Source organism: Arthrobacter rhamnosi (genome assembly GCF_054510855.1).
Map to the genome: position 1 here is coordinate 1 of NZ_JBTNDT010000005.1, position 57,671 is coordinate 57,671.

The 57,671-nt window shown below is 68.1% G+C and carries 45 protein-coding genes and 1 riboswitch (1 of these 46 running past the window's edge); of the genes, 18 read left to right on the top strand and 27 right to left on the bottom strand.

The window, feature by feature from the left end; translation table 11 throughout:
• Positions 1–107 precede the first annotated feature (107 nt).
• Positions 108–2,732, bottom strand: coding sequence for an ATP-dependent chaperone ClpB (gene clpB / locus ACX80I_RS11035; protein WP_459345172.1), 2,625 nt, complete (start codon positions 2,730–2,732; stop codon positions 108–110).
• A gap of 195 nt (positions 2,733–2,927) precedes the next feature.
• Here clpB and ACX80I_RS11040 point away from each other — a divergent pair, with 195 nt between their 5' ends.
• Both ACX80I_RS11040 and ACX80I_RS11045 read left to right on the top strand, forming a co-directional pair.
• Positions 2,928–4,916: a penicillin-binding transpeptidase domain-containing protein gene (locus ACX80I_RS11040; protein ID WP_459345173.1), complete on the top strand. Its 1,989-nt coding sequence runs from the start codon at positions 2,928–2,930 to the stop codon at positions 4,914–4,916.
• A 136-nt stretch (positions 4,917–5,052) separates the two neighbouring features.
• Complete coding sequence (locus tag ACX80I_RS11045) at positions 5,053–6,555, top strand: flotillin family protein (RefSeq protein WP_459345174.1); 1,503 nt, start codon at positions 5,053–5,055, stop codon at positions 6,553–6,555.
• A gap of 40 nt (positions 6,556–6,595) precedes the next feature.
• Here ACX80I_RS11045 and ACX80I_RS11050 read toward each other — a convergent pair whose 3' ends face one another.
• Together ACX80I_RS11050 and ACX80I_RS11055 are read right to left on the bottom strand one after the other, a co-directional pair.
• Complete coding sequence (locus tag ACX80I_RS11050) at positions 6,596–6,997, bottom strand: YccF domain-containing protein (protein WP_459345175.1); 402 nt, start codon at positions 6,995–6,997, stop codon at positions 6,596–6,598.
• 106 nt (positions 6,998–7,103) lie between these two features.
• Complete coding sequence (locus ACX80I_RS11055; protein ID WP_459345176.1) at positions 7,104–8,777, bottom strand: DEAD/DEAH box helicase; 1,674 nt, start codon at positions 8,775–8,777, stop codon at positions 7,104–7,106.
• A gap of 367 nt (positions 8,778–9,144) precedes the next feature.
• Here ACX80I_RS11055 and ACX80I_RS11060 point away from each other — a divergent pair, with 367 nt between their 5' ends.
• Together ACX80I_RS11060 and ACX80I_RS11065 are read left to right on the top strand one after the other, a co-directional pair.
• The gene (locus tag ACX80I_RS11060; RefSeq protein WP_459345177.1) at positions 9,145–10,104 is read left to right on the top strand and encodes an ABC transporter ATP-binding protein; all 960 of its coding nucleotides are present in this window, start codon (positions 9,145–9,147) and stop codon (positions 10,102–10,104) included.
• Positions 10,094–10,903, top strand: coding sequence for an ABC-2 transporter permease (locus ACX80I_RS11065; protein WP_459345178.1), 810 nt, complete (start codon positions 10,094–10,096; stop codon positions 10,901–10,903). Before ACX80I_RS11060 ends, ACX80I_RS11065 begins: the two co-directional genes overlap by 11 nt.
• A gap of 17 nt (positions 10,904–10,920) precedes the next feature.
• Here the strand turns inward: ACX80I_RS11065 and ACX80I_RS11070 are convergent, their stop codons facing one another.
• Complete coding sequence (locus ACX80I_RS11070) at positions 10,921–11,757, bottom strand: universal stress protein (RefSeq protein WP_459345179.1); 837 nt, start codon at positions 11,755–11,757, stop codon at positions 10,921–10,923.
• Between the two features lie 281 nt (positions 11,758–12,038).
• On the opposite strand from ACX80I_RS11070, the gene ACX80I_RS11075 reads away from it, so the two are divergent.
• Positions 12,039–12,692, top strand: coding sequence for a response regulator (locus ACX80I_RS11075; protein WP_459345180.1), 654 nt, complete (start codon positions 12,039–12,041; stop codon positions 12,690–12,692).
• Positions 12,693–12,932: 240 nt separating this feature from the next.
• Entirely contained in the window at positions 12,933–13,142 is a 210-nt protein-coding gene (locus ACX80I_RS11080) for a hypothetical protein (protein ID WP_459345181.1), read from the top strand.
• An 82-nt stretch (positions 13,143–13,224) separates the two neighbouring features.
• Here the strand turns inward: ACX80I_RS11080 and ACX80I_RS11085 are convergent, their stop codons facing one another.
• On the bottom strand, positions 13,225–14,169 hold the full coding sequence (locus ACX80I_RS11085) for a universal stress protein (protein WP_459345182.1): 945 nt from the start codon (positions 14,167–14,169) through the stop codon (positions 13,225–13,227).
• A 170-nt stretch (positions 14,170–14,339) separates the two neighbouring features.
• Positions 14,340–14,621, bottom strand: coding sequence for a hypothetical protein (locus tag ACX80I_RS11090; protein ID WP_459345183.1), 282 nt, complete (start codon positions 14,619–14,621; stop codon positions 14,340–14,342).
• Positions 14,622–14,874: 253 nt separating this feature from the next.
• Here ACX80I_RS11090 and ACX80I_RS11095 point away from each other — a divergent pair, with 253 nt between their 5' ends.
• Positions 14,875–16,125, top strand: a complete 1,251-nt coding sequence (locus ACX80I_RS11095; protein WP_459345184.1) for a M20 metallopeptidase family protein — start codon at positions 14,875–14,877, stop codon at positions 16,123–16,125.
• Between the two features lie 108 nt (positions 16,126–16,233).
• Here the strand turns inward: ACX80I_RS11095 and ACX80I_RS11100 are convergent, their stop codons facing one another.
• The 5 genes from ACX80I_RS11100 to ACX80I_RS11120 form a co-directional block, all read right to left on the bottom strand.
• Positions 16,234–17,496 carry an alpha-hydroxy acid oxidase gene (locus ACX80I_RS11100; RefSeq protein ID WP_459345185.1) on the bottom strand — a complete coding sequence of 421 codons (1,263 nt, stop codon included), beginning with the start codon at positions 17,494–17,496 and terminating at the stop codon, positions 16,234–16,236.
• A 259-nt stretch (positions 17,497–17,755) separates the two neighbouring features.
• The gene (locus ACX80I_RS11105; protein WP_459345186.1) at positions 17,756–18,271 is read right to left on the bottom strand and encodes a flavin reductase family protein; all 516 of its coding nucleotides are present in this window, start codon (positions 18,269–18,271) and stop codon (positions 17,756–17,758) included.
• Between the two features lie 158 nt (positions 18,272–18,429).
• Positions 18,430–19,635, bottom strand: a complete 1,206-nt coding sequence (locus tag ACX80I_RS11110) for a cystathionine gamma-synthase (RefSeq protein ID WP_459345187.1) — start codon at positions 19,633–19,635, stop codon at positions 18,430–18,432.
• Between the two features lies 1 nt (position 19,636).
• Positions 19,637–20,992 (bottom strand): O-acetylhomoserine aminocarboxypropyltransferase/cysteine synthase family protein, encoded by a 1,356-nt coding sequence (locus ACX80I_RS11115; protein ID WP_459345188.1) that lies wholly within the window; start codon positions 20,990–20,992, stop codon positions 19,637–19,639.
• Between the two features lie 49 nt (positions 20,993–21,041).
• A complete protein-coding gene (locus tag ACX80I_RS11120; RefSeq protein WP_459345189.1) occupies positions 21,042–21,515 on the bottom strand; it encodes a PIN domain-containing protein in 474 nt (157 codons plus the stop codon).
• A gap of 207 nt (positions 21,516–21,722) precedes the next feature.
• Positions 21,723–21,848, bottom strand: a riboswitch (SAM riboswitch).
• A gap of 388 nt (positions 21,849–22,236) precedes the next feature.
• Here ACX80I_RS11120 and ACX80I_RS11125 point away from each other — a divergent pair.
• Entirely contained in the window at positions 22,237–23,475 is a 1,239-nt protein-coding gene (locus tag ACX80I_RS11125) for a cobalamin-independent methionine synthase II family protein (protein WP_459345190.1), read from the top strand.
• Between the two features lie 164 nt (positions 23,476–23,639).
• Here the strand turns inward: ACX80I_RS11125 and ACX80I_RS11130 are convergent, their stop codons facing one another.
• The 13 genes from ACX80I_RS11130 to ACX80I_RS11190 form a co-directional block, all read right to left on the bottom strand.
• Positions 23,640–25,190, bottom strand: a complete 1,551-nt coding sequence (locus ACX80I_RS11130; RefSeq protein WP_459345428.1) for an APC family permease — start codon at positions 25,188–25,190, stop codon at positions 23,640–23,642.
• 149 nt (positions 25,191–25,339) lie between these two features.
• Positions 25,340–26,896 (bottom strand): aldehyde dehydrogenase family protein, encoded by a 1,557-nt coding sequence (locus ACX80I_RS11135; RefSeq protein WP_459345191.1) that lies wholly within the window; start codon positions 26,894–26,896, stop codon positions 25,340–25,342.
• 32 nt (positions 26,897–26,928) lie between these two features.
• The gene (gene betA, locus ACX80I_RS11140) at positions 26,929–28,632 is read right to left on the bottom strand and encodes a choline dehydrogenase (protein WP_459345192.1); all 1,704 of its coding nucleotides are present in this window, start codon (positions 28,630–28,632) and stop codon (positions 26,929–26,931) included.
• Between the two features lie 347 nt (positions 28,633–28,979).
• Complete coding sequence (locus ACX80I_RS11145; protein ID WP_459345193.1) at positions 28,980–29,564, bottom strand: TetR/AcrR family transcriptional regulator; 585 nt, start codon at positions 29,562–29,564, stop codon at positions 28,980–28,982.
• Positions 29,565–29,724: 160 nt separating this feature from the next.
• Positions 29,725–30,684, bottom strand: coding sequence for a 2-hydroxyacid dehydrogenase (locus ACX80I_RS11150; protein WP_459345194.1), 960 nt, complete (start codon positions 30,682–30,684; stop codon positions 29,725–29,727).
• Positions 30,681–31,880 carry a pyridoxal phosphate-dependent aminotransferase gene (locus tag ACX80I_RS11155; protein WP_459345195.1) on the bottom strand — a complete coding sequence of 400 codons (1,200 nt, stop codon included), beginning with the start codon at positions 31,878–31,880 and terminating at the stop codon, positions 30,681–30,683. Before ACX80I_RS11155 ends, ACX80I_RS11150 begins: the two co-directional genes overlap by 4 nt.
• Positions 31,881–32,178: 298 nt before the next feature.
• Complete coding sequence (locus tag ACX80I_RS11160) at positions 32,179–33,576, bottom strand: L-serine ammonia-lyase (RefSeq protein WP_459345196.1); 1,398 nt, start codon at positions 33,574–33,576, stop codon at positions 32,179–32,181.
• Between the two features lie 67 nt (positions 33,577–33,643).
• On the bottom strand, positions 33,644–34,279 hold the full coding sequence (locus tag ACX80I_RS11165; protein ID WP_459345197.1) for a sarcosine oxidase subunit gamma: 636 nt from the start codon (positions 34,277–34,279) through the stop codon (positions 33,644–33,646).
• Positions 34,272–37,226: a sarcosine oxidase subunit alpha family protein gene (locus ACX80I_RS11170; protein WP_459345198.1), complete on the bottom strand. Its 2,955-nt coding sequence runs from the start codon at positions 37,224–37,226 to the stop codon at positions 34,272–34,274. The genes ACX80I_RS11165 and ACX80I_RS11170 overlap by 8 nt, the downstream gene beginning before the upstream one ends.
• The gene (locus ACX80I_RS11175) at positions 37,223–37,630 is read right to left on the bottom strand and encodes a sarcosine oxidase subunit delta (RefSeq protein ID WP_459345199.1); all 408 of its coding nucleotides are present in this window, start codon (positions 37,628–37,630) and stop codon (positions 37,223–37,225) included. Before ACX80I_RS11175 ends, ACX80I_RS11170 begins: the two co-directional genes overlap by 4 nt.
• 13 nt (positions 37,631–37,643) lie before the next feature.
• Positions 37,644–38,864 (bottom strand): sarcosine oxidase subunit beta family protein, encoded by a 1,221-nt coding sequence (locus tag ACX80I_RS11180; RefSeq protein ID WP_459345200.1) that lies wholly within the window; start codon positions 38,862–38,864, stop codon positions 37,644–37,646.
• Positions 38,861–40,159, bottom strand: coding sequence for a serine hydroxymethyltransferase (gene glyA / locus ACX80I_RS11185; RefSeq protein WP_459345201.1), 1,299 nt, complete (start codon positions 40,157–40,159; stop codon positions 38,861–38,863). The genes ACX80I_RS11180 and glyA overlap by 4 nt, the downstream gene beginning before the upstream one ends.
• Positions 40,160–40,343: 184 nt before the next feature.
• Positions 40,344–41,021, bottom strand: a complete 678-nt coding sequence (locus tag ACX80I_RS11190) for a GntR family transcriptional regulator (RefSeq protein ID WP_459345202.1) — start codon at positions 41,019–41,021, stop codon at positions 40,344–40,346.
• Positions 41,022–41,143: 122 nt separating this feature from the next.
• Between ACX80I_RS11190 and purU the strand changes: the two genes are divergently transcribed.
• The 4 genes from purU (at position 41,144) to ACX80I_RS11210 (ending at position 46,234) form a co-directional block, all read left to right on the top strand.
• Positions 41,144–42,058, top strand: a complete 915-nt coding sequence (purU, locus tag ACX80I_RS11195) for a formyltetrahydrofolate deformylase (protein WP_459345203.1) — start codon at positions 41,144–41,146, stop codon at positions 42,056–42,058.
• 55 nt (positions 42,059–42,113) lie between these two features.
• The gene (locus ACX80I_RS11200) at positions 42,114–44,606 is read left to right on the top strand and encodes a GcvT family protein (RefSeq protein WP_459345204.1); all 2,493 of its coding nucleotides are present in this window, start codon (positions 42,114–42,116) and stop codon (positions 44,604–44,606) included.
• A 129-nt stretch (positions 44,607–44,735) separates the two neighbouring features.
• Positions 44,736–45,362, top strand: coding sequence for a cyclodeaminase/cyclohydrolase family protein (locus ACX80I_RS11205; RefSeq protein ID WP_459345205.1), 627 nt, complete (start codon positions 44,736–44,738; stop codon positions 45,360–45,362).
• Positions 45,359–46,234, top strand: coding sequence for a bifunctional 5,10-methylenetetrahydrofolate dehydrogenase/5,10-methenyltetrahydrofolate cyclohydrolase (locus ACX80I_RS11210; protein WP_459345206.1), 876 nt, complete (start codon positions 45,359–45,361; stop codon positions 46,232–46,234). The genes ACX80I_RS11205 and ACX80I_RS11210 overlap by 4 nt, the downstream gene beginning before the upstream one ends.
• A 357-nt stretch (positions 46,235–46,591) precedes the next feature.
• On the opposite strand, the gene ACX80I_RS11215 is transcribed toward ACX80I_RS11210, so the two are convergent.
• The gene (locus tag ACX80I_RS11215; RefSeq protein ID WP_459345207.1) at positions 46,592–47,287 is read right to left on the bottom strand and encodes a GntR family transcriptional regulator; all 696 of its coding nucleotides are present in this window, start codon (positions 47,285–47,287) and stop codon (positions 46,592–46,594) included.
• Between the two features lie 345 nt (positions 47,288–47,632).
• Between ACX80I_RS11215 and ACX80I_RS11220 the strand changes: the two genes are divergently transcribed.
• Positions 47,633–49,603 carry a BCCT family transporter gene (locus ACX80I_RS11220; protein WP_459345208.1) on the top strand — a complete coding sequence of 657 codons (1,971 nt, stop codon included), beginning with the start codon at positions 47,633–47,635 and terminating at the stop codon, positions 49,601–49,603.
• A gap of 200 nt (positions 49,604–49,803) precedes the next feature.
• Here the strand turns inward: ACX80I_RS11220 and ACX80I_RS11225 are convergent, their stop codons facing one another.
• Positions 49,804–50,736 carry a LysR family transcriptional regulator gene (locus tag ACX80I_RS11225; RefSeq protein ID WP_459345209.1) on the bottom strand — a complete coding sequence of 311 codons (933 nt, stop codon included), beginning with the start codon at positions 50,734–50,736 and terminating at the stop codon, positions 49,804–49,806.
• Positions 50,737–50,886: 150 nt separating this feature from the next.
• On the opposite strand from ACX80I_RS11225, the gene ACX80I_RS11230 reads away from it, so the two are divergent.
• The 5 genes from ACX80I_RS11230 (at position 50,887) to ACX80I_RS11250 (ending at position 57,079) form a co-directional block, all read left to right on the top strand.
• Positions 50,887–52,191, top strand: a complete 1,305-nt coding sequence (locus ACX80I_RS11230; RefSeq protein ID WP_459345210.1) for an aromatic ring-hydroxylating oxygenase subunit alpha — start codon at positions 50,887–50,889, stop codon at positions 52,189–52,191.
• Entirely contained in the window at positions 52,188–53,603 is a 1,416-nt protein-coding gene (locus ACX80I_RS11235) for a ferredoxin reductase (protein ID WP_459345211.1), read from the top strand. Before ACX80I_RS11230 ends, ACX80I_RS11235 begins: the two co-directional genes overlap by 4 nt.
• 155 nt (positions 53,604–53,758) lie before the next feature.
• Complete coding sequence (trmB, locus tag ACX80I_RS11240; protein WP_459345212.1) at positions 53,759–54,637, top strand: tRNA (guanosine(46)-N7)-methyltransferase TrmB; 879 nt, start codon at positions 53,759–53,761, stop codon at positions 54,635–54,637.
• Positions 54,638–54,690: 53 nt separating this feature from the next.
• Positions 54,691–55,920 (top strand): MFS transporter, encoded by a 1,230-nt coding sequence (locus tag ACX80I_RS11245; RefSeq protein ID WP_459345213.1) that lies wholly within the window; start codon positions 54,691–54,693, stop codon positions 55,918–55,920.
• Positions 55,921–56,035: 115 nt separating this feature from the next.
• Positions 56,036–57,079: a DUF695 domain-containing protein gene (locus tag ACX80I_RS11250; protein ID WP_459345214.1), complete on the top strand. Its 1,044-nt coding sequence runs from the start codon at positions 56,036–56,038 to the stop codon at positions 57,077–57,079.
• A 74-nt stretch (positions 57,080–57,153) separates the two neighbouring features.
• Here the strand turns inward: ACX80I_RS11250 and ACX80I_RS11255 are convergent, their stop codons facing one another.
• Positions 57,154–57,671: the 3' portion of an SDR family NAD(P)-dependent oxidoreductase gene (locus ACX80I_RS11255; RefSeq protein WP_459345215.1), read on the bottom strand. It continues 166 nt past the right edge of the window; 518 of the gene's 684 nt are visible here — the last part of the coding sequence; its start codon lies beyond the right edge, outside the window; it ends in the stop codon at positions 57,154–57,156.

The window sequence follows — 57,671 nt, forward strand, 5'->3', positions numbered from 1 at the left end:
AGCAGCCCTTGCACCCTGGCTCCAGCACTACAACACTGAACGCATCCACACCGGCATCGGAACCACACCCATCACCCGAGTGTCACCAACCTGATGGCCCAGTACAGCTAGCGCGCGGCGTGCACCAGCAGTCCGCCTCCGTCGAGGCCCACGTCGCCGGCCGCGTCCGGGTCCGGTTCCTGCCGGTCGACGACGACGGTGTCACCGTCGATGATCTCGCCGGCGAGGATGCCCTTCGCCAGCCGGTCGCCGATCTCGCGCTGGACGAGCCGGCGCAGCGGACGGGCACCGTACGCCGGATCGAATCCGGTGAGCGCGAGCCACTCGCTGGCCGCGGCACTGACGTCCAGCTCGAGCCGGCGGTCACGCAGCCTCTCACCGAGCGACCTGACCTGCAGCTCCACGATCCGGGAGAGCTCGTCGAGGCTCAGCGGATCGAAGATCACCACGTCGTCGAGCCGGTTGAGGAACTCCGGCCGGAAGTTCGCGTTCACGGCGGACATCACGGCGGAGCGCTTCGCGGCGTCGTCGAGCGCGGGGTCCACGAGGAACTGCGACCCGAGGTTCGACGTCAGCACGAGGATGACGTTGCGGAAGTCCACGGTCCGGCCCTGGCCGTCCGTGAGGCGCCCGTCGTCCAGCACCTGCAGGAGCAGGTCGAACACTTCCGGGTGCGCCTTCTCCACCTCGTCGAGCAGCACCACGCTGTAGGGGCGGCGCCGCACGGCCTCGGTGAGCTGGCCGCCCTCCTCGTAGCCCACGTATCCCGGAGGGGCACCCACGAGGCGCGCGACCGAATGCTTCTCCGAGTACTCGGACATGTCGATCCGGATCATCGCGCGCTCGTCGTCGAACAGGAAGTCGGCGAGGGCCTTGGCGAGCTCCGTCTTGCCCACGCCGGTGGGACCGAGGAACAGGAAGGAACCCGTGGGGCGGTTCGGGTCGGACACGCCGGCCCTGGCGCGCCGGACGGCGTCGGACACCGCGGACACCGCCCGCTGCTGGCCGATGAGCCGCGCGCCGATGACCTCCTCCATGGCGAGCAGCTTCTCGCTCTCACCCTGGAGCATCCGGCCGGCCGGGATACCTGTCCAGGCGGAGATGACCTCCGCGATGTCGTTCGCGGTGACTTCCTCGGCGACCATCAGGTCGGGAGAGTTTGCGGTCTGCTCCTCGGCGGCCTGCGCCTCACGGAGCTCGCGCTCCACCTGCGGGATCTGGCCGTAGAGGATGCGGGACGCCGTCTCGAGGTCGCCCTCGCGCTGGGCGCGGTCGGCCTGCGAGCGCAGGTCGTCGAGGGACGCCTTCAGGTCGCCGACGCGGTTGAGGCCTGCCTTCTCGGCCTCCCACCGGGCGTTCAGCCCGTCGAGCTCCTCCTGGCGGTCGGCCATCTCGGCGCGCAGTGCCTGCAGCCGTTCGAGGGACGCCTCGTCCTTCTCGTGGGACAGCGCCATCTCCTCCATGCGCATCCGCTCGATCGCGCGGCGCAGCTCGTCGATCTCCACAGGAGCGGAATCGATCTCCATCCGCAGGCGCGACGCGGCCTCGTCCACGAGGTCGATGGCCTTGTCGGGCAGCTGCCGGCCCGGGATGTACCGGTGGGACAGCGTGGCGGCGGCGACGAGCGCCGAGTCGGCGATCGAGACCTTGTGGTGCGCCTCGTAGCGCTCCTTCAGGCCGCGCAGGATGCCGATCGTGTCCGGTACGGAGGGTTCACCCACGTAGACCTGCTGGAACCTGCGCTCCAGGGCCGGGTCCTTCTCCACGTTCTCGCGGTACTCGTCCAGCGTCGTCGCGCCGATGAGCCGGAGCTCGCCGCGCGCCAGCATCGGCTTGAGCATGTTGCCCGCATCCATCGAGCCCTCGGATGCACCCGCGCCCACGACCGTGTGGAGCTCGTCGATGAACGTCACGACCTGCCCGTTGGAGCCCTTGATCTCCTCGAGCACGGCCTTCAGCCGCTCCTCGAACTCGCCGCGGTACTTGGCTCCGGCGATCATGGATCCGAGGTCGAGGCTGATCAGCGACTTGCCGCGGAGCGACTCGGGGACGTCCCCGGCGACCATGCGCTGGGCCAGGCCCTCGACGACGGCGGTCTTGCCCACACCGGGCTCGCCGATCAGGACCGGGTTGTTCTTCGTGCGGCGGCTCAGCACCTGCACCACGCGGCGGATCTCGGCGTCGCGCCCGATGACGGGATCGAGCTTGCCGCTGCGCGCTACCTCGGTGAGGTCCACACCGAACTTCTCGAGCGCCTGGAAGGTGTTCTCCGGATCGGGCGTGGTCACCCGCCGGTCTCCACGCACCCCGGGCAGCGCGGAGGCGAGGGCCTCGCGCGTGAGGCCGAGGGAGCGCAGGATGGTGCCGGCGGCACCGCTGTCGGCCGCGAGCGCCAGCAGGAGGTGCTCCGTGGAGACGAACTGGTCCCCGAGGGTCTCCGCTTCCTGCTTCGCCGCGTTGATCACCTGGAGGGCGCCGCGGGAGAACTGGGGCTGCGCGACGGAAGAGCCCGACGACGACGGCAGGGCCTTGATCGCGGAGCTCGCCTGCACGCTCACGCTGTCGGGGTCCGCGCCGGCCGCCTTCAGGAGTGCGACGGCGATCCCGTCGCGCTGATCCAAGAGCGCCTTGAGGAAGTGCGGCGCCTCGATCTGGGCGTTGCCCGCCGTGGATGCGTTCATGGCGGCGGCTGACAGCACCTCACGGCTCTTGGTGGTGAAGTTGGTATCCACGCGCGGTTCCTTTCTGGTCCGAGGAGGGGAATCCGGCATTCCCCACGGCATTCACATTGAGTGTACTTGACTCAACTTTGTCTGCGGACAGGATATTCCCCTGCCGCCAGCACAGCGGGACGTGGGTACGCGACGGACGGACGCCGGGCCCGCGCCTCCCCTCGGGTAGTTGCGCGGCTCGGTCATAATGACCGTATGGGGAAACTTCGCTGTGCCACGTCCGTCCTGACCACCGCCGTTCTCGCGGTCAGCCTGGCGGCGTGCACCGATGGCAGGCCGACGGCGGAGGACGCCGCAGGGACCCTGGCCGAAGGACTCTCCCGGCTCGACGTCGGCCAGTCCGCCTTCACGTCGGCCGAGCCGGCCGAGGTGACCGCCCAACTCGCCGCCATCACCGAGGGCCTTGCACCGGACATGCCGCGGGTCAGCGTCGCGGACGTCGAGGACACCGGTGAGGACAGCGCCACGGCGACCCTCGACTACGTATGGGACCTCGACGAGACCGACTCCGACTGGACCTACAGCACGACCGCGGACCTCACCCGTGTCGAGGACGTGTGGCAGACCACGTGGGAGCCGGACGTTGTGGTCCCGGACCTCCTGCCGGAGGAGAAGCTCACCCTCACGCGCGTTCCCGGGGACCGCGGGAACATCACCGGCGCGGGTGGAGAGGTCCTGGTCACCGAGCGGCCGGTGATCCGCGTGGGCATCGACAAGACGCTCGTCCCCGAGGCGCAGCAGGCCGCCTCCGCCCGCGCGCTCGCGGCGCTGCTCGACATCGATCCGGCCGCGTACGAGGAGCAGGTCGCGACGGCGGGAGCGGACGCGTTCGTGGTGGCCCTCGTGCTGCGGGACGATGACACCAGGACCGTGACGGACGCACAGATCGATGCCGTCCCCGGCGCACTCCGTCAGGCGGACACCCGCGAGCTCGGACCGACCCGCACCTTCGCCCGGGAACTCCTCGGAAGCGTGGGCGAGGCGACGGAAGAACTCGTGGAGCAGTCCGGCGGCGCCGTCCGAGCCGGGGACGTCACGGGACTCGGGGGGCTCCAGCTGCAGCACAACGCCCAGCTCGGCGGCACCCCCAGCCTCCAGGTCTTTGCCGTGCCGGTGGACGCCCCGGACACACCCACCCGGCAGCTCTTCGCCACACCCGCGGTCGACGGCACCGACCTCGCCACCACTATCGATGCCCGGCTGCAGGGCCTCGGGGAGAAGGTGCTCGCGGACGAGCCCTCGGCGTCGTCCATCGTGGCGATCCGCCCCAGCACGGGAGAGATCCTCGCCGCAGCCAACGGCCCCGGCAGCGAAGGCCTGCAGACGGCCCTCCTGGGCCAGTACCCGCCCGGGTCCACGTTCAAGATCGCCACGAGCCTCGCACTCCTGAGGAAGGGCTTCACGCCGCAGAGTCCCACGCAGTGCACCGAGGAGGTGACCGTGGACGGCCGGACGTTCAACAACGCGAGCACGTATCCCGGACAGTTCCTCGGCACCATCCCCCTCCTGGAGACCTTCGCGCAGTCCTGCAACACCGGATTCATCTCGACGCGGGACGAGATCACGCAGGCCGACCTCGCGAGTGCGGCCGCCGACCTCGGCATCGGGGTCGAGTCAGCCATCGGAACGCCGGCGTTCTTCGGCTCCGTGCCGACCGAGGCGGAGGGCACGGCACACGCCGCCGCGATGATCGGTCAGGGCGAAGTGCTCGTCTCGCCCCTCTCACTGGCCACCATGGCCGCCTCCGTCGGCGCCGGATCGCGGGTCACGCCGACGCTCCTGGCTCCCGGCGAGTCCGCCGAACTCGATCCGGGGTCGGAGAGCGCCGCGGCCACCGCGGCCCCCACCAGCGACGCGACGGCGTCGGCCTCCGCCGGGGAGGACGCGCCGTCCGAGGCCCCGCCGAGCGCCTTCACGGCCGGGGAATCCGCAACCCTGAAGACGCTCATGGCCGCCGTCGTCGAGCAGGGCGGAGCCCAGCTCCTGCAGGACGTGCCGGGCGAGCCAGTCCTGGCCAAGACCGGTACCGCCGAATTCGGCAGCGAGACTCCCCCTCGCACGCACGCATGGGTCGTCGCCCTCCAGGGCGACCTCGCCGTCGCGGTCTTCGTCGAGGAGGGCGAACTGGGCTCGACGTCCGGCGGCCCCCTCATGCAGGCCTTCCTGACGGGTGCCGCTTCGTAGACGTCCAGCACCCGCGGGCCAGTCCGCGGGTCCACTTCGAAGAACATGGGGGTCAGGTCAGTACGCAGTAGCTTGCTCTTCCTCCGGCGCGCACTCGCTGCGGCGGAGCACTTCGAGGACCGTTGAAAGGGTTCCAGTGGATCTCACGTTCGTCCCGCTCATCATCGGCGCGGTGGTGCTGCTCGCAGCCATCATCGCCGCCATCGTGCTCGCCCGCATGGCCCTGCACATCGCCAGCCCGGACCAGGCGCTCATCATCTCGTCGAAGGACAGCAAGGGGCAGCCGGATCCGGACAGCCAGCGCGTGGTCTTCGGCCGCATCTTCATCAACCCGTTCTCGCAGCGCGCCTATCCGTTGTCCCTGGCATCGCGCCAGGTCTCGCTCCGCATCGAGGGCATCTCCAAGAACGGCATCAAGCTCCACCTGACGGGTGTCGCCCAGGTCAAGGTGGGCGGCGACGCCGACGCCGTCCGCAAGGCGGCCCAGCGCTTCCTCAACCAGCAGGAGGCCATCGACCACTACACGCAGGAGACCCTCTCGGGTTCCCTGCGCTCCATCGTGGGAACCCTGACGGTCGAGTCGATCATCCGCGACCGCGCCACCTTCGCCAAGAGCGTGAAGGAGGAGGCCGAGCATTCGATGCACAACCAGGGCCTGGAGATCGACACGTTCCAGATCCAGTCCGTGGACGACGACTCGGGCTACCTGAAGAACCTCGGCCGGCCCGAGGCCGCCCTTGCGGAGCGCAATGCGAAGATCGCCGAAGCCCGCTCGATGCAGGAGTCCGAGCAGGCACGCGCCCTGTCCGACGAGCAGGTGGCCCTCGCGCAGCAGCAGCTGATCATCCGCCGGGCAGAGCTGAAGGAAGAGGCCGATGCCCGCCAGGCTCGGGCCGACGCCGCCGGCCCCCTCGCCCAGGCCGAACAGCAGGAGCAGGTCATCATCCGCGAGCAGCAGGTCGCGCAGCGGCGGGCCGAGCTCCGCGAGCGCGAGCTCGACACCGAGGTACGCAAGCCGGCCGACGCCGAGAAGTACCGCCTCATCCAGCAGGCCGACGCGAAGCTCGAGGAACGCCGCCGCGCCTCGGAGGCCGCGGAGATCGAGGCCCGCGTGGACCTCGCGCGCCGCAAGCTCGTCGCCGAGGGCGACCGGGTGGCAGCAGAGGCCGACGCCGCCGCCAACACCGCGCGCGGTACCGCCGAAGCGTCGATCAACGAAGCCCGGGGCCGGGCGGACGCCGCCGTCATCGCCTCGCGCGGCGACGCCGAGGCCGGGTCGGCGGAAGCCCGCGGCAAGGCGGAAGCGGCCGGTATCGCCGCACAAGCGGAGGCCTACGAGAAGTTCAACCAAGCCGCCATCCTGTCGAAGGTCCTCGAGGTCCTCCCGGCGATGGCACGCGAGATCGCCGCGCCGATGTCGGCGATCGACACCATGACGGTGGTCTCCAACGACGGCGCCAGCCAGCTCAGCAGGAATGTCTCGAGCGGGGTCCACCAGACGACGCAGCTGGTGAAGGACACCACCGGGCTCGATATCATCACGCTGCTCGGCGACCTGCTCAGGACTCCGGACAAGGCCGGCATGAACGGTTCCACCCGGAACGGCACGGGCGGGTCCACGGTCACCGGGTCCGACTAGGTGCGTCGGGAGAGCCGCTGCCGGTCGATGCGGCGGCCCTTCAGCGGTAGGTGGGCAGGTACGTTCCCGACGACGGGACGATCACCTTGCCGAGCGGGGCGAGGGACACCGGGATGAGCTTGAGGTTGGCGATGCCCAGCGGGATGCCGATGATGCTCACGAACATCGGGATGGCGGTGAGCACGTGGCCGATGGCGATCCAGATGCCCGCGACGAGCAGCCAGATGATGTTGCCGACCGCCGAGAAGCCGCTGGCCGGCCCACCCCGGTTCACCACCGTCTGGCCGAAGGGCCACAGGGCGTAGGCGCCGATCCTGAACGAGGCGATGCCGAACGGGATGGTCACGATCAGCAGGCAGCAGATGATGCCCGCAGCGAAGTAGCCGAGGGCCAGCCAGATGCCGCCGAACAGAAGCCAGATGACATTCAGGAGTGTGTTCATCCGGCCATTGTTCCCCATGGGGCGACGCACTGCACGCAACGGACGAAGGGCCCCCCACCCGTGCGGGTAGGGGGCCCTTCAGCGGTTCCTGGACCGGAGACCGGTGCTAGCGCGGGCGGCGGTCGTTCGACGCCGGAGCGCTGGCCCTGCGGGAGCCACCGGCACGGCGTGCGCCTTCGGCCCGCGGAGCCGAGGACGGCGCGTGGCTCCGCTGGCCGCCTGCTGCGGGAGCTCCTGCGGCAGGGCGGCGTACGGCGTCGCCGACACGCTGGCCGGACGCCGGGCGGCGGCTGCGCGTCGTGGTCTCCGAGGCCGTGCGGGGCTCGGCGGCCCGGCGGGGCGACCCGCCCGACTTCCCGGCAGCACCGGTGTCCGAGCCGAAGCGCGGGGCCTGCGGCTGGTCCTTGCGGCGCTCCGCGCGGTTGCCCTGCGCGGCCTGCGGCTCGGCGGTGACGCGTCCGCGTCCACCCCGTCCGCCACGGCCTCCCGCAGCCGGAGCTGCGGTGCGGCGGGCGCGCTTGCGCTCGGCGTTCGCACCCGTCGAGGTACCTTCGCCGCGCGTTGCCTCCCGCGAGGCGAGGAGCGCGGCGCGGGTGCGCGGATCGATCCTGTCGGCCACGTCACCGGTGAGTGACAGGACGAGGGGCGAGGTCGCCTTGACGTTCTCGAAGGCGACGTCGACGCCGGCAGCCTTCATGAGCTTCTGCACCTCGGACTTCTGCTCGGGCAGGGTGATCGTGACCACCGTTCCCGAGGAACCCGCGCGGGCCGTGCGGCCTGAGCGGTGCAGGTACGCCTTGTGCTCCGTGGGCGGATCCACGTGGACCACGAGTTCGACGTCGTCGACGTGCACGCCGCGCGCGGCGACATCCGTGGCCACGAGGACGCGGACGTCGCCCGAGGAGAACTCGGCGAGGTTCCGGTCACGGGCGTTCTGCGACAGGTTGCCGTGCAGGTCGACGGCGGGGATGCCGGCGTCGGTGAGCGTCTTGGCGAGCTTGCGCGCGTGGTGCTTGGTCCGCATGAACAGCAGCCGGCGTCCGGTGCCCGAGGCGAGCTGGACGATGAGCTGCTTCTTCTGCGTCTGGTCGCCGATCAGGAGCACGTGGTGCTCCATCGTGGTGACCGCGGCCTGCGGGTCGTCGACCGAGTGGGTGACGGGGTTGGTCATGTAGCGGTTGACCACCTTGTCCACGCCGTTGTCGAGCGTCGCCGAGAACAGCAGGCGCTGGCCGTCGGCAGGGGTGGTGTCGAGCAGCTTCTTGACGACCGGCAGGAAGCCGAGGTCGGCCATGTGGTCGGCCTCGTCGAGGATGGTGATCTCCACCGACTCGAGCGTGATGAGCTTCTGGCGCATCAGGTCCTCGAGGCGCCCGGGGCAGGCGATGACGATGTCGACGCCGGCGCGCAGGGCCTTCTCCTGGCGCTGCTGCGAGACGCCGCCGTAGATCACGGTGGTGTTGAGTCCGAGCTCCTTGGCCAGAGGCTCGACCGTGGCGTTGATCTGGGTCGCCAGCTCGCGGGTCGGTGCGAGGACCAGGGCCAGGGGGCGCCCGGGCTTGCGGCGGTAGGCCGCTTCCTGCTCGGCGAGGCGCGCCACCATGGGAAGGGTGAAGGCGAGGGTCTTGCCCGAGCCGGTGCGGCCTCGTCCGAGGACGTCGCGCCCGGCCAGGGAATCAGGGAGTGACTTGACCTGGATGGGGAATGGTTCGGTGATGCCCTGCGCGGCGAGGTTCTCGACCAGTGCTTTGGGCACACCAAGGGCGGCAAAAGTAGTCATGTAGTTAACACGAACTTTCTTCTCATCTTCCCCGGCACCGGTTGGCGCAGGGGTTCGCCGAAGAAAAGTCAGACAGTGTCCACCGCGCTCACGATCCTCGGAGCCGGATGCGGGACAAAAGAATGCGTTCTATCGACGCAGGCTGCGCGTTCAACTGGCTGGAGTTCTCCGCCGTGCGCAGGCAAGTCCTCCCAGTTTATCAGCAGGTCGCCCGGATCCCCGCATCGGCCGCAGCGGCGCCTCCGGTGAATTGCCGTCTCCCAAGCACACCGAATCGGTCCCAGGCGTGGTTGGATTTCCCCAGGCCCGTGCACCGAGGAGTCGGAGCGCGGGGCGGCCCATCGGCTGTCCGTCCTACGGAGGAAGCATGAAGGACGCACTCGAACTGCGGGACCTGACCAAGGTGTACGGGTCCCTGACAGCGCTGGACGGGGTCTCGCTCTCGGTGCCGCCGGGCAGCGTCGTGGGTGTGATCGGCCCGAACGGCGCGGGCAAGTCCACGACCATGCGCCTGATCCTCGGCCTGATCCGGCCGAGCGGTGGTACGGCCATCGTCCTGGGTACCGACTCCTGGCGGAGCGGCCCCTCCCTCCGCAGGCGCGTGGGCTATCTGCCCGGGGACCTCAAGCTCGACGGCGGCGCCACGGGGCGTGACACCCTGCGGTACTTCGGCCTCATCTCCGGTCCCGTGGACGAGCGCTTCCGGAACGAACTCGTCGAACGGCTGGAGTTCGACCCGTCACGCCGCGTGAGGACGCTCTCGAAGGGCAACAAGCAGAAACTCGGGCTCGTCCAGGCGCTCATGCACCGGCCCGAGCTGCTCGTCCTGGACGAGCCGACGTCCGGCCTCGACCCCCTGATGCAGCGCGAGTTCCTCGCCCTCATGCGGGAGGCGAAAGCAGCCGGCCAGGCCGTCTTCCTCTCATCCCATGTGATCTCCGAGGTGCAGCACTGCGCGGACCACGTCGCCGTGATCCGGCAGGGCCAGCTCGTCCGCTCCGCACGCGTGGCCGAACTGCGGGACGAAGCACCCCGCAGCGTCCGGCTGGAGCTGGCCGCCCCGCTGACGGCGGGGCAGGCGGAAGCCCTCCGGCAGGCGGGCCTGGCGTTCCGGGCGGCCGACGATCCGCCCGGCACCCCCCGCCCGGGCGGTGCGGGAACGGTCGTCGAGGGCCAGGTGTCCGGCTCCCCCGTCGCACTGCTCGGCGTCCTGTCCCGCCTCGGGCTGGTGGATGTCGTGATCGAGGAACCGGACCTCGAGCAGGCGGTCCTCGGGCTGTACGCGCAGGCGACACCTGGAGTGGAGGGCGGACGTCATGGCCGGTAGCGCACTGCCGGTCGTCCGGCACATCCTGCGCCGCTCCCGCGTCGGGATGGCCGGCTGGTCCGTCGGCCTCATCGCGGCGAGCCTGCTCTACCTCCCGATCTACCCGTCGATGGGGGCGACCGGCGACCTCGAGGCCGTCGTCTCGTCCCTGCCGTCGGAACTGGTCACGACCCTCGGCTTCGCCTCGATCTCCACAGGTGCGGGCTACGCCCAGGCAACCCTCCTGGGGCTGCTCGGTTTCGTGCTGCTGACCATCGCCGCCGTGGGGTGGGGTGCAGCCGCGATCGGCGGCGAGGAAGAGAGCGGTGCGCTGGAGCTCACCCTGGCACACGGCGTCACGCGCCCGCAGGTCGCTCTCGAAGCGGCCCTCGCGCTGGCCCTGCGCCTCGCCGTCGTCTGCGGCGTGCTGCTGGTGACCGTCCTCGTGCTGAACGGTCCCTCCGAGCTCGGGCTGGCACCCGGCCACGTCGTCGCGGGCACGGTCGCGCTGTACCTGCTGAGCCTCCTGAGCGGTCTTGCAGCGGTCGCGGCAGGAGCAGCAACCGGCTCGAGGGCCGCATCCGTCGCGGCGGGGGCGGGCATCGCCGTCCTGGGGTACGCCTTCAATGCCCTCGGCCACCAGGCGGAGGCGACGCGCTGGCTCGGGCACTTCTCCCCGTACACCTGGGCGTTCGACCCGGCTCCGCTCGCGAACGGCTTCGGGAACGGTGCGTGGGGTGGCATGGCGGCCATCCTCGGCCTGTGCGGCGTCCTCGTGCTGGCCGCCGTCGTCGGACTCTCCCGTCGCGACATCCGCTGACCGGCCGGCCGCGACGGTCAGCGGACGACGACGACGTTCCCCTGGCCGTGGTGGAGAACCGCGTGGACCGTCGAGCCCAGCCGCACGCCGAGCGTGCTGTGCCCCTTGGCGCCGATGACCACGCCGGCCGCGCTGCCGGCGCGCTGCAGGATCAGCCCGGGGATCGAGGGAGCGGTCACGTGTTCCGTCGTGACGGCGATGCCCGGACGTGCCGCCAGCAGGGCGGCGGCCTGCTCCAGGACAGGGTCGGGATCAGGGATGGTCTCGGCGGGATGGCGCCGTCGGGACTGCTCGACGTGGAGGAGGTGGATGGACTTGCGCAGGGCCACCGCGAGCTCGGCTGCCGTCGCCACTGCCCGGTCGCTCTCGGGAGACCCGTCCACGGGGACCAGGACGGCGTCGGACAGGGGCCGCGCTTCCCGGACCACCACGATGGGACACGCCGCGCTCGACGCGAGGTGGAGGCTGGCCGATCCGACCAGCAGCCCGGAGAAGCCACCGAGGCCTCGCGTCCCGGTGACGACGAGGGACGCTTCGGTGGAGAGTCTCGTCAGGGCTTCAGCAGGAAACCCGACGACGATGCGCTTGCCGACGTCGAGGCCGGGCTCGGAGCCTGCCGCGAGCGCGCGTCCCTCCTCTGCCGTCGTCTCGGCCTGCCGACGCAGGCCGCTGTCCTGGACTCCCGGCACGGGGCCGAGGTCCCGGGTGAAGAGGGGCCAGGGCCAGCAGTGGGCGACGACGAGCGGCAGGGAGGCCGCTGCTGCGTACCGGGCTGCCCAGAGCACGGCGCGTTTCGCACCGTCCGAGCCGTCGTACCCGACCACGACGGGTTTGCCCCCTGGGGGCGGGTTCACGCTGATGCACCCGCTCGAAGATCCCGCGCGCGGCTGGACGACGTGGAGCCGTCCACTTCGACGACGGCCCGACGGCGGGGCGGGACGGTGGGCTCCATGATCGATTCCTGGTCCTGGCAAGAGGGAACGCGGACATCTTCATGGTTGCCCGGGCGCGAGGGTTGCGACAGGGTCGAAAGACCCACGGTCGAAGGTGACTTTCGGCCCTGCCCGGGGTCGGGCGGCCGGTCCATGATGGTGCCCGAGCGGGGATGAGCGGTTCCCCAGACAGAAGGAAGACGATGACAGACGCAATGGCTGACGGGCGGGCGGAGCGGCCGACGGTGTTCCTTCTCGACGATCACGAGTTGGTGCGGCGGGGTCTGCGGGAGCTGCTCGAGGGCGAGGGCTTCGTCGTCGTCGGGGAATCGGGTTCCGCCGAGGAGGCCACGCGGAGGATCCCCGCTCTGTCCCCGGACGTGTCGATCCTCGACGCCAGGCTCCCTGACGGGACGGGCATCGAGGTGTGCCGCGACGTGCGCTCCATCGATCCCTCCCTGTCATGCGTCATCCTGACCAGCTACGACGATGACCAGGCCGTGCGCGGAGCCGTCCTTGCCGGCGCCTCCGGGTACATCCTGAAGGAGATTCTCGGCTCCGACCTGATCGACAAGCTGCATCGCGCCGCTCGCGGGGCATCCCTCTTCGAGGCGGGACTGAAGGAACGCATCGTGGCCGGGCTCAGCGCTGCCCCGGTGGAGGATCCGCGCCTCGTGGGACTGACCAGCCAGGAGAGGAAGGTCCTGGCGCTCATCGGAGCCGGCCTGACGAACAGGGACATCGCGGGAGAGCTGTTCCTCGCCGAGAAGACGGTGAAGAACTACGTGTCGTCGCTGCTGTCGAAGCTGGGTTTCCAACGCCGCACCCAGGCCGCTGTCTTCATCAGCAGGCCCTGATCAGCCTGCTTCGATCAGCCTGCCCCGATCAGCCCGCCGGCCGGGCGATGCAGGCGACGAACGACCGGGGCCCGGGCGATGCACCCCACCCCCTAATGGAGCCTTAAGACCCTAGGGGGCAAACCCCCTCTGGGCGGACCATGGACTACGGGCCCGCAGGGAAAGGACATGCCGCCGGATACGGTCGGCCGACCCGGGGCCGACCCCACTCCAGGCGCAGGCAAGCAGAGGAGACCGACCGTGATCACCGACCAGACCCCATCCACCCTTCCTGCTGGTACCACTCCGACCACCGACCCGTCGGCGGGCAGGCAGCAGCCGAGCCAGGGAAAGGAGACAGACCCGAAGAAGCTCCTCCAGCGGCAGGGTGAACGCCGCCGGGAGACCGAGCGGAAACTCGCCCTTCACATCCAGAAGTACCGGGAGACCCACCCCCTCCACCCGGAGTAGCCCGTGCGGGAGCGGTTCGTGCGCGTTCGGTGGAACGCCGTGCGTGGATCCGGGCTCGGCGCCCCGGTACGCCGCGGGGCGGTCAGCGGGCGGGTGTCCGCTCCGGCTCCTGGAGCTGTCCGTCGAACGGCGGCGCGGGCCCGGGATCAGGGACGACCAGGGTCGGGCAGGGTGGGTGCAGGAGCAGCGTGTGGGTGACCGATCCGAGGTACATACCCGTCCGAGCTCCCCTCCCGTGGCGTCCGATCACCAGGAGGTCTGCGCCCGTGCCGTAGTGTGCGAGCGCCTGCGCCGCACCGCGCACCTCGTCGAGGACCTGGCGCACCGCGAGGTGCGGGTAGCGCGTGGAGACGTCGAGCAGCAGTGCCGAAACCCCCTCCTGCATCACCGGGGTCTGCGGGGACCCCGGTCCGGTGGGCGCCGACACGACCGTCAGGGTCGTGCCCATCGTGGAGGCCTCATCGGCCGCCCTGAGCAGCGCGACGCCGGCCAACGGGGATCCATCGACCCCGACGACCACTCCCCCGATGGTCGCGTCGGTGGTCCCCCCGGCGCCGGTCGCCCTCCCGTCGTCTGCAGGTACGACGACGACGGGTACGCGTGATCCGAGGGCGACCTGCAGGGACACCGAGCCCCGGAACTCACCGCTGACCGCGTCCATCCGGTCCGAGCCCAGGATGAGGAGCGGTGATTCCGTGGCGAGTCCCAGCAGCGCCTCCACGACATCGCCGCAGTGGAGGTACGTCCCGACGTGCAGCGCGGGAAAGTCGGTGGAGATACGGTTCGCTTCCGCCCGGAGCACCTTCCGGCCGCCGACGACGACGTCCCCGTAGGAGCTGCCCGGCGGCATCAGTGCGGGATCCGGCACGGCATGGACGAGGGTGAGCGGAACGCCGAGCGACTCCGCGCGGCGCGCGGCCCACAGGACGGCCGGGCCCGTCGCAGCGTCACGGACCGCCACCACGAGAGGCCGGTCCCGCTTGTCCGGCCGGGCGGCGGTTGCGGGATCGTCCCACGAAGCCTTCACGACAGGCCCTCCTGGTCGTCGTGCCGGAACGGAGGGAGAGCCTTCATCGGTGTCCTTCCCACAACTGATCCGCGGCGGCACAGCTCAGCGCGCTTCATCGGGCCGACCGTGCGAGCAGCACCCGGAGGGTGCTCCGGAGCCCGAGCCCGCCGTCGCCCTGAGGCGACCGCTCAACGGCGCAGCGCTTCTTCCTGAACCTCAGGGCGCACCTCTGCACCGGTGGGCCCGGTGGATCCGCCCGTCTCCAGGGCCCGTCGCCGGGCCTTCAGGAACGTGATGTCCTCCGGCGAGAGCCAGTGCTCCCCGTGCTCGTCGACGGGCAACTCCTCGGCCATTCCGGTCGCCGTACGGTTGGCCATGGTCCGTGGGAGGACGACACACCCCGGGTTCTCCAGGAGCCACTGCTGCACGGTCGGGTCGAGTCGGGTCCAGATGCTGCTGATACTGGTCATGGTGAAAGCTCCTCCATCGTCGGTGATCCGCGGAGCTGCCGTAAAAGCCGACGGCGAATCGGTCCCATCTCACGGGACACTTCGGCATTGCGCTAGGGCCTTAAGTCCCTTCCCGTTGATGAAGCTGTCTGTGTCGCGATGACGCCGGGCCCGGGGCGGATAGTGAACAGGCCCCGCCTGCGGGACGTCCTCGCCTCTCCGGAGTTCTTCTGCAAGGGTGGGAGAACAGTCCGGTCCCTGCCAGGAGGAATCCATGACCCTGTCCCCAGCGGCACTTCTCGAGGATGCCCGGTCGCTCACCGGGGACATCGTCGATCTCCGGCACCGTCTGCACCGTGAGCCGGAACTGGGCCTGTATCTGCCGCGCACCCAGGAGAAGGTGCTCGCAGCCCTCGACGGGCTCCCCTACGAGGTGACCCTGGGCACCGACACGACGTCGGTCACGGCCGTCCTGCGCGGTGGGGCGGCGGCCACGGACCGCGCCGCACCCGTGGTGCTCCTGCGCGGGGACATGGATGCGCTCCCGGTGCAGGAGACAACCGGCGTCCCGTACAGCTCCGGGATCGACGGCGTCATGCACGCCTGCGGCCACGACCTCCATACGGCGATGCTCGCGGGCGCGGCCACTCTGCTCGCCGAGCACCGCGGGGAGCTGCCGGGCGACGTCGTCCTCATGTTCCAACCCGGCGAGGAGGGTCACGACGGCGCGGGCGTCATGATCCGGGAAGGAGTCCTCGGTGCGGCCGGCCGGACGCCGGATGCCGCGTACGGGCTGCACGTGACGTCGTCGCTGATGCCGAACGGGATGCTCACCAGCCGCGGCGGTCCCCTGATGTCGGCGTCGGACGCCCTGATGGTGACGGTGCACGGCGCGGGCGGGCACGGATCCTCGCCGCACTCCGCGAAGGACCCGGTGACCGTCGCCGCGGAGATCGTCACGTCACTGCAGGTCCTGGTCACGCGGCAGTTCGACATGTTCGACCCCGTGGTGCTGTCCGTCGGAGTGCTGAGGGCAGGCACTCAGCGCAACATCATCCCGGAGACCGCGAGGATCGAGGCGACCATCCGGACCTTCTCGACGGCGAACCGGGACAGGATGACCGAGGCCGCCCCTCGGCTGGTGCGGCACATCGCAGCCGCCCACGGGCTGGAGGCCGAGGTCGAGTACCTCCACGAGTACCCCGTCACCGTTACCGACCTCGACGAGACGGCGCATGCCGAGGCCCAGGTCGCCGAGCTGCTGGGCGCCGACCGGTACGTCACCATGCCGCAGCCGATGAGCGGGTCGGAGGACTTCTCCCGGATCCTCGACGCGGTGCCGGGCAGCTTCGTCTTCATCTCGGCGGTGCCTCCCGGCGTCGAGCCGGTGACGGCGCCGTTCAACCACTCCCCCTATGCCGTCTTCGACGACAGCGTCCTGACCGACGGCGCAGCGCTCTATGCACAGCTCGCGATCTCCCGACTGCGCTCGGCAGCCGCACGGCGGGAAGCGGCAGGCGGCTGACGGGGGTATCCATGGCCCCCGCTCCTGCCCGCCGCGGCGGGCAGGATCGACCGGGGCCGAAGGGCGTGACAGAAAGGCGCAGGCCCTCGAGCCTCCCGGTCGCTGCTGTCAGACGAGCCGTGAGACCTCACTGGGCGCGGAGCTGACCGGAACGAGGCGGGTGAGCTGCGTGACGTGCCGAGGCTCGAGTTCACCGAGGTGCGAGACACCGAGCAGGCGCATGGTGCGTTCGATCTCGTCCCGGAGGATCGCGATGGTCTTGTCGACGCCTTCGCGTCCGCCGGCCATGAGTCCGTAGAGGTAGGCGCGGCCGATGAGGGTGAATTTCGCGCCGAGGGCCATCGAGGCGACGATGTCCGCTCCGTTCATGATGCCTGTATCCACCATGATCGTGGCGTCGCGGCCGACCTCGCGGACGACCTGCGGCAGCAGGTGGAACGGGATGGGTGCGCGGTCGAGCTGACGGCCGCCGTGGTTGGACAGGATGATCCCGTCCACCCCCATGTCCACGAGGCGCACGGAGTCCTCGACGTTCTGGACACCCTTGATGAGGATCTTGCCGGGCCACAGGTCCCGGATGATGGCGAGGTCGTCGTAGCTGATCGTCGGATCCATCGCCGCGTTCAGCAGATCGCCCACCGTGCCACCGGTGTCGCTCAGGGACGCGAATTCCAGTTTCGGGGTGGTCAGGAAGTCGACCCACCACCACGGCCGCGGGATCGCATTGAGGACCGTGCTGATCGACAGCTGCGGCGGGATCGAGAATCCGTTGCGCTTGTCGCGGAGCCGGGCACCGGCAACGGGGGTGTCGACGGTGAACATGAGCGTGTCGAACCCGGCTTCACCGGCACGCTTGACGAGGTCGTAGGAGATCTCCCGCTGGCGCATGACGTAGAGCTGGAACCAGTTGCGGCCGTTCGGGTTCGCTGCCTTCACGCCCTCGATCGAGGTGGTGCCGAGGGTCGAGAGGGTGAAGGGGATGCCGGCGGCGGCCGCCGCGCCGGCGCCGGCGGTCTCACCCTCGGTCTGCATGAGCCGGGTGAATCCGGTCGGCGCGATGCCGAACGGCAGGGCGCTGGGCCCGCCGAGGATCTCCACCGAGGTGTCGACGTGCTCGGCGGGGCGGAGGATCGAGGGGTGGAACTCGATGTCCTCGAACGCCTGGCGGGCCCGGGCCAGCGACAACTCGCCCTCGGCGCCGCCGTCGGTGTAGTCGAAGGCGGCCTTCGGGGTGCGCCGCTTGGCGATGGTGCGCAGGTCCGCGATGGTGAGCGCGGCTCCCAGCCGCCGTTTCTTGCCGTTGAGCTCGATCTTCTTGAACTGCATCAGCTCGAGCATTTCCGCCGGGACGGGGAGTTGGCGCTTGGTCACGCGGTGGTCCTTCCAGTTGCAGCAGTGCGCTGAGGGTGGATCGCCTCGACCTCCAGTACCCGCCATCGGGCGCGAAGGTTGAAACGATTCAAAGTAGTTCCCGCACTCTACCAAGAAAGGCATCGGGCTGCTACGGACAGGGGCCCCGCGCGGGAAGCGCGGGAGCAGCCTCCGGAAGTCCGGACCCCGACCCGTCCGGCACGACGGCGCGCAGCCCGGGACCGTGATCCAGGGTCTCAGCGGCCTCTGCGTGATCAGCTCATGCAGTCCTCTCCAGCACTGCTGCCCGGGACTGCACCCCGACGTAGGCGCCCTTGAAGAACAGCAGGGGTTCGGCGTCGAGCCGCGCGCTCAGGAACCGGACGCTCCCCACCACGATGGTGTGGTCGCCGCCGTCGTACTCCTGGTGCAGCTCGCAGTCCACCCAGGCGAGCGCGTCGTCCAGGACGGGGTTGCCCAGCGGTGACGTGGTGTAGTCGACGCCGGCGAACTTGTCCGTGCCCGAGCGTGCGAACTGGCCGGCCAGGTGCTGGTGCTCTGCCGACAGGATGTTCACGGTGAAGCGTCCCGCTGCACGGAGCAGGGGCCAGGTGCTGGAGGTCCGGGCCGGACTGAAGGTGACCAGCGCCGGGTCGAGCGAGAGGGAGGCGAAGGACTGGCAGGTGAACCCGGCCGGACCCGTGGGCGTCGCCGCCGTGACCACTGTCAGCCCGGTGGCGAAGTGTCCCAGCACCTGCCGGAGGCGCTGGGGGCTGAGGTCCGAGATGTCCGTCATGAGAGGTCCTTTCGTGGCGTGTGAATTCAATCAACCACCGTTTGTGCCCGCACCCAAGAGCCGGGGAAACGAGCTGTCGTATGAAGAAACACGGGGTCATCGCCCGTCGTATTGCGTAGTGAACCGGCCTGGAACGGGGGTGTTCTGCTGGACCGGGGTCAGGCGCTGAGAGCCACGGCTCTCCTGGACGCCCGATGTGTTCTCTCCAGCGCAGCGGCCAGGTCCTCCTGCAGGTCTGCCAGGTCCTCGACGCCGACGGACAGCCGGACCAGGTCGGTGGGCACGGCCAGCGGGGTTCCGCGTACCGAGGCGTGGGTCATCTCCGAGCAGTAGCAGACCAGCGATTCCACCCCGCCCAGGCTCACGGAGAGCGCGAAGAGCCGGGTCGATTCGGCGAAGGCCCGGGCGGCGGCCTCTCCGGCGCTGAAGCGCAGCGAGACGATCCCGCCGAAGCCTGACATCTGGCGCGCCGCCAGGGCATGGCCCGGATGCTCGGGCAGGCCGGGGTAGAGCACCTCCGCGACGCCGGGCTGGTCCCGGAGCCATTCGGCCAGGGCCTGGGCATTGGAGGTGTGCCGCTCCATGCGCAGGCCGAGGGTCTTCAGGCCGCGGGCGGCCAGGAAGCAGTCCTGCGGCCCGGCGACCGCGCCGCCGGCGAACTGCTGGTAGCCGATGGTCTCGGCCAGTGCGGTGCCGCGGAAGGAACGGTCCGCCACGACCACGGCTCCGCCGAGCACATCCGAATGCCCGCCGATGTACTTGGTGGTGGAGTGCACCACCACGTCCGCGCCGAGGTCCAGGGGCCGCTGCAGGTAGGGCGAGGCGAACGTGTTGTCCACCACGAGCAGGGCCCCGGCGTCGTGCGCCAGCGTCGCCCACCCGGCCAGGTCCGCGATGCCCAGCAGCGGGTTCGACGGCGTCTCCACCCACAGCAGTGCGGTGGAGCCCGGCCGGACCGCGGCGGCCACCGCCGCCAGGTCGGTGATGTCCACGGCCGTGTTCGCCACGCCCCACGGGCCCAGCAGCCCGTTGATCAACCGGTTGGTACCGCCGTAACCGTCCCCGCCGAGGACGATGTGATCCCCCGGGCGCAGCAGTGCCCGCAGCAGAGCATCCTCGGCCGCCAGCCCGGAGGCGAAGGCGAAGGCCGCCGTCCCATGTTCCAGGGCGGCCAGCTGGGCTTCGAACCCGTTACGGGTCGGGTTGGAGCCCCGGCTGTATTCGTGCCCGGCGCGCAGCACGTTGATCCCGTCCTGCACGAAGGTGGAGGTCTGGTAGATGGGCGGGATCACCGCACCGGTCAACGGATCAGGGTCCTGCCCGGCGTGGACGGCCGTCGTGTTGAATCCTCTGTACTGCGCCATGTCAGGCCCTTCCTGCGTAGACGGCAGGGGCCCCTGCCGCCGGAAAAGTAGCCGCGGGTTCCTCGAAGCCCAGCGGGGCCAGGGCGAGGTCCAGGTCCGCGACGAGGTCCGCCGCGGTCTCCAGTCCGACGGAGAGCCGGATGGTGGTCTCCGCGATCCCGGCGGCTGCACGCTGTCCGGGGGTGAGCCGGCAGTGCGTCATCGCTGCCGGGTGTGCGACCAGGGACCGGGTGTCCCCCACATTGGCCACCAGCTTGAACAACCGGAGCCGATCGATGAAGGCCCCGACCTGCCCGGGCTCGGCGGCCAGGTCGAAGGAGAACACACTGCCGGCTCCTCGCGGGAAGTCCCGGGCCGCGAGTCCGGCCTGCGGGTGGCCCGGAACGGAGGGGTGGTGCACCGCGGCGACGGCCGGGTGGCCGGCCAGGAACCGGATGACCTCGCGGGTGTTCTGGGCGTGCCGGGCTACCCGGATGTCCAGGGTCTCCAGCCCCTGCAGGATCTGCGCGGCGCTGCCCGGAGCGAGCGAGGGGCCCAGGTCGTGGAGGTACTTGCTGCGCGCGAGGGCCAGGTACGCGCCGTGGCCGTGGCGTTCCCACAGGATCTCCCCGCCGTACCGGCGTTTCGGCCGTGTGAGCTGCGGCCACCGGTCCGGGTAGGCGGAGAAGTCGAAGCGCCCGCCGTCGACCACGGCACCTGCGAGGGTGCTCCCGTGCCCGCCGAGGAACTTCGTGGCCGAATACACCACGATGTCGGCCCCGTGATCCAGCGGCCGGAACAGGGCCGGGGTCGCCAGGGTGTTGTCCACCACCAGCGGCACCCCGGCGGCATGGGCGACCGCGGCGATCGCCGGCAGGTCCTGCAGCGTGGCCAGCGGATTGCCGATGGATTCGGTCAGGAAGGCCCGCGTCGTAGGGCGTACAGCGGCTTGCCAGGCACCGGGATCGGCCGGGTCGGCGAAGCTGACCGCGATCCCGAAATCGTCGAAGGTGTCGGTGAGCAGGTCCACCGTCCCCCCGTACAGCTTCGACGAGGCCACGATGTGCTGCCCGCCGCGGACCAGCGACAACAGGGCGACGGCGACCGCTGCCTGCCCGGTCGCCGTTGCCAGCGCGGCCACGCCGCCGTCGAGCGCGGCGATCCGCTGCTCCAGCACGGCGACGGTCGGGTTGCCGGTCCGCGTGTAGGTGAAGCCGGGTTCCTTGAGCGCGAACATGCGCCGGGCCGACGCGTAGTCCGGAAACTCGTACGCCGCGGTCTGATAGATGGGGACTGCCACGGGCCGGTAGGGGGCCTGCGGTTCATACCCTGCATGGATTTGGGAAGTGGCCGTACAGCCGGCGTCACCGGTACTCATCGAAGCTGCTCCTTCGGCAGAAATGGTCAGGGTTCGGGGTCGGACGGATCTACAGGGACTGCGTCGCCGGTCCCGTCCGGGAGGGCGGGAGCGGTGGCGCCCCAACCGCATGCGCTTCCGGAATCCAGGGATTGATGGCCGACACCGCGAATTTCCGGTAGACCTCCACATTTCCCGACACAATGGAAAGACTCTTGTGAATTGCAGTCGCTGCAATGAGGGAATCGACTGCGGACACCTCGGCGTCGCTCAGCATCGGACCCCAGACAGCGGCGATATCAGAATCCACGGGAAGAATGTTGGAGCTGTAGGAGTTCACGAACTCCTGCACCCAGGCGCCGACCGTCCGGTATTGCTGGTTCTCCCGGCTCACCAGATGCAATTCCCCGATCGTCAGGGCGGAGACGAATATCCGGAAGTGTCGCCTCCGCTGGAGGAAATCGACGACAGTCGTGGAAGGGCGTGGGCTCCGCAACTCCACGACGACGTCGGTATCCAGGAGGAGGCCGCTTGTGCGTGCCATTCCTCAGACTGCCAGCGCAGGCGGACCAGCGTCCTCCCTGCCACGTGGAACCCCCTGCGGTCTGAGGAGGAAATCCACGAACGCCTCGCGCGGAGCCATCAGTGCCTCGTAGTCGTGAATGCTCACGACCGACAGCGGAACCTGGGAGTGGGAATCGGCAATGGATGAGGTTGCAGCCATGGCGGGCGGCACGGGGCCGCGTCCTTTCGGGAGCTCTTGCCCGCACCAGGTACCCCGGGGGGTGAATGCGGGCCGCTTCGTCATCCGAACCACCCACCGAGCGCGGGGTTGGTATGTGACCAAGTCGGAGCTTGGCGGTCACAATTCATGAAGCTGTTGGAAGTATAACCACGCAATCGTGCCCGAAGTAAACACCCGAGCGTTGTCGTCCTCGTTCGTCCGTTCGCTTATCGACTGTTCCCGGCACGAGAACAGGGAATTTCATCGGCCGCAGGGTGGGACTCCCCCATAAATCTTTCCGGAATGTTACGCCCCTGGTTTTTATGGCGCGCTAATCGTCGTCCATGATGGGGCCAGCCCCTCCGATTGGTGCTCAGCCTCCTGGCTGTGGAGGGGACGTGCCTGCGTCACCGGTGGATTTAGAGCCCTAAGCCACACCATCCAGAGCAGCTGAGAGACCTGCCTCCATGACGCTGCAGCTTCCCCCGGATTTCCTGTCCGGAAGGGTGCTAATGGCAGGACCGATGGAAAGGAAAGCATCATGACCCTCGATCGCATCTCCACCAGCCACGCCGGCTCGCTGCCCCGCACACCGGAACTGATCGCCGCCAACGCCGCCCGGACCTTTGCCGAGGACGGCTTCACCCTGGAGCGGACACCCGAATTCGACGGGCTGCTCACCACCGCCGTGGTGGACCTCGTCCAGCGCCAGAAGGAGTTCGGGATCACGATCCCGGGCGACGGTGAGTACGGCAAGGCGATGTCCAACCCGGTCGACTACGGTGCCTGGTGGACCTACAGCTTCCAGCGCACCGCCGGCCTGGAACTCACGGATTTCAATCCGATCCTCGCCGAACCCGTCCTCAGCGAGCCCGGTGCCATCAGGCTGACATCGTTCGCCGACCGACGTGACTGGACCCGCTTCGCGGCGGCCTACCAGGATCCCGAGAGCGGGATCCAGATCGGCAGGAACGCGACGGCCTTTCCGTCCGCGACCGGGCCGATCTCCTACACCGGACACGCTGCCCTGGCCAGTGACATCACGAACCTGAAAGCGGGCCTGGCTGCTGCGGACATCCCGACGGGATTCATCACGGCCCTCTCGCCCGGGTCCGCCAGCAGGATCGGCAACGACTACTACGCCAGCGAGGAGGAGTTCATCTACGCCTGGGCCGATGTCCTGCGCGAGGAGTACAAGGCCATCGTCGACGCAGGCCTGGTCGTCCAGATCGACGATCCGTCCATCGCGGAGAACTGGGACCAGATCAACCCCGAACCCACCATCGAGGACTACCAGAAGTTCACCCGGATCCGGGTCGACGCCCTGAACTATGCGCTGCGGGGACTACCCGAGGAACAGGTCCGGTTCCATGTCTGCTGGGGATCCTGGCACGGCCCGCACACCACGGACATCGGGTTCCGCCACATCGTGGACCTCGTGCTGGGTATCAACGCCGGCTCGTACTCCTTCGAGGCAGCCAACGCACGCCACGAACACGAATGGACCCTCTGGCAGGACGTCGACCTTCCTGCCGGAAAGGTGCTGGTTCCCGGCGTCGTCTCGCACGCGACCAACGTCGTCGAGCACCCCGAGCTGGTCGCCCAGCGCATCGAGCGGTTCGCCGCGCTCGTCGGTCGGGAGAATGTCGTGGCCTCCACCGACTGCGGGCTGGGCGGAAGGATCCACCCGCAGATCGCCGCCGCGAAGCTCGAGTCCCTGGGACGCGGCGCGCAGATCGCCTCGAACAGGCTCTTTGCCCGCTCCGCGACACTCGCCTAGCCACGGGTGGCCACCCTTGTCACCAGGGTGACGGAGCCGGCTCGGTTGTCCGGAGGATGTCCGGACAACCGAGCCGGAAAGCGTCGGTTGAAGTGCTCCGACCCGGATTGTCCACGCGGTGTCTGGACAATCCGGGTCGGAGGCGACGGGGTGGGCAGCCGGACCTAGACCCGTTCGGTGGACGCCAGGGATCGCGTCTCGGTGGAGCCCTGTGTCGGAGGTGCTGGTGGTGCGGCTGCGTGCCCGGCGAGGACACCCGTCCGGTGCCGAAGCTTCAGCCGGTACATCAGGACGCCGGTGAGGATGACGGCGGCGACGAAGAGAACCCCGCCCCACTGCAGGTACCACTCGAACGGCGGCACGGAGTTGTAGATCTCCGAGCGTGGCCAGATGAGGTTCACTGTCATGGCGCCGCCCCACAGGACCGCGAGGATGTTCACCGGCAGCCCCCACTTTCCCAGGCTGAAGCCGGGCTCGGTGCCGTCATCGGGCAGCGGCCACTTCCTCATCAGGCGGTTGCGCAGCATGGGCACGGTCACCAGCAGGTAGGAGAGGTAGATCAGGACGATGCTGATGCTGGAGAGGATGGTGAAGATGGCGGGCTGGGAGACGTTCACGATCAGCGGGATGATCGCGATGACGCCGATCACTATGGCGGCGACCGTCGGGGTCTTCCGGACGGGGTGTACCTTGCCCAGGTAATGGCTGAACGGAAGGTTGTTGTCCCGGGCCATCGCGAACATCATGCGGATGGCGGCGGCGTGGACGGCCAGCGTGCAGACCATGACGGCCACCACGATGCACAGCAGGAAGGCTTTGCCGAAGGGGCCGCCCAGCACGGAGAGCACGATGTACTGCAGGCCGCCGTCGGCCGAGCCGAGCTTGGGATCATCCAGGTCCGGGGCCGCGAGGAGCCCGGTGAGCAGGATCAGACCGCCCAGCACGAAGGATGCGGTGATCGCCCGCAGGATGGCCTTGGGGGCCGTGCGCTTCGGGTCCTTCGTCTCCTCGCCGAGGGAGCTGGCGGTATCGAAGCCGTACATCACGTAGCCCGACGCCATGGCGCCGATGATGAAGACTCCGAAGAAGCCCAGGGGGTGGTCCGTCCCGAATCCCTGGGTTTCGAAGAGGATGCCGGGTCCGCGGACCACGTGCCAGGCAAGTGCGAGGATGAGCAACACCGCGGCGACAAGTTCGACGAAGACGCCCACGCTGTTGATCTTGGTCATGAGTTTCACGCCGAAGGCATTGATGAGGGTGGAGATGCCGATCATGATGCTCGCGAGCATCACCCCGTTGAGGGCGAAGTCGTAGGTGCCGGTGCCGTCACCGATGACCTGGAACCCGGACCAGATCTGGGGCAGGGTGAGCTGGAGGGCCAGTGCCACGGCGCCCAGGGCCATGATCGAGGAGATCAGCAACAGCCACCCGGCCAGCCAGGCGACGGTGCCGGAGGAGAGCCTCTTGGCCCAGTTGTAGACCGAACCGGCCACAGGGTAGCGCCCTGCCAGTTCGGCGAAGCACAGGGCCACCATCAGCTGGCCGACGAAGACGATCGGCCAGGACCAGGCGTAGGCCGGGCCCGCCATGGAGTAACCGAAATAGAACAGTTGAAAAACACCGGTGAGGATGGAGATGTAGCTGACTCCGGCCGCGAAGCTGGCGAACTTGCCGATGCTCCGGTCCAGGGTCTGGGCATAGCCGAACTGGTCCATGCCGCTTGAGTCGGTACTCTTGCTGGGTTCCGCCAATTGAACTCCTAAGTCAGAAAAGCACGATGGTGATGGCCTGCGACCGCCGTGGGCGCAGACGAGACCGGGCGCCGCGCCGTTGCGGCGCCCCGCTGTTTCCCCGATGCTGTTGCCTAGTCGGCTGCGCCCTCCCCCGTTTCCCTCGGAGCCGGAGCCGTGCCGAACCAGCCGCTGGGTGCGGGCTGGATGTTCTGCCAGATGTGCTTCGCCTCGCGGTACTCGTTGAGGCCGGCCCGGCCGAGTTCACGGCCGATCCCGGACTTGCCGAAGCCGCCCCACTCGGCCTGGGGTACGTACGGGTGGTAGTCGTTGATCCACACGGTTCCGTGCCGGAGGGCGCCGGCGACGCGCTGCGCCTTCGAGGCGTCCGAGGTCCAGACCGCGCCGGCCAGGCCGTACTCGGTGTCGTTCGCGATCGCGATGGCCTCCTCCTCCGTCCGGAACGTCTCGACGGTCAGCACGGGGCCGAACGACTCCTCGCGCAGGACGCTCATGCCCGAGCGGCAGTTGCCGAGGACGGTGGGCGGGTAGAAATAGCCGTCGGCGAGCGGTCCCTCGTCGGGGATGTAGCCCCCACACAGGAGCTCGGCGCCCTCCGCGATGCCGGCCTGGACGTAGGTGTGGACCTGGTCCCGGTGCTTGGCGGAGATGAGCGGCCCCGTCTCGGCGTCGGGATCGAACGGCCCGCCCATCCGGATCTTCCGGGCCCGTTCCACGACCTCGGCCACGAAACGGTCCGCGATCGACTCCTCGATGACGAGCCGCGCCCCTGCCGAGCAGACCTGCCCGGAGTGCAGGAAAATGGCGGTCAGGGCATTGTCGACGGCGGCGTCCCAGTCCGCGTCCGCGAAGACGACGTTCGGGTTCTTTCCGCCGAGTTCGAAGGCGACGTTCTTGACCGTCTCCGCGGCCGCAGCCATGATCGTCTGGCCTGTGGCCAGGCTTCCGGTCAGGGAGACGAGGTCGACGCGCGGGTCGGAGCTGAGGGGTCCGCCCACCGTCGAGCCGGGTCCGGTGACGAGGTTGGCGACACCGGCAGGCACGCCTGCCTCTTCGAGGGTCTCCATGAGGAGGATCGACGTGGACGGCGTGAGCTCGCTGGGCTTCAGCACGAACGAGTTCCCGGCGACGAGTGCCGGCGCCACCTTCCAGGCGGCCTGGAGGAGGGGGTAGTTCCACGGCGCGATGAGGGCACAGACGCCGAGCGGCTCGTAGACCACGCGGCTGATGGCGTCGGCCCGGCCCGTGTCGATCACCCTGCCGGCGTCGAGGCCCGCGATCTTTCCGTAGTAGCGGAAGCAGGACGCGATGTCGTCCATGTCGTACTCGGCCTCGACGAGGCGTTTGCCGGTGTCGAGCGCCTCCGCCCGGGCGTAGACGGCCTTGTCCCGCTCGAGCAGGTCGGCCACGCGCAGCAGCGCGGCACCCCGCTCGATGTCCGTCAGCCTGCGCCACGGGCCGCCGTCGAACGCTGCCCGCGCACTGGCGATCGCCCGCCGGGCGTCCTCCGCGGTGGACGACGTAACGACCGCCACTTCGTGCCCGTCGGCCGGGCAGTGCACGGCTGCGGTGCCGCCGTCGGACGCCTGCTGCCAGGCGCCGCCGATGTAGAGGCCCTTGATGGCCTGGGAGGACCCGGCCTGGTGGACCTGCTCAGCCGTGGCAGTCATCGTTTCTCCTTCTAGTGTCTCCATCCGGCTTCCTAGCCCCTGGCCGCAGGCGCGGCGTCGCCGGTGCGCTCCAGCGGGCTGACGCCGTGCCGGTAGAACTCCGCGTGCTGCGGCGCCAGTGGGGTCTTGCCGGCGATCAGGTCGGCCGCCTTCTCGGCGAGCATCATGACCGGCGCGTAGATATTGCCGTTCGTGACGTAGGGCATGGCGGACGCGTCCACCACACGGAGGCCCTCGGTGCCGTGGACAGTCATGTCCAGGGGGTTCACGACGGCCAGCGGATCGGAAGCGGGACCCATCTTCGCCGTGCAGGACGGGTGCAGCGCTGTCTCGGCGTCACGGGCGACCCAGTCGAGGATCTCCGCGTCCGTCTGCACGGACCGCCCCGGGGAGAGCTCGCCCCCGTTGAAGGGACCCATGGCGGACTGGCCCAGGATGTCACGGGCCACACGGACGGCCTCGACCCATTCGCGGCGGTCCTGGTCCGTGGAGAGGTAGTTGAACACCATGGACGGGTGCACTGTGGGATCGGTGGACGTGATCTTGAGGGAGCCGCGGGCGTCGGAGTACATGGGGCCGATGTGCACCTGGTAGCCGTGCTTGGCATCGGCCTTTTGGCCGTCGTAGCGGACGGCGACCGGGAGGAAATGGAACATCAGGTTCGGGTACGCGACATCCTCGTTGGAGCGGACGAAGCCGCCGCCCTCGAAGTGGTTGGTGGCGGCCGGCCCCTTCCGGCCCAGCAGCCACTGCATGCCGATCCACGGCATACGCCAGACGTCCAGGGCCGGCTGCATGGACACCGGCTGGGTGCAGGCGTGCTGGATGTAGACCTCGAGGTGGTCCTGGAGGTTCTGCCCGACGCCGGGCAGGTCGACCACGGAGTTGATGCCCAGGGAGTTCAGGTGGGCGGCGTCGCCGACGCCGGAGAGCTGGAGCAGCTGGGGGGTGTTGATGGCGCCGCCGGCAAGGATCACTTCGCCTGCGTTCACCTGGTGCGTCTTGCCGTTGCGGCGGTAGGTGACGCCGGTGGCAACGTTGCCCGTGAAGTTGACCTTGGTGACCATCGCGCGGGTCAGGACGGTGAGGTTGTCCCGGCCGAAATGAGGCCGCAGGTAGGCGCGGGACGCGGAGAGCCGCTGGCCCTTGTGCACGTTGCGGTCGAATGCCGCGAAGCCTTCCTGGCGGTACCCGTTGACGTCGTCCGTCAGTGGGTAACCGGCTTCCTGGGCGGCGGCGAAGAAGGCCTGGAACAGCGGGTTGGTGGCCGGCCCGCGTTCCAGCACGAGAGGGCCGGAGTGTCCGCGCAGTTCATCGTCCGGGTCCGCGGCGAGTGCGTTCTCCATCCGGTTGAAGTACGGCAGGCAGTGCGAGAAGTCCCAGGTCTCCATGCCGGGGTCGGCACCCCAGCGCTCGTAGTCGAGCGGATTTCCGCGCTGGAAGATCATGCCGTTGATGGAGCTCGAGCCACCCAGGACCTTGCCCCGGGCGTGTGCCACGCGGCGGCCGCCCATATGGGGCTCCGGGTCCGACTGGTAGCGCCAGTCGTACAGGGGATTGCCGCTGGGGAAGGTGAGCGCGGCCGGCATCTGGATGAAGAGGTCCCAGGGGTAGTCGCTCCGCCCGGCCTCGAGGACCAGGACGCTGGCCTGGCCGCCGTCGCTCAGCCGGTTGGCAAGCACGGAGCCCGCGCTTCCGCCGCCGACAATGACGTAGTCGTAGCTGGTTTTCGTCATGCTGCAAACTCTCCTTCTACCTCGCGCCGGCAGTGGCCAGGGCGGGTCGTTGTTCTTTCGAAAGCGAAAGGTTGACCGTGTCAGCCGGAGGATCCGCGGTATCCCCTGGTGTGGCGTAGGTCATATTCAGGGAGAGTAGTGCACCTTGAACGACTGTTCAATAGCAAAACTGGACAAACGTTCAAAAATTACGAGCGTGAAACATTCGACCTGGACGGGGGTGCGGGAACGCGCCCTTGCCCTTTCCATGTGTCGCGCTTCTGGCGGTATGTGACGGGACCCAGGGTCAGGCATGACCTCAGGGATCGCAGGGTGCTGCCGTGCCGGAGAGTGGTGGTTCGCGGCCGCTATGCCTCGAAGGCGATCTCTTCGGTGCGGGCGATACTGCGCCGAATGGATTCTTTGTCCACGCCGAGGAGCGCGGTCAGCCACATGCCGTTCTGCAGGACGACGATGTCGGCGGCCCGCTCCTTGCATTCCCTGGCAGGCAGCTCAGGCTTGGCCTTTCCTATCAGGGCGGCGAGCCCGTCCAGGTACCGGTCGAAGGCCGCGGCGTTGATCAGGGCGAAATCTTCGTGCGCCCTGGCGAGCCCCCACAGATGAAGGCGCAGGGACAGGTACCGCGTGGTCAGGAGTTCGGGGCCCGCAACCCGGCGCAGGGCATTCCGGAGCTGTTCGTCCGGGGGCAACGCCGGGTCCGGCGCAACCAGAGCGAGGTCGTGTTCGTCCACACTGCGCAGGGCCGCGCGGATCAGGCTCATCTTGTCTTCGTAGTAGTAGTTCACCAGCCCGAGGGCGACGCCGGCTTCCCGGGCCACCGCGCGCATACTGACACCTGAGATGCCGTGGCGCGACAGCAGATCGAGCGCCGCTTCGAGAATGCGCGCCTGCCGGTCGATCTGTTGGCCGGACTTGACGGTGTTTGTACTCACTCGGCCAGAGTATGGCCAAAGGCGTGACGGTGCATCCCGCCGACAGCGGCGCCTACCCGGACACGCACCACCGGCTTCCGGAGCGGCCGGATGGATGGCGGGGCTGCGTCCCGCCATCCATCGATGGCGTCGTCGTCTCGTGCAGGTGCGCGCGGCGCCTCTAATTGATCGGCGCGGGTGGTCGTTCGTCGCTGAGCACGGCGAGGGTGTTGTCCGCTGCGAGCATTGCCATGGCGGTACGGGTCTCGACGGTGGCGGAACCGAGGTGAGGGACGAGCACGACGTTCTCGAGCTCGAGCAGCCCGCGGTGCACGCGGGGCTCGTTCTCGAAGACGTCGAGCCCCGCGCCGGCGATCCGTCCCTCGCGAAGGGCGGAAGCGAGGGCTGCTTCGTCGACGATGGGCCCGCGGGCGGTGTTGATGAGGTAGGCCGAATCCTTCATGTCCGCGAGTTGTCCGGCGCCGATCAGGTGGTGGGTGGCAGGCCCGTAGGGACAGTGCAGGGAGACGATGTCGGAGACGGTCAACAGCTCGTCGAGGTCCACGCGCCGCGCGCCCAGCTCCGCGGCGATCCGCGGGTCGAGCTCGCTGCGTGACTGGTACACGACGTCCATGCCGAAGGCTCTGGCCCGGCGCGCGGTGGCCTGGCCGATGCCGCCCATGCCGACGATGCCGAGGGTCTTGCCCTGCAGACTGCTGCCGAGCAGGAAGAACATGCCCCACTTCCAGGGCTGGCCGGAGCGGATGAGCCGCTCCCCCTCGCCGAGCCGACGGGTCGCCAGAAGGATCAGGCCGAACGCGATGTCGGCTGTGGCGTCCGTGAGGACGCCAGGGGTGTTGGTGGCCACGATGCCCCGTTCGGTACAGGCCGGCACGTCGATGTTGTCGTAGCCGACGGCGACGTTCGCGACCACCCTGAGCTGCGGGCCGGCGGCGTCGAGCAGCTCGGAGTCGATGCGTTCGGTGAGCAGGCTCACCACGGCGTCGGCACCGGATACCCGTCGCAGGAGCTCCTCGCGGCCGATCGACTCCTGACCCTGCCAGGCGTCGACGTCGTGCTCGGCGCGAAGCTTCTCGAGGGCGGCGTCGGGTATCCGCCCCGTGACGACGACCCGGCTCATGCCGTCTCAATCCACTTGCGCAGGCGGCCGAGGCCGTCGCGGATGTCGGCGACGTCGATGCCCGAGTAGGCGAGCCGGATGTACTGCCGCTCCTCGCCCGGCTGGCGGCGCCCGAAGTGCTCGCGGGTGCAGAAGGAGACGCCGGTCTCGTGGAGGGCTGCGGATGCGAAGTCACCGACCGCCGTGTACCCCATGCGCTGCATGGCCTCGGTGACGTCGGGGAAGAGGTAGAACGTCGATTTCGGTACGGCGACCTGCACACCGGAGATGTCGTTCACGAGTTCGCATGCTGCATCTCGTCGCTCGCGCAGGATGTCGAGCATCTGCTGTACGGGTTCCTGGGTGCCCCGCAGGGCTTCGATGCCGGCCCATTGGACGTAGTGCGTCGTGCAGGACTCGTCGTTGGTGTTGAGGGTGCTGAGAATCCGGGCGATCTCGATCGGGGCGACGGCACAGCCCAGACGGGACCCCGTCATGGCGAACTTCTTGCTGAACGTGTAGAGGATCACGGTGCGCTCCCTCATGCCGGGAAGCGAGGCGATGGAGCTGGACACGCCCTCGTAGCGCGTCTCGAAGTACGCCTCATCGGAGAGTACCCAGAGGTCGTGTTCCTGGGCGAGCTGCGCGATCGCCTCCCGCTCGGTCGACGTCGATTCAGCCGAGATGGGGTTCTGCAGGTCGTTGTAGATGATGGCGACGGTCTTCGGGGTGATCGATGCGCGCACCTGGTCGAGATCGATCGCGAAGCCCTTACTGGTGGGCAGGTAGCGGTACGGCACCGCTGTGCCACCGAGGTACTCGATCTGCGATTCGTAGATCGGGAAGCCGGGGTTGGGATAGAGCACCTCCTGGCCGGGGTTCATGACCGCCTGCAGGAATTTCGTGATCACGGGCTTGCCGCCCGTCATCACGACCACATTGTCGGGGGTGAACTCGATTCCTCGGCGGGTCCCGATGTCCTCGGCGAGTGCCTCGCGCAACTGCGGGATGCCGGGACCCGGGCAATAGCCCGTGTAGCCGTCGGCGATGGCCCGGTTCATGGCTTCGACGATATGCGGGGCCGTAGGGATGTTGATGTCACCGAGATGGAAGGGGTACACGAGGTTCCCCTTCGCCTTCCAGGCAGCTGCGGCCTGGGCGACGCTGAAGGCGGTCTCGGTGCCCAGACGTTCGAGCCGGTGCGCGAGTTTCTGCATGCTGTCTCCTCATCGAGATTGTGATCGATCTACTGCGGTAATGATCTGCGTCATGGCGGAGGTGAGGCAGGGCTGACCGGCGTTCTTCCACGGCCGGCCATGACCCGGGTGGAGTGGGCTACCGGCCGTTGTACTGGAACGTGAAGTACAGGATGACCGCCATGACCAGAAGAGCGGTGAGAGCGACGCAACAGTCCGTGACCTGCTGCCGCGCACGCGGTGCCCCCAAGCGTGCTTCCAGGGGTGGTTGCGCGCGGGTGCCCTGACCGTCCGGATCCTTCTGCCATGCCACGGCTGCTCAGCACTCCACGACGTTGACGGCCAGTCCACCCATGGCCGTCTCCTTGTACTTGGAGCTCATGTCCCTGCCTGTCTCCCGCATGGTGATGATCACCTCGTCGAGGGATACACGATGGACGCCGTCTCCCCAGAGCGCCATTTTCGCGGCGTTGATCGCTTTCGCCGCGGCGATGGCGTTCCGTTCGATGCAGGGCACCTGGACCAGGCCACCGATGGGATCGCAGGTCAGACCGAGATTGTGTTCCATCGCGATCTCGGCCGCGTTCTCGACCTGCGACGGGGTGCCGCCCATCACTTCGGCCAGGCCCGCGGCAGCCATGGACGACGCAGAGCCCACTTCGCCCTGGCAGCCCATCTCCGCACCCGAGATCGAGGCCTGTTCCTTGTACAGGACTCCGACGGCACCGGCGGTGAGGAGGAACCTGACCACCACGTCGTCGCGATCCTGCTGATCGGCGTGCTGCATGCCGGGAGCGAAATGCAGGGCGTAGTACAGCACGGCGGGGATGATGCCTGCCGCCCCGTTGGTCGGCGCGGTGACCACCCTGCCCCCGGAAGCGTTCTCCTCGTTGACGGCAAGGGCGATCAGGTTCACCCATTCCTGCCAGTACTTGGGGTCGCGGTCCTTGTCCTCCTTCAGCAGGCGATCATGCCAGTCGGGGGCCCGCCGACGGACCTTGAGCCCGCCGGGCAAGAGCCCTTCGCGGGTGAGGCTGACCTCTGCACAGCTCTCCATGACGGAGTAGATGTGGAGGAGGCCCTGCCGGATCTCCTCCTCCGTGCGGCTGTCCTTCTCGTTGGTCAGCATGACGTCGCTGATGCCGAGGGAGGTCCGACGGCAGTGTTCCAGTAGCTCCGCAGCGGTGCGGAACGGCAGCGGAAGCTCCTTCTTCGAAATCTCGAGTTCCTGCTGCGCGGCGTCCTCCTCCCCGTCCCGCACGATGAAACCTCCGCCGACCGAGAAGAACGTGGCCGTGTGGAGAACCCGGCCGGCCGGGCCGTGGACCGTGAATGTCATGCCGTTGGTGTGCCGCGGCAGGATCGTCAGTGGGCGCAGGACCATGTCCTCGACCCCGTAGGGCAAGGACACGCTTCGACCGAGCTGCAGGATACCCGTGCCGGCGATGGTCGCCAGCCGCTCCTCCACCTCCTCGGGCTGGATCAGCTCCGGGTGGAAACCCTCGAGGCCGAGAAGGATGGCCGTCATGGTCCCGTGCCCGTGCCCTGTCGCAGCCAAGGACCCGTAGAGGTCGACCCGCAGTGACTCCACATCGGCGAGGATGCCGGAGGCCTCCAGTTCTTCGCTGAACACCGCGGCGGCCCGCATCGGCCCGACAGTATGCGAGCTCGAAGGTCCTATCCCGATGGAAAAGAGGTCGAAAACTCCTACAGCCACTGTGTCGTTCCTTCGTGTCAGGATGGCCCGGCAGATGATCCTGTCGGAAAAAGGGCAGTGGTGACCGTCAGGGGACTTCCGGCGAGGCGTACTCGCGCATCGCGTCGAGGAGCCACCGGCCCAGGTAGTCCGCGAAGGAAGCGCGCGGGAACAGCCGGAAGCTCTCCTCTCCCGTCTTCTCGAGGACCACCGGGATGTTTCCCACCTCGGTGTTCAGGGCTGTTCCCGGGGGGAAGCTGCGGGGGTGCAGGTCCAGGGAGCAGCCCTTCTCCAGGACGGCACGGGCACGGGTGCCGGAGAGTTCGAACGTGGTGCGGTTCGCGGACAGGTCCACCACCTGGCCCGGGGCCCCGCCCAGGGCGGCGGTGAGGGAACCGATGAGGTCGCCGCCGAGTGAGTCGTGGGCGTCCTCCGGCGCGACCACCAGGAACTCGGCGGGTCCCAGCCAGAGGACGCTGACGCCGTCGGCGCCGCCCACTGCACCGCAGCGGGTCGGCAGGCCGCCGGCCACGGCGGCGACCCGTGAGCCTTCGTCGGAGCGGGGGTCCACCCGAAGGCCCACCATGGTCCGGAACGGGCCCTCCTCGAGGGTCACCGTCCCCTCGACGGAGCCGGCCTCCATCGCTGCGGTCAGGTGGGAGGCGGGGCTGCGCCGGATGTCCCGGAGTCCAGAAATGCCGTTGAGTGCTGCTGTGTTAGCCATCCTTGCGGGTCCCTTCGGGGTCGAAAAGCACGGTCTCGGCGACGACGACGTCGACCAGCCGGTCGCCTGCTGCGGCCACCAGGGTCTCACCGATGCGGTTGCGGCCGTTCTTGATCAGCGCCAGGGCGAAGGTCCGGCCCAGGGCGGCACTGGTGTAGCTGGAGGTGACGAAGCCCTGCATCGGAACGGGCCCGGCGGCGGGGTCGGTGCTGATGCCCTGCTCCACCAGCTGGGTGCCTTCGGGGAGCCGGAAGGAACGGTCGACGGGCAGCACGCTGACCAGGTGCTTGCGGTCCTCGCGGGAGGCGTCGGCCCGGGCGTAGGACCGCTTGCCGATGAATTCCTTGGCCTTGGAGACGACCCACTCCATGCCCGCGTCCTGCGGGGTGACGGTGCCGTCGGTGTCCTGGCCGACGATCGGGTAACCCTTCTCGGCGCGGAGCACGTGCATGGTCTCGGTGCCATAGGGGGTGATGTCGAATTCGGCGCCGGCGGCGGCCACGGCTTCCCAGGTGTTCAACCCGTACCAGGACGGCACATTGATCTCGTAGGCCAGCTCGCCGGAGAAGGAGATCCGGCAGACCCGGGCCTGCACGCCGGAGGCGAGAGTGGTCTCACGGAAGGTCATGAAGGGGAAGGCTTCCGGCTCCAGCCCGCCGTCCGCTGCCAGCTCCGGCGCCAGCTTGGCGATGACGGCCCGGGATTTCGGCCCGACGACGGCGATGGTGGACCACTGTTCGGTCACCGAGGTGCAGTGCACGTCGAGTTCGGGCCACTCGGTCTGGAGCCATTCCTCGAGCCAGTCCAGCACCTTGGCGGCACCGCCCGTGGTGGTGGTCATGAAGTAGCGATCGTCATCGAGACGGAGGGTGACGCCGTCGTCGAAGATCATGCCGTCCGCCATGCACATGACGCCGTAGCGGGCGGAACCCGGGGCGAGCTTCTTGAAGGCGTTGGTGTAGATCCGGTTGAGGAACTCGCCGGCGTCCCTGCCGCGGATCTCGATCTTTCCGAGGGTGGTGGCGTCCATGAAGCCGACGGATTCGCGGACGGCCGCGCACTCGCGCAGCACGGCCGCGTCCATGTCCTCGTCTGCCTGCGGGTAGTACCAGGGGCGCTTCCACTGTCCCACGTCCTCGAACAGGGCGCCCCTGGCTTCGTGCCACGGGTGGATGGACGTCTTGCGGGCGGGATCGAAGAGTTCGCCGCGCTGGCGTCCGGCCAACGCCGCGAAGGCCACCGGGGTGAACGGTGCACGGTAGGTGGTCGTGCCGATGTCGCCGATACCGCGCGACGCTTCGCCGGCCGTGCGCAGTGCTGCCGCGATGACGCCGATCGCGTTGACGCCGGAGGTCTTGCCCTGGTCGTTGGCGGTGCTGATGGAGGTGTAGCGCTTGATGTGTTCCACCGAGCGCATGCCGGCACCGGTGGAGCGCAGGACGTCGGCCACGGACTGGTCGCGCTGGAAGTCCACGAAGTGGTGGTGCCAGTTCTCCGGTGTGCCGGCCTGGCCCGGGACCAGCCATAGCTGGCGGGTCGGGGCGGAGGACTTCGGCTCGCCGGGAACGGACGGCTGCGTGGCTGACTCGAAGCCCACGGCCGTGGCGGCGGTTGCGCCTGCGGAGATACCTTCGGCCAGGACGTCGGCGAGGTCGAAGCTGCCGCGGCCGGAGCCGATGGTCTGCTGGTTGGGGACCACGTTGCTCGGCACGAAGGCGGCCAGCTCGTCGTCCCAGCGCAGCTTGCCCTGCCGCTGGGAGTGGAGGTGCACCAGCGGGCTCCAGCCGCCGGAGACCGCCAGCAGGTCGCAGGCGATCTCCTCGACATCGGAGGTGAGTTCACCGTCGTCGCTGATGCCGCGGACGGTCACACCAGTCAGACGCCCGTCCAGGCATCCGGTGCCGTCCGCAGAGGTGTCGGCCACCGCACTGCCGATCAGCACCCGGGAGCCGGCTCCGAGGGCGGCGGCCGCCACCTCCGTGAGGCTCGAACGGGCATCGACGATGGCCGCCACCTCGACGCCTGCGGCGCGCAGGTCCGCGGCGAGGGCGTAGGCGCTGTCATTGGTGGTGCTGATGACCACACGGCGCCCCGCAGCCACTGCGTACCGGTTGAGGTAGCTGCGCACTGCGGAGGCCAGCATGATGCCGGGGCGGTCGTTGTTCTCGAAGACCAGAGGACGTTCGTGGGCGCCGGGGGCCAGCACCACCTGCGCGGCACGGATGTGCCAGATGCGCTGGCGGGAGACACCGGAGGCTGCGGGGCTGGACAGGTGGTCGGTGCGGTTCTGGACGGCGATGACGTAGTTGGCATCGTAGGCGCCGAAGGCGGTGGTCCGATTGAGGACGGTGGATTCGGAAGCGGACACGAGTTCGGCCTCGACGTCCGCCACCCACTCCAGGGCCGGCTTGCCCTCGATGGTTTCGGCCAGGCCCGGAGCCGTGGACCCTGAGAGGAGGGATCCGCCGAGCTCGGGCTGGTCGTCGAGGAGCATGACGCGGGCGCCGGTGCGGACGGCCTCACGGGCGGCGGCCAGGCCTGCGGGACCGCCGCCGATGACCAGCACATCGGTATGGACGTACTTCTTGTCGTACTCGGCGCGGTCATCGTCCGGGTCCAGCTTGCCCAGTCCGTTGAGCAGCTCTACCGTCAGGCCGTCCACCAGAGTGACGGTAGTGGCCGGGAGCATGGACTCGGCCACGTGACCGGGGAACCGCGGGTGCACCTTGACCAGGGCGTTCGATTCCTCCACACCGGCGGACAGGATGCCTCGGGGGCGGTCCTCGTACAGCGAGTTGCCGACGGCGATGCGGCCGTTGGCGAGCAGTGCCGAGGCCAGGGTGTCGCCGGGGTGCCCGGTGAATTCCTCGCCGTCCACGGTGAAACGCCAGGAGATAGTGCGGTCGATGCGTCCGCCGGTGGCGAGGCGCGCGTTGTCGGAAGTCACTTGGATGCTCCTTCCGGGGCGATCGTGCTGGCAGGAATTGTGCTTGTCCCAGAGATGTCCGGGGCCGCTGTCCCGGTGGTGGTGCTGTCCGGGGCGGTACTGGCGGTGCCGGATTCAGGTGCCGCGGCGGCTTTGTCCGGGCGGGGCGCGCCCATCGGGTAGACGGCCTGGATCTCGTACGTGACCGTGTCGCGGAGCATGTTGAACCACTGGCGGCAGCCCGTGCTGTGGAGCCAGCGTTCGGCGAAGGCGCCCTTGGTGTTGTCGCGGTAGAACAGGAACTCGGCCCATTCGCGGTCGCTCAGCTCGTTCGGGTTCTCCGGGTAGGGCACGTGGGCCTGGCCCCCGTAGTGGAATTCGGTCTCGTCGCGGGAGCCGCAGTTGGGGCATGAGATGAGGAGCATGTCCGGACTCTCCTTAGTGGGCCACGGCGGCGGCGCCGTGTTCGTCGATGAGGGCGCCGGTCTCGAACCGCTCCAGCGCGAACGGCCTGTTCAGTTCGTGGGGGGTTCCCGTGGCGATGGTGTGGGCGAAGGTGAGCCCCGCCGCGGGCGTCCCCTTGAATCCGCCGGTACCCCATCCGCAGTTCACGAACATGTTGTCCACCGGGGTGGTACCGACGATGGGTGAGGCGTCCAGTGTGGTGTCGACGATCCCGCCCCAGGTCCGCAGCACGTGTGCCCGCGCGAAGATGGGGAACAGTTCGACGGCGGCGGCCATCTGGTGTTCGATCACATGGAAGGAGCCGCGCTGACCGTACCCGTTGTAGGAGTCGACGCCGGCGCCCATGACCAGTTCACCCTTGTGGGCCTGGGAGACGTAGACGTGCACGTGGTTGGACATGACCACGGTGGGGTGAACCGGTTCGTGCAGTTCGGAGACCAGGGCCTGGAGCGGGTGGGACTGGATGGGGAGCCGGAAGCCGGCCATTTCCGCCAGGACCGAGCTGTGGCCGGCAGCGCAGAGGCCCACCTTTTCGGTGTTGATGGTGCCGCGGTTGGTCTTGACGCCCACCACACGGTTGCCGTCCTTGATGAAGCCGGTGACTTCGCAGTTCTGGATGATGTCCACGCCGAGCTCGTCGCATTTGCGAGCGAAGGCCCAGGCCACGTGGTCGTGCTTCGCGATGCCGGCACGCGGCTGGTAGGTGGCGCCCATCACCGGATAGCGGATGTTGTCGCTGATGTTCAGGATGGGACACAGTTCCTTGACCTGCTGGGGGTCGAGCCACTCGGCGTCCACGCCGTTGAGCTTGTTCGCTCCGACCCGGCGCATGCTCTCGCGGACATCCCCCAGGGTGTGAGCCAGGTTCATCACGCCGCGCTGGCTGAACAGGAAGTCGTATTCGAGCTCTTCGGGCAGGATCTCCCACAGCTTGAGGGCGTGCTCATAGATGGCAGCGCTCTCGTCCCACAGGTAGTTGGAGCGGATGATGGTGGTGTTCCGGGCCATGTTGCCGCCCGCCAGCCAACCCTTCTCCAGAACCGCGATGTTGGTCATGCCGTGGTTCTTGGCCAGGAAGTAGGCGGTGGCAAGGCCGTGCCCACCGCCGCCGACGATCACCGCGTCGTAGCTCTTCTTGGGCTCGGGGTTGTGCCAGAGAAAGTCCGGGTGCTCCGGAAGCAGATCGGCCATCATGCCACCTCGATTGCGTCGGAGGAGAGGTTCGGGTAGAGGGGGAACTTCCCCGCCAGGATCTCGACCCGCTGCCGGAGTTCCGCCACGGTCTCGTCGCTGAACTCGCGCTTGAGTGCTGCGGCGATGATGTCCGCGACCTCGATGAATTCCGGCTTCCCGAAGCCACGTGTGGCCAGCGCCGGCGTGCCGATCCGAAGACCGGAAGAGACCATCGGCGGACGCGGGTCGAAGGGCACGGCGTTGCGGTTGACCGTGATGCCGATCCGGTGCAGACGGTCCTCGCCCTGCTGGCCGTCCAGTTCCGAATTGCGCAGATCCACCAGGACGAGGTGCACGTCGGTCCCACCGCTGACGACGGTCACGCCGGACTCTGCAACGTCGGCGGACAGCAGGCGTTCCGCGATGATGCGGGCGCCTTCCAGGGTGCGTTCCTGGCGGTCCCGGAACTCGGGCTCGGCAGCTAGCTTGAAAGCAACAGCCTTTCCGGCGATGACGTGCTCCAGCGGCCCACCCTGCTGTCCGGGGAACACCGCGGAGTTGACCTTCTTGGCGATGTCCGCGTCGTTGGTCAGGATCACCCCACCGCGCGGGCCGCCCAGGGTCTTGTGGGTTGTGCTCGTGACGATATGGGCGTGGGGCACGGGGTTGGGGTGGAGCCCCGCTGCCACGAGGCCTGCGAAGTGCGCCATGTCGACCATCAGGTAGGCGCCCACCAGGTCCGCGATACGGCGGAACTCGGCGAAGTCCAGCTGCCGGGAGTACGCGGACCACCCGGCGACGATCAGTTTCGGCTTGTTCTCGACCGCCAGGCGCTCGACCTCGGCCATGTCTATCAGGTGGTCTTCTTCACCCACCCCATATGGGACGACCTTGTAGAGCTTGCCGGAGAAGTTGATGCGCATCCCGTGCGTCAGGTGGCCACCGTGGGCGAGGTTCAGCCCCAGGATGGTGTCGCCGGGCTGGAGAAGGGCGAACATCGCCGCTGCGTTGGCCTGGGCACCCGAGTGGGGCTGCACGTTGGCGAATCCGGCGCCGAACAGGGAGGTGAGGCGATCGATGGCCAGCTGCTCTATGACGTCGACGTGCTCGCAGCCGCCGTAGTAACGCTTGCCCGGATAGCCTTCGGCGTACTTGTTGGTCAGGACGGATCCCTGCGCCTCCATGACCGCGGTCGGCGCGAAGTTCTCGGAGGCGATCATCTCCAGGGTGCCCTGCTGACGCAGCAGTTCCTGCTGCACAGCGGCGTGGACCAGGGGATCGGTTTCTGCGAGCGAGCGGGTCAGAACGTCGACCATCGTTTCTCCTAAGTCTGCTAACTAATATCCGGTTGATATATTAGTAATCTGGAACAAGTATTCTACCGAGGCCGGTAAGTGTCAACAGATCGGAGGAGGTTTCAGCAGCGAAGTCCAGGGAAGGCAACGGGCGCCGGGTGCCGCCCTTCCGAGCCACACCCCGTCCCCGCTGCGGGGACCGGGGTCACGCGGCGAAAAGAGCTTCGCGCACAGCGTGCTCGAAGCCACTGACATGGACCCGCGCGAGCTCCGTGGCCCGGACTTCATCCCGATCGATGACCGCCTGGAGCAGGTCCACATGCTCGTGCACGTGACGGGAGAGGTCAGGAAGGCGGTCCAGCACCATGCACCAGATGCGTGTCGCCAGGTTGTCGTAGCGAATCAGGACATCCTCGAGGTGTGGATTGCCGGCTGCCGCATAGATGCCCTGGTGCACACGGGCGTCGAGACGCAGGGTCTCGACGACTGAGGCCGCACTCGTGTCGAAGGACTCGACGGCGCGGATCACACCCCGCAGGTGATCCCTCATCGGCTCAGTGGCCACCCGCGCGGCCCGGGAGGCAGCCAGAGGCTCGAGCTGCGAGCGGATCTCGGAGATGAACGCGAGATCGGTCACCTCCACGCGCGTCGCGAAAGTACCCCTCCGCGGATAGGAGACGACGAGGCGATCCAGCTCCAGCCGCTTCAGGGCTTCACGTACCGGGGTCCGGCCGACGCCGAGATCCTTGGCGAGGTCGTCGTCGTTGATGAGGTCGCCAGGCCTGATATCCAGCATCAGCAGTTTGTCCCGGATGCGCTCGTAGGCCACTTCGGCCAACGACCTCTTGGCCGCATCAGCAATTGCCAGAACTTCCAGAGCCATGGCACGAACCCCTCTCAATAGGATCAGGAAGGCTGTTGACCTCCACCTGTGGCCAGTATACGCTGATGACCAGTCCTAATATATCAGTCATAAATGTTCGAATATATCTATAAGGAGGGGACATGACCCTGATGGCGACAGACTCATCCACCAGCACGCTGCCTCAGACGGAGACTCGCGCGGAGGACCAGGCGCGGAAGTTCGTGCTCACATTGTCGTGCGTCGAACGCGCGGGCATCGTCCAGGCAGTCACCACCTTTCTCTTCGAGCGTGGCTTCAACATCGACGAGCACCAGCAGTTCGATGACGGCCTGCGCCAGACCCTGCACCTGCGCTCCGCGTTCTCGGGAGACTCCACCTACACGCCGGAGAGGCTCCAGGAGGAATTCCAGTCGATCGCTGACCGCTTCGACATGAAGTTCAGCTTCCACGATCAGACGAAGCAACGCATCCTCGTGATGGTCTCCAAATTCGGCCACTGCCTGAACGATCTGCTCTTCCGTTGGCGGGGCGGCAGCCTGGGGGGTGACATCGCCCTCGTGGTCTCCAACCATGAGACCCACAGGGCCATGGCCGAGGCCGCCGGCCTCCCCTTCATCCACCTGCCGGTGACCCCTGAGACGAAGACGGCCGCCGAACAGCGCCTGCTGGAACTGGTCGACGAGCACGACATCGACCTCGTCGTGCTCGCCCGGTACATGCAGGTACTGTCCGACGACCTCTGCCGCGCCCTTGAAGGCCGGGCCATCAACATCCACCATTCCTTCCTCCCGGGATTCAAGGGTGCACGCCCCTATCACCAGGCCTACGATCGTGGCGTCAAGCTGGTGGGCGCGACAGCCCACTACGTGACCGCGGAACTGGATGAGGGGCCCATCATCGAGCAGGAAGTCATCCGGGTCGACCACAGCTATGGACCGACGGCCCTCTCGACGGTCGGCCAGGACGCCGAAGCATTGGCTCTATCACGCGCCGTGCGGTGGCACTGCGAGCACCGCGTGCTGCTGGATAGGACCAGCACCGTCGTGTTCCGGTAAGCAAGCACCACCAGGCCAGCAAAGACACCACACGGATATCAGCAGGAGAAGCCACATGGCATCGACGCCACACATTGTCATCATCGGAGCTGGAATCGTCGGCACGAACCTGGCCGATGAACTCGTCACCCGGGGTTGGAACAACATCACCGTCCTGGACCAGGGACCGCTGAACATGCCCGGCGGTTCCACGTCCCACGCCCCGGGCCTCGTCTTCCAGACGAACCCTTCAAAGACCATGGCTGCATTCGCCAAGTACACCGTCGAGAAGCTCCTGACCCTGACCGAGGACGGCGTCAGTTGCTTCGACCAGGTCGGAGGCCTCGAAGTCGCCACCACAGAGACCCGCCTGGCCGATCTGAAGCGCAAGCTCGGATACGCCGCATCCTGGGGAATCAGTGGAAAGATCCTCTCCCCCGCCGAGTGCAAGGAGCTCTACCCACTCCTGAACGAGGAGGACATCCTCGGCGGGCTCCATGTGCCCACTGACGGCCTGGCGCGTGCCGCGCGGGCCGTCCAGCTGCTGATCAGGCGCACCGAGGCCGCAGGCGTCACGTACCGGGGCAACACCACGGTCACGGGTATCGAGCAGTCCGGTCGCCGTGTGACCGGCGTCGAGACCTCCGAAGGCGTCATCCCCGCCGATATCGTGGTCTCCTGCGCAGGCTTCTGGGGCGCCAAGATCGGCGAAATGATCGGCATGGTCGTCCCCCTTCTCCCCCTGGCCCACCAGTACGTCAAAACCACGCCGGTGCCGGCACTAAAGGGCCGCAACGAACTTCCCAACGGGGCTTCACTGCCGATCCTGCGCCACCAGGACCGGGACCTGTACTACCGCGAGCACGGCGACCGCTACGGCATCGGCTCCTACGCGCACCGTCCGATGCCTGTGGACCTCGCGGATCTGGGCTCCTACGACCCCGACAGCATCAGCGATCACAACATGCCCTCCCGGCTCGACTTCACCCTGGAGGACTTCCTCCCGGCGTGGGAGGACACCAAGCAGCTGCTTCCCGCGCTGCGGGAAAGCGAGATCGAGGACGGTTTCAACGGCATCTTCTCCTTCACCCCCGACGGCGGGGCCCTGGTGGGCGAGTCCAAGGAGCTCGACGGCTTCTTCGTGGCCGAAGCCGTGTGGGTGACCCACTCGGCAGGCATCGCCCGGGCCGTTGCCGAGGTCCTGACCACCGGCAAGTCCCAGATCGACCTCGGGGAATGCGACATCCACCGTTTCGAGGAGGTGCAGCTGACCCCCGAGTACGTCAGCGAGACGTCCCAGCAGAACTTCGTGGAGATCTACGACGTTCTGCACCCGCTGCAGCCCAAGCTCTCACCCCGCAACCTCCGGGTCAGCCCGTTCCATGCCCGACATAAGGCACTGGGAGGGTTCTTCCTGGAGTCCGGCGGATGGGAGCGCCCCTACTGGTTCGAGTCCAACGCGGACCTGCTCAAGGAGATGCCGGCCGAGTGGCAGCCCCCGGCCCGGGACGCCTGGTCCGCGATGTTCAGCTCTCCCATCGCGGCCGCCGAGGCCTGGAAGACCCGTACCGCGGTGGCCATGTACGACATGACCCCCCTCAAGCGCCTCGAAGTCTCCGGCCCGGGAGCGCTGAAGCTGCTGCAGGAGCTCACGACAGCGGACATGGCGAAGAAGCCCGGGGCGGTCACCTACACCCTCCTGCTGGACAACGCCGGCGGCATCCGAAGCGACATCACCGTCGCCCGGTTGAGCGAGGACACCTTCCAGCTCGGAGCCAACGGAAACATCGACACCGCGTACTTCGAGCGGGCCGCACGCCACCAGACCGAAAGCGGAACCGCCAGCGACTGGGTCCAGGTGCGCGACACGACAGGCGGCACCTGCTGCATCGGCCTGTGGGGCCCCCTCGCCCGGGACCTGATCAGCACCGTCAGCAGCGACGACTTCTCCAATGACGGCCTCCGGTACTTCCGGGCCAAGCAGGTCGTCATCGGCGGCGTCACCGTGACCGCGATGCGCTTGTCCTACGTCGGCGAGCTGGGCTGGGAACTGTACACGAGCGCAGACAACGGGCAGCGTCTCTGGGATGCCCTATGGAAGGCCGGGCAGCCCTATGGCGTCATCGCCGCAGGCCGGGCCGCCTTCAGCTCGCTGCGCCTCGAGAAGGGTTACCGCTCGTGGGGCACCGACATGACCACGGAGCACGACCCCCTGGAAGCCGGCCTCGGATTCGCCGTGAAGATGACCAAGGAGGACTTCGTCGGAAAGGCTGCCCTGGAAGGCCGCACCGAGGAGAACTCCACCCGCCGTCTGCGCTGCCTGACGGTCGACGACGGCCGGAGCATCGTGCTGGGCAAGGAACCGGTCTTCTACAAGGACCAGGCAGTCGGTTACGTCACCAGTGCCGCCTACGGCTACACCGTCGCCAAACCGATCGCCTATGCGTACCTCCCCGCCGAAGTCAGCATCGGGGACTCGGTCGAGATCGAGTACTTCGGACGGCGCATCCCGGCCACGGTCACCGCGGATCCACTCTATGACCCCACGATGACCAGGCTCCGCGGCTGACCTGACCACCAGATACCCCAAGGGCGCGGCCCGGACTCGTTTCCTTGCTACCAGAGTCCGGGCCGCTGCTCTTCCGTGGCATCTTTCCGACCCTGCCCAGTCGCCTCACGCTTCAGCCCAGGAAGACACATGATCAGTTCAGAAAAGATCGACGCATACCTCACACGGCTTGCCTCGCGCGAACCGACCCCCGGCGGTGGTGCGGCCGCAGCGCTCCACGCCGCCCAGGGGGCAGCGCTCGTCGCTATGGTTGCCAGATACACCACCGGCCCGAAATACGAGCAACACGACGAACTCGTCCGAAGAATCATCGGTGACGCCGACGTACTGGTGGCCGAGGCCCTGCGTCTGGCGGATGCCGACGAGGTTGCGTTCCAGGGTGTCATCGATGCGTACCGGCTACCGTCCGGTACGGACGGACTCAAAGCCGTGCGGACGGCAGCCATCCAGGAGGCGCTCGTGGCGGCAGCGCAGACGCCCGCCCAGCTCATCAGGCTCGCCGGCAACGTCGTGGATGCTGCCACGGAGCTCTTCGAGGTCGCGAATGCCAATGTGATCAGCGATGTCGCTGCTGCCGCCGACGCGGCCCGCGCAGCCGCAACCACCGCCCGGGTGAACATCGACATCAACGTGGTGGCCATCAAGGACGCCGCAGCCCGATCGCGGTTGGCGGACCAGACCGACGGCCTCGAGGAGAAGGTGGTTCTTGCGGCTGACTCCCTCGTGGGGCGCGTGCGGACAAGGATCCTCGGGTGAGTGCCGTACTCCTCTCCGGGAAACAGCTGGCCCGGACGATCAGGGAAAAGGCCCACCAGGAGGCCCGCGACCTCGAAGCCGACGGGCTCCGCCCCACGCTCGCAGTGGTTGTGGCCACCGACGACGGCTCCACGCACTGGTATGTCCGGTCCATCGAGCGTGCCGCCGGAAGTGCCGGCATCGATTGCCGGATCGTGGACCTCGGGCCCGATGCCACCGGAGAGACCCTGGCCTCGGTCCTGCAGGACCTCAGCGAGGATCCATCCGTTCACGGCATCATCCTCCAGACGCCTCTGCCTCCCGGCGTGGAAACGGACGAACTGGTGGGGCACATCGCCCCGGAGAAGGACATCGATGGTGCGAACCCCTTGAGTCTCGGCCGTCTTGCTGTAGGTCGGCCCTCGTTCGCACCGGCCACCGCCCGCGCCGTCATCGAGATCCTCGACCACTTCGACATTCCGCTGGCAGGCCGGAACGTGGTCGTCATCGGCCGTTCCGCCGTAGTGGGAAAACCGCTGTCCCTGCTGCTGCTGGAGCGCGACGCCGCGGTCACCGTCTGCCACTCCAGGTCGGGTCCGTTGGAGAACTACACCCGGACTGCCGATGTCGTGGTCGTCGCAGCCGGGCGTACCGGTCTGCTGAACGGTGGCCACGTTTCATCGGAGGCCGTCGTGATCGACGTCGGCACGAATGTCCTTCCCGACGGATCCCTCGTCGGGGACGTCGACGAGGGCAGCGTCCGGGGCGTCGCAGCGGCCCTGACTCCCGTCCCGGGCGGCGTCGGCTCCGTCACCACATCCCTGCTCCTCCTGCACACCACCGAGGCCGCGCGGGAACAGGCGCGCACCCTGGTCCCGGAGTCGGCCGGATAATCCACCCCGGGCACGACTGCTGCCCTGCGGAACCCGTTGTCGTCTCCGCCGAAGGCCTGGAACCGCTCGCAGGGCAGGCCTTCATGTCCGCGCTCGACCGGTTGTTGGCTTCCTCCTGCACGGTGCGGAGTCATTCCGAGCGGGAATCCGACAGGAATGTGTCCCATGCGCCCGACGAATGCCCTGATGTTGTCATCATGGCTGACGATCCGGGCAGCCGCGGTATGAGGGCACAGCACGCGAACGGCGTCACCACCGTGGAATCACCGCTGCCGGATGCCTCGTTGATCCGCTGCACCCGGGCCGTGGTGGCGACTTTTCCCGTATCCGCTGATGCTGAGCGGGTTTCCGCCCGGGCTACAGCACGGCCCTGATGTGATTCTCGAAATCGGTGACGTGCCGGGTGGTCAGCCGTGCCGCAGCTTCGGAGTCCCCAGCCGCGATGCATTCGAGCAGTTCGATATGCTGGGCGATGTGCTCGGACACCGGCGGGAGCTTCTCCAGCACCAGGCTCCAGATCCGCGTGGCGAGGTTGTCGTAGCGAATCAGGATGTCTTCGAGATGCCTACTTCCGGTGGCTCTGTAGATCGTCCGATGGACCCGCATGTCCAGGCGCATGAGGTCCTGCTGCGACTGCATCCCCGGCAACAGCTGCCCGACTTCCCCCGCGAAGTCCCGGAGCTCGCTCCGGAGCTGCGGCGATGCAAGCCGCGCAGCCCGTGCGGCTGCCGCCGGCTCCAGGAGCTGTCGGATCTCGGAGATCTCAGCCAGATCCTTGATGTCCACGCCGGCGGCGAACGTTCCGCGCCGGGGATAGGCGACCACCAGGTGGTCGCTCTCGAGCCGCTTCATCGCCTCCCGGATCGGGGTCCTACCAACGCCGAGGCGCCGCGAGATCACTTCGTCGTTGAGGGGCTCACCCGGCTTGATGTCCAGGACGATCAGCTCGTCGCACAACATCCGGTAGGCGAAGTCGGCAAATGATTCGTCGTCCTGCCTCAGCGGCGCAGACGAAACCCCTGCCTCCACCGGTGATCCGCCAGCGTATGCCATCTCCAGGTCTCCTCCGATGTGGCCCAGGGCTCGACGCCTCAGTTCCCAATCCATCCTATTCCTGCGCCAGATCTATGGACGCGCACGCCACGAGGCTCTAGAGTATCACTGATATATCAAGCACCACGGGCACAACATATCAGCGTTAACCCGCTGAAAACGTAAGAAGAGTGTTCGCGAAACATAAACCCCTGATGGTGGAAGGGGTAGACCCACGCAGTTCCCATCGCCGACGGCACCATCGTGATCGTCGCGTCATACGAGGCCGCAACCTCCCGCTCGGCCTACCTCCCGAGGGCCGCGGCAAATCGCAGACCCATGCCTCACCGAGCAAAGGACCCGCTCATGGCTTTTGATAGTGACCTTAAACCCCACACACCCGAGGAGTTCCCTGCTGATCGCGGGGCACCAGGAGGCTTGCGCAACGAGCAACCTGGAAGCTCTGCAGCCCTCGATCCGGCAGGCGAAGGAGCATCTCCCGTGCCCGACGCGGAGTACGAGGAGATTCTCGAAGAGCTGCGTCATGCAAAGACCGAGCAGGCAGTCGCGGATCGCCGGAACCACAGGCTCATCCTCGACCGGACCACGTTCGGCATCACGGGGGCCATCGCCATCGCCTTCGTCATCTGGGGCTTCGTGGGACGCGACAGTCTGTCCGCCACCTCCACCGGAGCCCTCAACTGGGTCATGGAGTACACCGGGTGGCTCTTCATGCTCACGGCATCGCTCTTCGTGATCTTCGTCCTGTGGCTGGCCCTGGGCAAGTTCGGCAACATCCCGCTCGGAAAGGACGGCGAGAAGCCCGAATTCCGCACTGTCTCCTGGGTCGCGATGATGTTCGCCGCCGGCATGGGCATCGGTTTGATGTTCTACGGCGTGGCCGAACCGCTCTACCACTACGTCTCTCCTCCGCCCGGAACCGTGGATGGAAGGACTCCGGCAGCGATCCAGACGGCCATGGCCACCTCGATCTTCCACTGGACCCTGCACCCATGGGCCATGTACGCCGTCGTGGGTATCGCCATGGCCTACGGGACCTACCGCCTGGGACGCAGGCAACTGATCTCGGTCGCCTTCACGTCGCTCTTCGGCGTGAGGACGGTCGAAGGGCCGGTCGGGAAGTTCATCAACATCCTGGCCATCTTCGCAACCCTGTTCGGGACTGCTGCGTCGCTGGGCCTTGGTGCCCTGCAGATCGGCAGCGGTATGACCTCCAACGGTTGGTTCGGCGAGATCGGCACCCCCGTGCTCGTGGGGATCGTCGCCGTCCTGACCATGTGCTTCGTCGCTTCGGCCGTCTCCGGCATCAGCCGCGGCATCCAGTGGCTCTCCAACATCAACATGGTCCTGGCCGTCGTCCTCGCACTGATCGTCTTCGTCGTCGGCCCCACCCTTTTCATCCTCAACCTGATTCCCTCCGCGGTCGGCGACTACGCCCGCGACCTGGCCGAGATGTCGTCCCGGACCGAAGCAGTCGGCGATGAGTCACTGCGCAGCTGGATGACCAGCTGGACGATCTTCTACTGGGCCTGGTGGGTATCCTGGACGCCCTTTGTGGGGCTCTTCATCGCCCGCATCAGCCGCGGCCGCACCATCCGCCAGTTCGTCACCGGCGTGCTGCTGGTACCCAGCCTCGTCAGCGTCATCTGGTTCGCCATCTTCGGAGGCGCTGCCTTCGACATCCAGCAGAAAGCCGATGGAGCCAACACCCCCGGCCTGGTCACCATGGTGGACGGGACACCGTCCGTCAACTTCGACGGGGCACTGTTCGACCTGATCAAGAACCTGAGCATGCCTGGCTGGGCTACCAGCGCCGTCATCGTGCTGGCCATGGTGCTGGTCGCCATCTTCTTCATCACCGGCGCCGACGCTGCCTCCATCGTGATGGGATCGCTCAGTTCCAACGGCGCCGAGCACCCCCGCCGCGGGGTCGTCATCTTCTGGGGCTGCCTCACCGGCGCGGTAGCGGCGGTCATGCTGCTGGCGGGCGGTGATGAACCCTCCGAAGCCCTGGCCGGCCTGCAACGCATCACCATCGTGGCAGCACTACCGTTCGTCATCGTCATGGTGCTGCTCTGCTTCGCCCTCACCAAGGACCTGCGTCGCGATCCCCTCGCCCTGCGGCGTCGCCTGGCCACGTCTGTGGTGGAACGGGCCATCCGCACCGGCGTGGAACAGCACGGCGGCGCGCAGTTCGACCTCGTGACGAAGCACGAGTGCGCCGAGAAGTGCTCCGACTCGGAGTGCCCCGGAGGACCCGCGACGGGGGTAATCCCGACCGTCGAGCACCGGGGCTCCAGCCCAGCCGGTCACTAGCTAGGCTCCTCGAGGAGCAATCCACCTCGAAAAGCAATCCACCTCGGCGGCATGCGGCCTGTTCCGGCCCGTGCCGCCGAGGCATTTCCACGTCCGACGAGGAGCAGGGCTTCCGGCCGGGTGGGCATGGCATCTGCAGCTTCCGCGACGGCCTCCTGGACCGATCCGATCCGTCGGCAACGCATCGCGGCCATGCGGTCTCAGGGATCGTCTTCTGGCCGAGCGGTGAGGATCCGATCGGCGCTGATCTGGAGGATGCCGAGTGACTCCTGAATCAGGGGCGATGCAATGCTGCCCCTGCGCACCGCGGCGACGATGCGGCGCGAGGGCTTCCCCCGGCCGGTAATGCGTAATCGAACCACGTTTTCGGCATTGTGCAGGGGCGCCAGACGCGGCAGCAGGCCTACGCCCAGCCCCGCGCCGACGAAGGCGATCTGGGTCTCCCATTCCACGGCCTCATGAGCGATCCGCGGTGTCACTCCGACCGCCGTGAACGCCGCAGTGAAGAGGGAATGGTAGGTGGACCCTGCGCCCTCGGTGATCCAGGGCTCGGACGCCAACTCGTCGAGCGTCACCGTCCCCTGCGATGCCAAGGGATGGTCGGCGGGAAGAATCACGTCCAGGGGATCGTCGAGCAGAACCCTCTGCTCGAAGCGCGGGTCGTCCTCGACATGCGCTTCGGACTGCATGGCGACGACGACCGCGAGGTCGATCCGCTCGGCAACCAACAGATCGAAGCAGCGCGCCGGGTCGGCTTCGAGTACCTGCACCTTCAGCAGGGGGCGGGTGGAGCGCAAAGTGGCTGCCAGCGGCGCAAGCAACCGTGCAGCCGCCGTGGAGAATCCACCGAGCCCGAAACGGGACTGCACCTGGTCGCCGGCCTCCATGGCTGCCGCCCGCAGACTCTCCCATTCGGCGATGAGAGTGTCCGAGCCCTCCACGAGAAAGCGTCCAGTGGCGGTCAGCCGCACACCCCGGCCGTCCTTCGTCAGCAGCTGCATTCCCAATACGCGCTGGAGCTCCCGCAACTGCGCGGAGACGGCAGAGGGAGAGTACCCGGTGAGCTCCGCAGTCGCGCCCACCGTGCCGCACCGGGCGAACACACGCAGTGTGGTGAGCCGCGGATCTATCATGCATTTATTGTGCACTGTTATCTTCTGGATCTTGCGCTTTTATTGCAGAGCGCTTGTGACTAACCTCATACCAACAGAGTTCCGGCGACGCTCGCCGCACCCGTGAACCCCACGCATCACACAGCTACCCAGCCCTCTTGGGAGGAACCCATGTCTGCTCCAGTGAACACACCCCTCAACTCGCGGGGAAAGCTCGTTTCCTCGGTGCCTGCCGAGCAGCTGGCGGAAATCACCGAGTTGTTCAATTTCCGGCGCGTGGGTTACTCCCTCGATGCCCCCTTCTACACCGATCCGACGATGTTCAGCGTCGACATGCAGGCCATCTTCGGGCAGCACTGGATCTTCGCCGCCAGCATCGCGGAGCTGCCGGAACCGGGCGACTACGTCACCGTCGACTACGGGCCATACTCCCTGATCGTGCTGCGCAACGACGACGGCGGCGTGAACGTCCTGCACAACGTGTGCCGCCATCGCGGCGCCCGCGTCCTGACCGAACCCGCGGGGACAACAGGGAACCTGGTCTGCGGTTACCACTCCTGGACCTACTCCTCCGAGGGCAATCTGATCCACGCCTCCGCACCGGGGGAGACGAAGTTCGACAAGGGCTGCTTCGGCCTCAAGCGCGCCTCCAGCCGTGTGGTCGCCGGACTCGTCTTCGTCTGCATCGCCGACGAGCCGCCGACGGATTTCGACGAGACCTCCAAGATCTTCGAGCCTTACCTCGCACCCCACGATCTGGCGAAGACGAAAATCGCCTACCAGCAGAACATCATCGAGGAGGGCAACTGGAAGCTCGTCATGGAGAACAACCGTGAGTGCTACCACTGCGACGGCCACCCGGAGCTCGCCTGTTCCCTCTTTCCCACCTGGGGCCTGACGGAGGGACTGATCCCGGCCCACCTAGAGGAGGTGTGGGACCGCAACAAGGAAGCCCAGTCCTCGCTCGAGGAGCGTTGCCGCCGCTATGGCCTTCCCTACGAGGTCGTCGAGGAGCTCGACACCCGCGTAGCGGGCATCCGCATCTCCCGGGAATCGCTCGACGGTGACGGCGAATCGTTCTCGCCCGATGGGCACCGGCTCTCCAAGAAGCTGCTCGGCGACCTGCGGGACTTCCGCCTCGGCCGCTGCTCGATGCACCTGCAGCCCAACAGCTGGTTCCATTTCCAGGCCGACCACGTCATCACGTTCGCCGTCTACCCGGTCAACGAACATCAGACCCTGGTCCGCACCACCTGGCTGGTGGCTGACGACGCCGTGGAAGGCGTCGACTACGACCTGGAGAAGCTCACCTACACCTGGAAGCAGACGAATCTGCAGGACAAGGCGTTCGTGGAACTGTGCCAGAAAGGCGCGGGTAGCCCCGCCTACGAGCCCGGCCCGTACATGAAGAGCGAATACCAGGTCGAGGCGTTCATCAACTGGTACGTGCAGCGCGTGCAGGAGCACTTGGCATGATCGAACTCGGCACAGAGACGGCAACCCAGGAGCCACAGCGCATCCGCGGACTTGAGATGCCGTGGAATCGGGTGATGGGCAGCACCGAGGGACCCGCCCGCGCCGCCCATGCATTGGGCCCCTGGCATCCGCAGGAGTTCATGGCGGAATGTGTCGAGACCTTTCCCGAGGTGGGCGGCATGATGACCTTCGTGTTCCGCCGCTGCGACGGCGCGCCCCTCGCGTTCCGTGCGGGCCAGTACGTGAACGTCGCCTTTCCCGTGAACGGCGAGGACCAGGATGCGGTGGACCGCAGTTACTCGTTGTCCAGTTCGCCCACCCAGCCGTGGACCTTCAATATCACGGTCAAGCGCGACCCTACCGGGCTGGTCTCCCCGTGGGTGCACGAGAACGTTCGACCCGGCACCGTCCTCGAGATGCTCGGACCGGTCGGGGCATTCCACCTGCCTGATGCCGACCGCCGGGCACGCTACCTCCTGCTGGCCGCCGGCGCAGGCATCACCCCCATCATGTCGATGGTGCGGACGATCCACTCCCTGCCCGGACAGGCCGACGTCATCGTGCTCTATCACGGAGCGGAGGCCGGGGGATTCGGCTTTCACCAGGAACTGGCCTACATCGCCTCCGTGGACTCGCGCATCAAGGTCTTCTACGCCCTCGGCGACCGCAGCAAACCCGAAAAGTGGGAATGGCTCAGCGGGAGGCTGACGGCAGCCATGCTCGACGAGGTCGCCCCCGACGCCAACGGCCGCCAGGTCTACACCTGCGGTCCCGAGGGTTACCTGAACACCGCCGCCGAGCTCCTGCGGAAGGTCGGCGTGGACGACACCTCGATCAACATGGAATTCTTCACGGGAAATCGCCAGACGATCCTCGAATACCAGGCAGAGGTCGCGCTCGCCGAGGAAATCGCCGAGGAGATCGCCGAGGAGATCGCCGACTCCGCCGAGGATTACTACGAAAGCCAGCCCAGCGCCTTCGGGCTCTACGAACCCGGCTATGACGCCAGGGGCACCCTGGAGGCCACGGGACTTCCCCTGGAAGCAGCCGGCCCGGACATGCGTGGTCCCGAAGTGCCCGCCGGCAGCCCGGGCGAGGGAGCCGAGACCGGCTCACTCGACGTCTCGGGCTTCGACACGGTCGGAACGGGAAGCCTCACTCTGTCCTTCCTGCGCACCGGCATCAATGTGCGCGTCGACCCCACCGAACACATCCTCGGGCCAGCCCAGCGTGCAGGGGTTCGAATCGGCGCGAACTGTAAGGAAGGAATGTGCGGCTCCTGCAAGGTCGTCAAGCTCTCCGGCGACATCGAGATGAACCACCAGGGCGGGATCCGGGCACGGGAGATCGATGCAGGCAAGTTCCTGCCCTGCTGCTCCACAGCGCGGACCGATCTGGTGATCGACGCCTAGCCCGCTTCCCCTGCTCCAGCCGGACGGGATCAGGGATCGTTTCACGAGAACAACTCTCGCCGCGGTATTCGACGTCGGGCTGATCTGCTTCGCTGGCAGGCTCGCAGCGCAGCCTCTGCGCTGGCTCCCCCGCCCTGCCGGTAGCCTTGGGGGTGATGGAGCCACAAGCACAGACCCCCGACCAGCCGCACCGCACCCAGCCCGTTTCCTTCGTCCGGCGGGGTTCACGCCTCCAGGGCAGGCGCCGTGAGGCCTGGGACGAACTCGCGGAAGCCTTCCTGATCGACGTGCCGCGGGTGGAGAACGCCGACACCTCCGTGGCCCCCGGCTTCGTGCTCGACATCGAAGCGACGTTCGGGCGGTCCGCGCCCCTCGTCGTCGAGGTCGGTTCAGGGCTGGGCGAGGCCATCACGCATGCGGCCGAACTCGATCCGGACCGCGACTACCTCGCCCTGGAGGTCTACCGTCCGGGTCTCGCCCAGACCATGCTGCGCATCAGCCAGAAGGACCTGACCAACGTGCGGACCGCCCAGGTGAACGCCGCAGAGGCATTCGCAGGCATGATTCCCGCGTCGTCCGTCGCCGAGCTCTGGACGTTCTTCCCCGATCCGTGGCACAAGGCGCGCCACCACAAGCGCAGGCTCGTCAAGGACGACTACGTGGACCTCGCCGCGCGGGTCATCGAACCCGGCGGCATCTTCCGCCTCGCCACCGACTGGTCCAGCTACGCGGTGCAGATGCGTGCCGTCCTGGACGCGAGCGGGGAGTTCGAGAACCTGCACGACGGCGAGCGCTCGGGTGCCGACAGCCCCCTCACCCAGGTGTGGGAGAGCGGCGTGGAATCCGTGGTGGGGGGTGCCCCGGTGCGCGAGGGCCGTGACCCGGTGAGCACCGGCAACACGGGCGTCAACGAGGGCGTCGACGAACTCGGTGGGTGGGCGCCCCGCTTCGAGGGCCGCACCCTCACGAGTTTCGAGAACAAGGCGATCAAGGCCGGGCGGATGGTCTTCGACCTCACCTACCGCCGCCGCTGAGCGGGCGGCATGGGACGTCGGAGCCGCGCGGCGGCCGGCCCTGGGGAAAGCCCATGACGGACGCCCCCTGGCCGGGCCACCCCAAGGACTCGCCCGCCTACCGGCGGATCCTGCTCGCCCTGCTGTTCGCCGGGCTGGCGACCTTCGCCCAGCTGTATTCGCTGCAGGGAGTACTGACCGGGCTCGCCGCCGAATTCGGGGTCTCGCCCGCGGAGGCGGCGCTCTCGGTCTCCGCGGCGACGCTGGGCCTGGCGCTCGCCGTGCTTCCGTGGTCCGCCGTCGCGGACCGTGCCGGGCGCAGGCGGACGATGACATGGGCCATCGGCGCCGCCGTCGTCCTCGGTCTCCTCGCCGCCCTGGCACCCACCTTCGGCCTGCTGATCACCCTCCGCTTCCTCGAGGGCGTGGCGCTCGGCGGCGTCCCCGCCACGGCGCTCGTGTACCTGCACGAGGAAGTGCAGAAGCTCCACGCCGCCGTGGCTGCGGGCACGTACATCGCCGGCACCACGCTCGGCGGACTCGCAGGACGCCTCGTGGCCGGGCCCGTCGGGGATGCGTTCGGATGGCGGGCGGGTGTGCTCAGCGTCAGCATCATGGCGGGAGGCGCCGCCGTCGCCTTCGTCCTGCTCGCACCCCGGCCGCGCGGTTTCCACCCCGTCGTCCGGGGGCAGGGCCCGTCACTCGTCCGACGTGTCGCCACCAATCTGCGCTCCCCCCGGCTCCTGGCCGTCTACGCGCAGGGGTTCCTCCTCATGGGCGGATTCGTCGCGGTCTACAACTACCTCGGGTTCCACCTCGAGGCACCGCCGTTCCTCCTGCCTGCGTCCCTGGTGAGCCTGCTGTTCCTCGCCTACCTCTCGGGCACGGTGACCTCGCGGGTGGCCGGAGGCCTGAGCGTCCGGTTCGGGCGCCTTCCCGTCCTCCTCGCGGCGGTTCCCGTGATCCTGGCCGGGCTCGTGATAACACTCGCGGGGTCCGTTCCCCTGGTGGTCCTCGGCCTCGTCATCTTCACGGGCGGCTTCTTCGCCGCCCATTCCGTCTCCTCCGGCTGGACACCCGTCCTCGCGAGCACTGGCCGCGCCCAGGCGTCCGGGCTCTACAACTTCGCGTACTACGCCGGGTCGAGCCTCTTCGGCTGGCTGGGCGGACTGTTCTTCGGCCAGTACGGCTGGCCGGGGGTCGCCGCGTTCACTGGCACGCTGGCCGTGGTGGCCGGCCTCCTCGCCGTCCTCGGGTTGCGCGGCGCGCCCGGCAGCACCCCTCCCGCCCACCGGACCGCCTGACGGCACTCCCCGCACACCCGCCGACGGTCGCCCATCCGGGCCCCGCCCGGGTAGATTCACTGGAGTCGGAGCGACCGGACGATCCGGGACGCGCGCACCAGGAGAACGCAGGACCATGGGTATTTTCAGGCGCCGGGCCGCCGCGAGCCGGCGCATCGGCCGGGGAATCGGCAGGGACCCCATTGCGGACTTCTGGCAGTGGTGGGCCGACGACGGCGAGGAGCTGCTGACCTCCGCGACGCGCGCCGGCGACTTCGACGCGTACGTCGATGTGATGACCACCCGGGTCAAGGCGATCGCCCGCGGCCTCGAATGGGAGACGCGGACGGGCACCGAGGCCGAGCACACCCTCTGCGTCTCCAGCGGCGGGAATCCTTCGCTGCGCCCTGTGGCGGAGCGCTGGTACCGGGCATCGCCCCCGGCGAGCAGGCGGTGGGAGTTCGTTCCCGCCCGCAGCGCCAAACCGGACATGCTCGAGTCCACCATCACCTACCGCGGCAGGACCTTCGACCTGCGCCGCACCCGGGTCCACACGTCGCTGACCCGGGCCGGGGACGGTCTGATCGTGTCCGTCCACAACCCCGGTTTCACGGGCCAGTGGGACGACGAGCACGGCCTCTGCGTGCTGATGCTCGAATGGCTCCTGGGAGAGGACGACGTCGAACGCTGGGTCCGTCGCGTGGACTGTATCGTCCACGACGTCGTGGACAGCATTCCGGCGGCCGACCTGCCCGCCCGCGTGGCCGAGCTCGCCCGCACCGCACCCGAGCCGGGCTGGCTCCTGATGGAGGGGAAGCTGGGCTCCGGGCATCCCATCCTGGTGCGTGTGCTGCGGCCGCTGCGCTGGATCGACCATCCGGACTTCGACCTCCACACGGCCCTGCGCGTCGCGTTCGACGCCGATGAGCAGGGACTGCCCCGGCCTCCGGTTCTGGCGGAGCTGGACGAACTCGAGGGCGGGCTGGTGCGTGCCCTCGGACAACGCGGCATGCTCGTGGCCGCCGAGACCTCGAAGGGTGCCCGGACGTTCCACTTCTACTCCGATTCGGAGGACCAGAACGGGCGGGACGTCTTCGATGCCGCCGCTCGCGGCCGCCATTCCGTCACCGCCAGGCACACGCTGGATCCGGGCTGGCGGAAGGTGCAGGACTTCGCGTGATGGCGGGCGCCATGGCCGGCTGCATCCTTCGGCCGGTGCCGGCCGGAGTCCGAACGCGGGGTGTCCGCCGGGTGTCAGAATGCGGACGACGGCAGGTCCCGCTCGCCCTCCCGGATCGCGGTGACGATGCGCCCGGCGACTGCCACCGGGTCCTTGCCCTGCGGGAGCTTCGGGGCATCCCCGGCGATGGGCCTCGACGCCAGCCCGGTCTCGGTGTGCGGCGGACGGGCATCCAGCACACGGACGCCCTGCTTCCGCAGCTCCAGCGTCAGCGCTTTGCCGTAGGCACTGAGGCCGGCCTTGGTGGCCGAGTACGCCGCCATGCCCGCCGTCGGGCTCTCGGCGACGACGGCGCTGATCTGGGCCACGAACGAGTCCCTGCCCAGCTTCGGGGCGACGTCGCGCATGAGCCGCATGTAGCCGAGGAGGTTGACGAGCACGAGTTCGTCGAGGGTGTCGTCGTCCACCTCGACGGCGGGGCCGAAGGCGACGACCCCGGACGCGAAGACGACCCCGTCGAGCTCGCGTCCGTAGACGGCTGCGGCGATGTCCGCGGGACCGGTCAGCTTCCCCAGGTCGGCGGCAACGCGAC

Coding starts and splice junctions, on each gene's coding strand:
- ACX80I_RS11215 (WP_459345207.1), bottom strand. CDS start 47,287: ATGGCATACGCTGGCGGATCACCGGTGGAGGCAGGGGTTTCGTCTGCG.
- ACX80I_RS11225 (WP_459345209.1), bottom strand. CDS start 50,736: ATGATAGATCCGCGGCTCACCACACTGCGTGTGTTCGCCCGGTGCGGC.
- ACX80I_RS11155 (WP_459345195.1), bottom strand. CDS start 31,880: ATGCAGAAACTCGCGCACCGGCTCGAACGTCTGGGCACCGAGACCGCC.
- ACX80I_RS11175 (WP_459345199.1), bottom strand. CDS start 37,630: ATGCTCCTCATCTCATGCCCCAACTGCGGCTCCCGCGACGAGACCGAA.
- betA (WP_459345192.1), bottom strand. CDS start 28,632: ATGACGAAAACCAGCTACGACTACGTCATTGTCGGCGGCGGAAGCGCG.
- ACX80I_RS11130 (WP_459345428.1), bottom strand. CDS start 25,190: ATGGACCAGTTCGGCTATGCCCAGACCCTGGACCGGAGCATCGGCAAG.
- ACX80I_RS11150 (WP_459345194.1), bottom strand. CDS start 30,684: ATGAGCCGGGTCGTCGTCACGGGGCGGATACCCGACGCCGCCCTCGAG.
- ACX80I_RS11065 (WP_459345178.1), top strand. CDS start 10,094: ATGGCCGGTAGCGCACTGCCGGTCGTCCGGCACATCCTGCGCCGCTCC.
- ACX80I_RS11200 (WP_459345204.1), top strand. CDS start 42,114: ATGGCATCGACGCCACACATTGTCATCATCGGAGCTGGAATCGTCGGC.
- ACX80I_RS11125 (WP_459345190.1), top strand. CDS start 22,237: ATGACCCTCGATCGCATCTCCACCAGCCACGCCGGCTCGCTGCCCCGC.
- ACX80I_RS11120 (WP_459345189.1), bottom strand. CDS start 21,515: ATGGCACGCACAAGCGGCCTCCTCCTGGATACCGACGTCGTCGTGGAG.
- ACX80I_RS11245 (WP_459345213.1), top strand. CDS start 54,691: ATGACGGACGCCCCCTGGCCGGGCCACCCCAAGGACTCGCCCGCCTAC.
- ACX80I_RS11235 (WP_459345211.1), top strand. CDS start 52,188: ATGATCGAACTCGGCACAGAGACGGCAACCCAGGAGCCACAGCGCATC.
- ACX80I_RS11220 (WP_459345208.1), top strand. CDS start 47,633: ATGGCTTTTGATAGTGACCTTAAACCCCACACACCCGAGGAGTTCCCT.
- ACX80I_RS11115 (WP_459345188.1), bottom strand. CDS start 20,992: ATGAGTACCGGTGACGCCGGCTGTACGGCCACTTCCCAAATCCATGCA.
- trmB (WP_459345212.1), top strand. CDS start 53,759: ATGGAGCCACAAGCACAGACCCCCGACCAGCCGCACCGCACCCAGCCC.
- ACX80I_RS11205 (WP_459345205.1), top strand. CDS start 44,736: ATGATCAGTTCAGAAAAGATCGACGCATACCTCACACGGCTTGCCTCG.
- ACX80I_RS11135 (WP_459345191.1), bottom strand. CDS start 26,896: ATGACTGCCACGGCTGAGCAGGTCCACCAGGCCGGGTCCTCCCAGGCC.
- ACX80I_RS11090 (WP_459345183.1), bottom strand. CDS start 14,621: ATGACCAGTATCAGCAGCATCTGGACCCGACTCGACCCGACCGTGCAG.
- ACX80I_RS11250 (WP_459345214.1), top strand. CDS start 56,036: ATGGGTATTTTCAGGCGCCGGGCCGCCGCGAGCCGGCGCATCGGCCGG.
- ACX80I_RS11165 (WP_459345197.1), bottom strand. CDS start 34,279: ATGGCTAACACAGCAGCACTCAACGGCATTTCTGGACTCCGGGACATC.
- ACX80I_RS11060 (WP_459345177.1), top strand. CDS start 9,145: ATGAAGGACGCACTCGAACTGCGGGACCTGACCAAGGTGTACGGGTCC.
- ACX80I_RS11040 (WP_459345173.1), top strand. CDS start 2,928: ATGGGGAAACTTCGCTGTGCCACGTCCGTCCTGACCACCGCCGTTCTC.
- ACX80I_RS11105 (WP_459345186.1), bottom strand. CDS start 18,271: ATGACGGACATCTCGGACCTCAGCCCCCAGCGCCTCCGGCAGGTGCTG.
- ACX80I_RS11050 (WP_459345175.1), bottom strand. CDS start 6,997: ATGAACACACTCCTGAATGTCATCTGGCTTCTGTTCGGCGGCATCTGG.
- ACX80I_RS11110 (WP_459345187.1), bottom strand. CDS start 19,635: ATGGCGCAGTACAGAGGATTCAACACGACGGCCGTCCACGCCGGGCAG.
- ACX80I_RS11055 (WP_459345176.1), bottom strand. CDS start 8,777: ATGACTACTTTTGCCGCCCTTGGTGTGCCCAAAGCACTGGTCGAGAAC.
- ACX80I_RS11075 (WP_459345180.1), top strand. CDS start 12,039: ATGACAGACGCAATGGCTGACGGGCGGGCGGAGCGGCCGACGGTGTTC.
- ACX80I_RS11190 (WP_459345202.1), bottom strand. CDS start 41,021: ATGGCTCTGGAAGTTCTGGCAATTGCTGATGCGGCCAAGAGGTCGTTG.
- ACX80I_RS11180 (WP_459345200.1), bottom strand. CDS start 38,864: ATGATGGCCGATCTGCTTCCGGAGCACCCGGACTTTCTCTGGCACAAC.
- ACX80I_RS11230 (WP_459345210.1), top strand. CDS start 50,887: ATGTCTGCTCCAGTGAACACACCCCTCAACTCGCGGGGAAAGCTCGTT.
- purU (WP_459345203.1), top strand. CDS start 41,144: ATGACCCTGATGGCGACAGACTCATCCACCAGCACGCTGCCTCAGACG.
- ACX80I_RS11095 (WP_459345184.1), top strand. CDS start 14,875: ATGACCCTGTCCCCAGCGGCACTTCTCGAGGATGCCCGGTCGCTCACC.
- glyA (WP_459345201.1), bottom strand. CDS start 40,159: ATGGTCGACGTTCTGACCCGCTCGCTCGCAGAAACCGATCCCCTGGTC.